Raw genomic sequence first — 55,793 nt, 5'->3', positions numbered from 1 at the left:
TGGTCGAGATCTTTCAGCGGATGGCGGATATCCATCAGTACCACCAGCCCTTTCAGGCTGTTGCGCATCTGCAGGTATTCGCCCAGCGCGCGTTGCCATTTGCGTTTCATTTCTTCCGGCACTTCGGCGTAGCCATAACCCGGCAGGTCGACCAGACGAATGCCGTCTTCCACTTCGAACAGGTTGATCAGCTGGGTGCGCCCCGGCGTTTTACTGGTGCGCGCCAGGCTTTTTTGGTTGGTCAGCGTATTCAGCGCGCTGGATTTACCGGCGTTGGAACGGCCGGCAAAGGCGACTTCAATTCCTGCATCCCCCGGCAGATGGCGAATATCGGGTGCGCTGGTGACGAAATGGGTCACATGATAGTTGTAGTTCTTGCTGGTCAAAATTTTTCGTCTCCGTGAGGATGGCTAACTGGTTGGCGATTATAACTGCATCAGCGGTAAAAATGGCGTGTTTCTCCGTTTTTAAGCGGCGGGGCGCGATAAAACGACAGTTAAGCCGACCATACGTTGTGAGACATTTGCCATTCGAATCGCGGGTAATGTCGCTTTATTCGAAAGTGATATTTCTGTTTTTATTTTAAAAACAACATGTTGTTTTTTCGTTGTGTGGAAATGTCAGTCAAATCGGCGTCAGGTGCCTTGAGCCTTCGCAACAATAACGTAAAGTACTCGTTAACGCAGGGTTGCGCAGGAGTAGGGAACATCCGGGAAGGATGACAAATCTCAGGGAATGCACAGGGCGTGCAATGAGTGCCAGGATGAACGCAAAAGGAAGTGACCCTTTCGCACCGGAATAGGCGGCAGGCACATCGGATGGTGAAGTATCGGCAGTTTGGATGCCCGCAGGAAGCGCGCTCGGGAAGAGCGGATGCGAATGGATTGCGCCATGGACGATTTTCCTTTCAGGATGAAGGACGTAGTGGCAGGGAATGCGGTTATAGCAGAAGGAAAAACCGGGATGTTGCATGTACGCAAGGAGCGCGTAACAGGAATACCCTTCGCAAGAAGGTGCGAAATAGGCGGCAGGTTTAACCTGCCGCCTTTTTTCTTTGTCCGCTTTCTGCTAGATTCCGCCGCAATTCTATACTGAATCTACATACCTAAGAGCACACGCTATGAACCAGCCATCAAAAGCACCTCGCGGCAGCGCGGCGAAGTCAAAAACGAAAAAGAAAAGCCGTATGGAGCTCGATCAGGAAGCGCGCGAGCGCAAACGCCTGAAAAAGCGCCGCGGCCACGCTTCCGGTTCACGCACCCAGGTTGAGTCCGGCAGCCAAAAAAACAAATCGGCGGCGGAAGCCAAAGATCCGCGTATCGGCAGTAAAGTGCCGGTTGCGCTGGTGGTCGACGAAACCAAAGTGAAGGCCAAACCGCAGCCGAAGCCAAAGGCCGAAGCGAAACCGCGCCTGTCGCCGGAAGAAGAGCTGGCGAAGCTGGAAAATGACGAACGCCTGAACGCGCTGCTGGATCGCATCGACGATGGCGAAACGCTGAACGCGCAAGAGCAGGCGTATGTCGACAAGACGTTGGATCGCATCGATGTGCTGATGGACGTGCTGGGCATCGAGCTGGGCGATGAAGACGATGAGGAAGAAGAAGAGAAGCAGGAAGATATTCTGAAGCTGCTGAAAGGCGGCAACCCGAAGGACGCTTTTTAACGCGCCATGTGGCTGATCCCGACAATAGCCCTACTCTTGATGTGTTATCTGCTGTGGTTATTCGGTAAACTATGGCGGCTGTCTAAGCGCAAAGCGCGTTTTCGCAGCGCTTCCGTGGCCAGACAGCGCAGACAACCGCCCCTCTCCCGGCCCGGTAGAAAAAGATATCGGAAGGAGTGAGCATGTCAGAGCAGACGATTGTCTGGGATTTGGCCCTGATCCAAAAATATAACTACTCAGGGCCGCGTTATACCTCATACCCCACGGCGCTGGAATTTAACCAGCGCTATGACGAAGCGGCGTTTCAACGCGCCGCGGCGCGCTACCCTGAGCGGCCGCTGTCGCTGTACGTGCATATCCCTTTCTGCCATAAGCTGTGCTATTTCTGCGGCTGCAACAAACTGGTGACGCGTCAGACGCACAAGGCCGACGAATACCTGAATGTCTTGGCGCAAGAGATCGCCAGCCGTGCGCCGCTGTTCGCCGGCCGCAAGGTCGGTCAGATGCACTGGGGCGGCGGTACGCCAACCTACCTGGACAAAGCGCAAATCAGCCGGCTGGTGGCGCTGCTGCGCGAACATTTTGATTTTCTGCCCGATGCGGAGATGTCGATCGAGGTCGATCCGCGCGAGATAGCGCTGGATGTGCTCGATCATTTACGCGCCGAAGGCTTTAACCGCCTGAGCATGGGGGTGCAGGATTTCAACAAGCAGGTGCAGCAGTTGGTCAACCGCGAGCAGGACGAAGCCTTTATCTTCGCCCTGATCGAGCGGGCCAAAGCGCTGGGCTTCCGCTCGACCAATATCGATCTGATCTACGGCCTGCCGAAACAGACGCCGGAAAGCTTCGCCTTCACCCTGCAGCGGGTGGCTGAACTGAATCCCGATCGCCTCAGCGTGTTCAACTACGCGCATATGCCGAATTTATTCGCCGCTCAGCGCAAAATCAAAGACGCCGATCTGCCCAGCGCGCAGCAGAAGCTGGATATCCTGCAGCAGAGCATCGCGTTCCTGACTGACGCCGGCTATCAGTTCATCGGTATGGATCACTTTGCACGCCCGGACGATGAGCTGGCGATTGCGCAACGCGAAGGCAAGCTGCACCGCAATTTCCAGGGCTACACCACCCAGGGCGACAGCGATCTGCTGGGGTTGGGCGTGTCGGCCATCAGCATGCTCGGCGACAGCTATGCGCAGAACCAGAAAGAGCTGAAGCATTACTATGAGAGCGTACCGGCGCAGGGCAACGCCCTGTGGCGCGGGCTGGCGCTGACGGACGACGATTGTCTGCGGCGCGATCTGATCAAAACCCTGATCTGCAACTTCCGGTTGGCGTATCAGCCGCTCGAACGGCAATACGGCATCGATTTCACCGCTTACTTCGCCGAAGACCTGCAGCTGCTGGCGCCGTTTGAACGCGATGGGCTGGTGGAGCGCGACGAGCAGGGCATTCGCGTCACGCCGCGCGGGCGCTTGCTGATCCGCAATATTTGCATGTGCTTCGACCGCTATCTGCGGCAACAGGCGCGCAGCCAGCAGTTCTCACGGGTGATCTGAGGATGAAAAAACAGCCGCCGATGCGGCTGTTTTTTTAACTGAAGAAGTTAATCAGCGCGGCGCACAACACCGCGGCAACCGCCGCCTGCGGGGTGTGGCTGGCGGCGGAGCCCAGCTCCGCGCCCTGAGAAATGAATGCGATGAATGAGTCCAGCATCGTCAACCTCCAGAGTGTGCGACACGATCATACTGCGCCCGCACCGGCTGTAAAGCCTGAGGTTGGCGTTTTTTTGTGCGCCGGATTGCGTTTTTCATCATCCACCCCGTTCCTATTCCATGCCCAGCTCTTTAAGCTTGCGGGTGAGGGTATTGCGCCCCCAGCCCAGCAGGCGCGCGGCTTCCTGTTTGTGCCCTTGGGTGTGGCGCAGGGCGGTGGTGAGCAGCGTGCGCTCCATTTCCGGCTGTGCTTCCGACAGCAGATTTTGATGACCGGAACGCAGCGCGCGATCGGCCCACTGCGCCAGCAGTGTGGCCCAGCTGTCCGGCAGACTGTGGCTGGGGCTTTCCGGCGCAGCGGTTTCGAACAGTTCACCCGGCAGATCCTGAATCAGCACTTCCTGCCCGGCGGCCATCACCGTCAGCCAGCGGCAGGTGTTCTCCAACTGGCGCACGTTGCCCGGCCAGGGCAGGCGGGTCAGCGCGGTTTCGGTTTCCGGATGCAGGTTCTTGGCCTCGACGCCCAGCTCCTTGGCGGCGATCTGCAGGAAGTGGCGCGCCAGCCGCGGGATGTCTTCACGGCGTTCGCGCAGCGGCGGCAGGTGTACACGGATCACGTTCAGGCGGTGGAACAGATCCTCGCGGAACTTGCCTTCCTGTACCCGCAGCTCCAGGTTCTGGTGCGTGGCGGCGATGATGCGCACGTCGACCTTCACCGGCGCATAGCCGCCGACCCGGTAGAACTGGCCGTCCGCCAGCACCCGCAGCAGGCGCGTTTGCACGTCGAGCGGCATATCGCCGATCTCGTCGAGGAACAGCGTGCCGCCGTCGGCCTGTTCAAAGCGCCCCTGACGGATTTGGTTCGCGCCGGTGAAGGCGCCTTTCTCGTGGCCGAACAGCTCGGACTCGATCAGATCCTTGGGAATAGCGGCCATGTTCAGGGCGATGAACGGTGATTTGGCGCGCGGGCTGTGGCGGTGCAGCGCATGTGCCACCAGCTCTTTACCGGTGCCGGATTCGCCGTTGATCAGCACGCTGATCGACGAACGCGAGAGCCGGCCGATGATGCGAAACACGTCCTGCATCGCCGGCGCTTCGCCGATGATGTCCGCCGCCGGATCGCTGGCCGGCTGGCTGCGCACCGGCTGCTGCTGCTCCTGATAATGGCTGATGGCGCGCTCGACCAGCGCCACCGCTTCGTCGATGTCGAACGGCTTCGGCAGGTAGTCGAAGGCCCCTTGCTGATAGGCGCTGACGGCGGCGTCCAAATCCGAATGCGCGGTCATGATGATCACCGGCAGCATCGGATGGCGCTGTTTGATCTGCTTGAGCAGCGCCAGACCATCGATGCCCGGCATGCGGATATCGGACAGCAACACGTCGGGAGTTTGCGTGGCCAAGGCTTCCAGCACGTCATTGCCGCCTTCGAAGGTGGCGCAGCTCATGCCCGCGCCGGTGAGCGCGCGCTCAAGCACCCAGCGGATGGAGCTATCGTCATCGACGATCCAGACTATCCCTCGTTGCATTGCAAACCTCACTGACGAATGGGCAGGTAGACCGAGAATTCGGTATGACCTGGCCAACTGTTGAACTCAATTTTTCCGCAATGCTGATCGATCAGATTGCGGGCGATGGATAATCCCAGGCCGGTACCGCCTTCACGGCCGCTGACCATCGGGTAGAACAGCGTGTCCTGCAGCTGCGCCGGCACGCCGGGGCCGTCGTCTTCGACATCGATACGCGCCGCCAGGCGATAGCGGGTGCCGTGCAACGTTATCTGAAACGCGGTGCGGGTGCGTAGCGTAATGGTGCCGCCCGCCTCGCCCAAGGCCTGCAGCGCATTGCGGGTGATGTTCAGCAGCACCTGCTCTATCTGATCCGGGTCGTGGGCCATTTCCGGCAGGCTGGGATCGTAGTCGCGCACCAGCGTGACGTTATCCGGCATTTCCAGCGACACCAGCTGGCAGACGCGCTCTGCGACCTGATGAATGCTCTGGGTAATATGCTGGCCGGGCCGCTGCGGCCCGAGCAGACGATCCACCAGATTACGCAGCCGATCGGCCTGCTCAATGATCACCTTGGTGTATTCGGTCAGCGCCGGATCGGGCAGCGCCTTGGCCAGCAGCTGCGCTGCGCCGCGCAGGCCGCCCAGCGGGTTTTTAATTTCGTGCGCCAAACCGCGCACCAGATCGCGGGCCGCCACCTGTTGGGCATGCTGCAGCTGTTCCTGGCTCAGGCGGCGCTGATTGTCCATCGGCGCCAGTTCGACCAGGATATAGCCTTCCGGCAGCGCCTGAGCGGTCAGGGAAAGGATATGCGCGCGGCCGTCGACCACCAGAGTCACTTCGTTGTCGGTGAAGCCCTGCCCGGCGCGCAGGCTTTCGCGCATCAAAGAGACGTTCAGCGAAAAATAACCGAGCAAATCGGGCAGCGGTGTGCCGAACAGCTTGCGGGAGCTTTGCGCCAGCAGCTGCTGTGCCGCCGGGTTGGCGTAGTGAACCGCCAGTGAGTCATCCAACAGCAGGATGCTGTTGATGAGTGAATTGAGGATCTGCCCAGCATCGGGCAGCTTGCCAGTTGCCATACAGCAGACTCCTGCACCTTTTTAGTGCATCTATCCTACTCCATCCGGGATCGGCGCGGTATGGAATAGTTTTGCAGAAAATACGGTGGAGAAAAAAACCCATCCGAAGATGGGCTGAAAGTTTCCACGGCAACAAAAAAGCGATAACAAAAATTGTGGGCGCCGTCCGCCTTTGCAGACGGCGCGGGTAGGGCTTAGACGCTGTAGTACAGTTCGAACTCAACCGGGTGTGGCGTCATGCGAACGCGGTCCATCTCTTCTTTGCGCAATTCGATGTAGGCATCGATCGCATCGTCGGTGAACACGCCGCCGCGGGTCAGGAACTCGCGGTCTTCGTTCAGTGCGGCCATCGCTTCGTCCAGCGAGCCGGCCACTTTTGGGATCTCGGCTTCTTCTTCCGGCGGCAGGTCGTACAGGTTTTTGTCCATGGCGTCGCCAGGGTGGATCTTGTTGATGATGCCGTCCAGGCCGGCCATCAGCAGTGCGGCGAAGCACAGGTATGGGTTAGCCGCCGGATCCGGGAAGCGGGCTTCGATGCGGCGCGCTTTCGGGCTGGCGACCACCGGGATGCGGATGGACGCGGAGCGGTTACGGGCGGAGTAGGCCAGCATCACAGGCGCTTCGTAGCCCGGCACCAGACGTTTGTACGAGTTGGTGGTCGGGTTGGCCAACGCGTTGATCGCCTTGGCGTGCTTGATGATGCCGCCGATGTAGAACAGCGCGGTTTCAGACAGGCCGCCGTATTTGTCGCCGGCGAACAGGTTGGTGCCGTTCTTGGACAGCGACATGTGGCAGTGCATGCCGGAACCGTTGTCGCCGAACATGGGCTTCGGCATGAAGGTCGCGGTTTTACCGAAGGCGTGCGCCACGTTGTGCACCACGTACTTGTAGATCTGAATTTCGTCGGCTTTCTTGGTCATGGTGTTGAAGCGGGTTGCCACTTCGTTCTGACCGGCGGTTGCCACTTCGTGGTGGTGCGCTTCAACCACCAGGCCCATCTCTTCCATGGTCAGACACATGGTGGAACGCAGATCCTGCGAAGAGTCGACCGGTGGAACCGGGAAGTAACCGCCTTTCACCGCCGGACGGTGGCCTTTGTTGCCGCCGTCGTATTTTGTGCCGGAGTTCCAGGCGCCTTCGATATCGTCGATCGCCACGTGGGAACCGCGGATGCTGCTGCCGAAGCGGATGTCGTCGAACAGGAAGAACTCAGGCTCTGGCCCGAACAGCACGGTGTCCGCGATGCCGGAGGAGCGCAGGAAGTCTTCGGCGCGTTTGGAGATGGAACGCGGGTCGCGATCGTAGCCTTGCATGGTGCCCGGCTCGAGAATGTCACAGCGAATGATCAGCGTAGGTTCTTCGAAGAACGGATCCAGAACCGCCGTGCTGGCGTCCGGCATCAGCACCATGTCAGATTCGTTGATGCCCTTCCAACCACCGATAGAGGAGCCGTCAAACATTTTACCTTCTTCGAAGAAGTCGGCGTTTACCTGGTGAGCCGGGATAGTCACGTGCTGTTCCTTACCCTTGGTGTCAGTGAAACGCAGGTCTACGAATTTCACTTCATGCTCATTCAGCATCGTCAAAACGTGTTCAGCGGACATACTTAACTCTCCCGGTTTATCATTGTCGTCGTCGTGGAACGAATCTGTGGAACTGGCTTTTTTTCGCCTTGAAAAGACTAAAGCGAAAAGCATGCCAACTTTTAAAAAAGGCTTTCATCGCCTTTCTGCGCGGGTTTTACCCAACCACAGTATGCACCATCAGTGATAAATTGCACCGAAATGGTGCAATTGGGGTGGGTGTGGGCACTGAAATGGTGCAAAAGTGCAACGATTGCGGCTTTTTGCACCGTGAAAGGGATCACAAACTGACCGGTACGCGGTTGTTTATAAGAGATGGTTGTGATCTTGTTTAGTCCCTCGCTTAATACGTGTACAATAGCGCGCTATTTCTAATGCCCGAGGCAAAGCTGTGATCGAAAATTTGCGTAACATCGCCATTATTGCCCACGTTGACCATGGTAAAACCACCCTGGTTGACAAGCTGCTGCAACAATCCGGTACTTTCGGAGAGCGTGCGGAAGCCACCGAACGCGTAATGGACTCCAACGATTTGGAGAAAGAGCGTGGGATTACCATCCTCGCAAAAAACACCGCCATTAATTGGAACGGTTACCGTATCAACATCGTGGATACCCCGGGACACGCCGACTTCGGCGGCGAGGTAGAGCGCGTGATGTCGATGGTTGACTCGGTGCTGCTGGTTGTGGATGCAATGGATGGCCCTATGCCGCAAACCCGCTTCGTGACCAAGAAGGCCTTCGCCAACGGTCTGAAGCCGATCGTGGTCATCAACAAGGTTGACCGTCCTGGCGCGCGCCCTGACTGGGTTGTGGATCAGGTGTTCGACCTGTTCGTGAACCTCGACGCGACCGACGAGCAGCTCGACTTCCCGATCATCTACGCTTCTGCGCTGAACGGCATCGCCGGCGTCGATCACACCGACATGGCGGAAGACATGACCCCGCTGTATCAGGCGATCGTCGACCACGTGTCTGCGCCGCAGGTTGAGCTGGAAGCGCCATTCCAGATGCAGATCTCCCAGTTGGACTACAACAACTACCTGGGCGTTATCGGCATCGGCCGCATCAAGCGCGGTAAAGTGAAGCCGAACCAGCAGGTCACCATCATCGACAGCGAAGGCAAAACTCGCAACGGTAAAGTGGGTAAAGTGTTGGGTCACCTGGGTCTGGAGCGTATCGACAGCACCCTGGCGGAAGCGGGCGACATCATCGCCATCACCGGCCTGGGCGAGCTGAACATCTCCGACACCATCTGCGACACCAACGCCGTAGAAGCGCTGCCGGCGCTGTCCGTCGACGAACCGACCGTCACCATGTTCTTCAACGTCAACACCTCGCCGTTCTGCGGTAAAGAAGGTAAGTACGTGACGTCGCGTCAGATCCTTGACCGTCTGAACAAAGAGCTGGTGCACAACGTGGCGCTGCGCGTCGAAGAAACCGACGATGCGGACGCCTTCCGCGTCTCCGGTCGTGGCGAGCTGCACCTGTCGGTGCTGATCGAAAACATGCGCCGTGAAGGTTTCGAGCTGGCGGTTTCCCGTCCGAAAGTTATCTTCCGCGAAATCGATGGCCGTAAGCAGGAGCCATTCGAGAACGTAACGCTGGATATCGAAGAGCAGCATCAGGGTTCCGTGATGCAGGCGATGGGTGAGCGTAAAGCCGACCTGAAAAACATGGATCCGGACGGTAAGGGCCGCGTGCGTCTCGACTACGTGATCCCAAGCCGCGGTCTGATCGGCTTCCGTAACGAATTCATGACCATGACTTCGGGTACCGGCCTGCTGTACTCCACCTTCAGCCACTACGACGACGTGCGTCCGGGCGAAGTGGGCCAGCGTCAGAACGGCGTGCTGATCTCCAACGGCCAGGGCAAAGCGGTCGCGTTCGCGCTGTTCGGCCTGCAGGATCGCGGCAAGCTGTTCCTGGGCCACGGTGCGGAAGTGTATGAAGGCCAGATCATCGGTATTCACTCACGTTCCAACGACCTGACCGTAAACTGCCTGACCGGTAAGAAGCTGACCAACATGCGTGCTTCCGGTACTGACGAAGCGACTACCCTGGTTCCGGCCATCAAAATGACCCTGGAGCAAGCTCTGGAGTTCATCGATGACGACGAACTGGTAGAAGTAACGCCAACCTCGATCCGTATCCGTAAGCGTCACCTGACGGAAAACGATCGTAAGCGTGCCAGCCGCGGTCCAAAAGACGCTTAATCGCTGATTGAGTGTCTCATGCTTAGGGCGCGGCTCTCGCGCCCTGAGTTTTTTCCTCTGTTGTTCCCCGTTTGTGCGGCGCGCTATGCGCTTTTCCGTTCGCTCCCTGTTCAGCTGTTCCTTTTCCCGCTACAGTGAAATCTCACCGGCCCATCAGGAGAGGACTATGCTGTATATCTTTGATTTAGGTAATGTGATCGTCGATATCGATTTCAAGCGTGTGCTGGGCGTGTGGAGCAATTTGAGCGGCACGCCGTTGGCGGTGCTGTCCGATCGTTTCACCATGGGTGAGGTGTTCCAGCAGCATGAGCGCGGTGAAATCAGCGATGAAGACTTCGCCGGCAAGCTGTGCGATGAAATGGGCATCGCGCTCAGCTTCGAACAATTTGCCACCGGCTGGCAGGCGGTATTTGTCGCGCTGCGCCCGGAAGTGATCGACATCATGCAGCGCCTGCGCAACGAAGGCCACCGGGTGGTGGTGCTGTCGAACACCAACCGTCTGCACTGCAACTACTGGCCGCAGCACTATCCTGAAGTGGCCGCCGCTGCCGATCATCTCTATTTGTCGCAAGATCTCGGCATGCGCAAGCCGGAGGCCGATATCTATCAACATGTGCTGGCCGCGGAAAACACCGCCGCCGCCGACGCGGTGTTCTTCGACGATCACCCGGCGAACGTCCTCGCCGCGCAGGCGCTGGGGATCAAGACGGTGCACGTCACCGATCGCGACGTGGTGCCGGCCTATTTTGCTCAATGAGCGCAGGGCGCGTTAAGCTTAAGGCGTATCAACGAACATCAAGGAGTGACCATGTCGTTTTTCCGCCGCAAGAAGCTGCCCTCTGCGATTAAGCCCGGCGTCACCTTCGGACGGCTGCTGTACCAGCGTATCGATCATGATGGCCTGACGATGTTGGCGGGCCATCTCGCCTATGTTTCCCTGCTGTCGCTGGTGCCGCTGGTCACCGTGGTGTTCGCGCTGTTCGCGGCTTTCCCGATGTTTTCCGACATCAGCGAGCAGCTGAAGAGCTTTATCTTTTCCAATTTCGTGCCGGCCGCCGGCAACGTGATCCAGAACTACCTGGAACAGTTCGTCGCCAATTCCAACAAGATGACCGCCGTCGGCACCTGCGGGCTGATCGTCACAGCGCTGTTGCTGATTTCCTCGGTGGACAGCGTGCTGAACACCATCTGGCGCAGCAAGAACAAACGGCCGATCGTCTTCTCCTTCGCCGTGTACTGGATGGTGCTGACGCTGGGGCCGCTGCTGGTGGGCGCCAGCATGGCCATCAGTTCTTACCTGCTGTCGCTCAACTGGCTGGCGCAGACCGGCGTCAATGGCCTGGTGGATCAGGTGCTGCGCATCTTCCCGTTGATTTTGTCGTGCATCTCCTTCTGGCTGCTGTATTGCATCGTGCCGACGGTGCGCGTGCCGCCCAAAGACGCGCTGATTGGCGCGGTGGTGGCCGGATTGCTGTTCGAGCTGGGCAAGAAGGGATTCGCGCTGTACGTCACCATGTTCCCTTCCTATCAGTTGATTTACGGCGTGCTGGCGGTGATCCCGATTTTATTCCTGTGGGTCTACTGGAGCTGGTGTATCGTGTTACTCGGCGCGGAAATCACCGTGACCATCGGCGAATACCGCGACTACCGCCGGCAGAAGGCGGGGCAACAGGAACCTAAACCAGAAGGGCAGCAGGAATGATTGCGTTGATTCAACGGGTGTTAAACGCCAGCGTCACGGTGGGTGGCGAGACGGTAGGCAAAATTGGCCCCGGTTTGTTAGTGTTATTGGGCGTGGAGCAGGGCGATAACGAGCAAAAAGCGCAGCGCCTGTGCGAACGCGTGTTGGGATACCGCATTTTCGGCGACGAGAACGACAAGATGAACCTCAACGTCCAGCAGGCCGGGGGCAGCGTGCTGGTCGTTTCGCAATTCACCCTGGCGGCGGACACCCAGAAGGGCATGCGGCCCAGCTTCTCGCGCGGCGCGGCGCCGCAAGAAGCCGATCGGTTGTATCAATATTTTGTTGGCCAGTGCCGCGAACGCGGCGTAGAGACCCAGACCGGCGAGTTCGCCGCCGACATGCAGGTGGCGCTGGTCAACGATGGTCCGGTGACATTCTGGCTACAGGTCTAAGCATTCGGAGAACAGGCGTCTATGTATCACCTACGAGTACCCGTAACAGAGCAAGAACTGAAAGAGTATTACCAGTTTCGCTGGGAAATGCTGCGCAAGCCGCTGCACCAGCCGGTGGGTTCGGAAAAGGATGCCTATGACGCCATGGCCCATCACCAAATGGTGGTGGACGAGGCCGGTAAAATCGTCGCCATCGGGCGGCTGTACATCAATGCCGACAACGAGGCGGCGATCCGTTTTCTGGCGGTAGACCCGACGCTGCAGGATAAAGGGCTGGGGACGCTGGTGGCGATGACGTTGGAGTCCGTCGCGCGGCAGGAAGGCGTGAAGCGGGTGGTGTGCAGCGCCCGTGAAGATGCGGTGGATTTCTTTGCCAAGCTGGGGTTCGTCAATCAGGGCGAGATCACTGCGCCGCAGACCACCCCGATCCGCCACTTTTTGATGATCAAACCGGTAGCGACGCTGGACGATATCCTGCATCGCCCCGATTGGTGCGGCCAATTGCAGCAGGCCTGGTATGAACATATCCCGCTGAGCGAAAAGATGGGCGTGCGTATCAGCCAGTACACCGGCCAGCGCTTCGTCACCACCATGCCGGAGATCGGCAACCAGAACCCGCACCATACGCTGTTTGCCGGCAGCCTGTTCTCGCTGGCGACGCTGACCGCCTGGGGGCTGATTTGGCTGCTGCTGCGCGAGCGCCATCTCGGTGGCACTATCATTCTGGCGGACGCGCACATTCGCTACAGCAAACCGATCACCGGCAGGCCGCGGGCGGTGGCGGATCTCGGTTCGCTAAGCGGTGATTTGGCGCGTCTGGCGCGGGGCCGCCGCGCGCGCGTGCACGCCGAAGTGCATCTGTTCGGCGATGAGGATAAGGGCGCGGTGTTCGAAGGCACTTATATGGTGTTGCCGGCCGAGCCGGATGTGCCGCTGGATCAGGGCGGTTCCGAAGCGCTGGAAGAGTAAAACGGCGGCCCTGCCTGGCGGCGGGCCGCGCGATAGATTACGGCAGCTGTTGGTTCACCGTCTGGCCGTCGCCGGCGGTGGCTTGCAGAGTCCCCTTCAATGAAGCTTTGAACGGCCCGTCGCTGTTCAGCAGCCCTTTCAACTGCAGCTCAAGGTTGCCGTCGCCCGTCAGCGGCACCGGCTGCCATCCCCATTGCTGTAAGGTATTGAGCGGTACCGAGCGGCCGTGCAGCGTCAGCAGGAATGGTTTGCCCGGCAACTGATCGACGGTCGCGTTGGCCTCAAGCAGCCCATTGGGCATAAAGGCGCTGAGTTCGGTGACGGCGATCTGGCTGGCATCGGCGTTCAGCGCCAGCGAAGGGCGCCGCACGTCGATCTTGTTGAAGGTCGCTTCGCTGCCGTTCAGGTTCAGCGAACCGGACCAGATGCCCCACTGGCGATCGCGTGCCAGCAGTAGATTGCTGCCGTAGCCGTCCAGCGCGGTGATCTGGAACGGAAACGCCGGGTTGATGTCGATGATCAGATTGCGGTTGGTGGTCAGCTTGGTGACGTACACCTCCGCCAGCCATTCCGGCAGCGGTTTCAGCCACAGCTCGCGCCAGTCGATAGGCAGGGTGTACTCCAGCGCCGCCATGGCCACTTCATCCAGCTGCAGGCGTTTGCCGGCGCGCAGCCAATTGCCGGAGGTACGCAGCAGCCCGCCTTCCCAGCGGGTGGTGAACTGCTGAATGGCGATGCCGGCGGAGGAGAGGCGCAGGGTGGCGATCGGGTCGATCAGGTGGAAACCGCCGTTGATCACATCGCTGGCATTGACGTTGAGTGAGCCGTCTTCGCTGCGCCAGTCGCCTTTTTCGATGCTGACGTTTTGCAGCGACAGATCGAGATCGTTAAACGCCCACGCCTTGCCTTCCAGGCGCGCGTCGATCAGATCGAAACGCTTGAGGGTGACCGGCGGCAGGGTGGTAAAGCGCTGCATGAATTCCGCCAGCGTCAACGGGGTCTGCATGCGCACGCCGCTCAGCCGCAGGCGATCCACCTGCCAACTGCCGTCGGCGGCGCGGCTGGCCACGCCGGTCAGGTCGCCCTGCGCCAGATCGGCGCCGAAATTGTTCAACAGCAGCTGGCCCTGTTTTTGCTCCCCCTGCACCAACACCTTCGAAGCGGGAATGCCGTTCAGCGTCATCGAACCGGCGCTGAACTGGAACTGATTGTTGTCCCCCAGCAGATGGCCGGCCAGCGGGCGCCACGGCGTGATGCCGGCATTGACCCGCTGCGCGTTGAGCTGCCACTCGTTATCGTTGGATTGCAGCGCCATGTTGCTCAGCTGCAGCACGTCGGCCTGTACAGGCAGCGCAGCAGTCTGCGGCTGCACGTTCAGCGTGCCGTCACGCAGCGTGACGCTGTGGAAATAACGCGGTTCGGTGATTTGGCGCAGGCTGAGGCCGAGATCGACGCGTTTGGCGGCCAGCGCCTGCGGCTGGCCATTGCGCGCCAGCTGCACCTCTTCCAGACCGATCTGGTCCGGCTGGCGCCACGAATGGGTGATTTTTCCTATCGACAGGCGGTATTCGCTGTTGTCGCTGATCCAGGCGCTCAGGCGGCCTGCCGCCCAGCGGGTTTGCCCCACCAGATACAGCACCACCGCCGCCAGCACGGTCAGCAGCAGCAACGTCAGCAACAGCTTTCCGATAAATTTCATCGTCTACATCCGCATCGGTCAAAAAAGATACCCTGTTTATGCCGCAATTGGCCGGGCATCTCAAGGGCAATGGTCTGATAGACAATAAAAAACGGCCGCAAGCGGCCGTTTGAACGTCAATGGACGGGTTACTTTTTCTCGTGTTCCTGCGGGAAGACCAGGTTCAGCACGATGGCGGTAATGCCGCCGGCGGCGATGCCGGAAGAGAGCAGGGTTTTCAGCCAGTCCGGCGCGAACTGGAGGATCAGCGGCTGCTGGGAGACGCCCATGCCGACGGCCAGCGACAGCGCCATGATCATGATGGCGCGGCGGTTCAGGCGCTCGCGCGACACGATGCGCACGCCGGAGGCGGCGATGGTGCCGAACATCACGATGGTCGCGCCGCCCAGCACTGGCTCAGGGATATGCTGCACGAAGCCGGCCACCGCCGGGAACAGCCCCAGCGCGATCAGCATCAGCGCCACCACGAAGCCGACGTAGCGGCTGGCGACGCCGGTCAGCTGGATCACGCCGTTGTTCTGGCCGAAGCAGGAGTTGGGGAAGGTGTTGAACACTGCCGACAGCATCGAGTTCAGGCCGTTGGCCAGCACGCCGCCCTTCAGGCGCTTCATATACAGCGGCCCGCTGACCGGCTGTTCGGAGACGTCGGAGGTGGCGGTGATGTCACCGATGGTTTCCAGCGAGGTGACCATAAAGATCAGCATCAGCGGCAGCAGCAGGTTCCAGTCGAAGCCCAGGCCGTAATAGAGCGGCGTGGGGATGGTGATCGCTGCCGTGGGCGCCGCCGGCGCGTCGGCGGGCAGCATGTCCATCGCCCAGGCCAATACATAGCCGACCGCCATGGCGATCACCAGCGAAGCGACGCGCAGGTAAGGGTTGCGCTGGCGGTTCAGCAGGATGATGACCGCCAGCACCGCGCCGGCCAGCAGCAGGTTTTTCGGTGAGCCGAAGCTGTGGTCGTTCATCGCGGCATAGCCGCCGCCGATCGAGGTCAGGCCGACCTGAATCAGCGACAGGCCGATGATCATCACCACGATGCCGGAAACCAGCGGGGTGATGATGCGGCGCGCCAGATGCAGCACGCGCGACAGCAAAATTTCGGTGCAGGAGGCGACCATCAGGGTGCCGAACAGCGCGGCCATCATGGTCGGCACGTCGGCGCCGCCGTTTTTCAGCGCCAGACCGCCCATGATCAGCGGCGAAACGAAATTGAAGCTGGTGCCCTGAATCGACAACAGCCCGGAACCCACCGGTCCCCAGGTTTTGATTTGCAGAATGGAAGCCAGACCGGAGGCGAACAGCGACATGCTGATGATGTGCTGGGTATCCTGTGCCGGCAGGCCCAGCGCCTGGCAGATCAGCAGAGCCGGTGTGATCACCGCGACGAACATCGCCAGCAGATGCTGGCCGGCGGCAAACAGCGTTTGCGGCAGCGGCGGGCGATCTTCCAGGCGATAAATCAGTTCACTGGCGCGGGGTTCTGAGGCGGCTTGGCGCGCGGCATCAAGCTCGGAGGATGACATGCTCATGGTGTGGCGTTTCCAGATACGGCAAAGCAGGCATTTTAATGCCCCGCCCCGCAAAAGCAAACGGTTGCGCGTAAATATTATGTTGCCGACTTTCCCGTTTATGTCGCATTTTCATTCATTTTTTCTTGTCATCTCAGCGTTTTTTACTTCTAATCCTGCACTCATCAAGTTTAAAAACTAAGTGGTTTTCTATAACTTATTATTTTTATTTGGATCTTTTCCCTTACATGGAGTACCTGGATGTTTCATCTTGATACTTATGGCACGTTAGTCGCGGCGACGCTGGTTTTGCTCCTCGGGGGCAAGTGCGTCAGAACCATTCCCCTGCTGCGAAAATATACCATTCCTGCTCCCGTCGCCGGCGGTTTGCTGGTGGCCCTCCTGCTGTTAGCCCTGAAAAAGCTCGTCAACTGGGAAGTCAGTTTTGACATGTCGCTGAAGGATCCGCTGATGCTGGCCTTCTTCGCCACCATCGGCCTGAACGCCAACCTGGCGCGTTTGCGCGCCGGCGGCAAGGTGCTGGTAGTGTTCCTGTTCGTGGTGCTGGGGCTGCTTATCGTGCAGAACGCCATCGGCATCGGCATGGCGAAAATGCTGGGGCTGGATCCGCTGATGGGCCTGATTGCCGGATCAATCACCCTGTCGGGTGGCCACGGCACCGGGGCGGCCTGGAGCAAGCTGTTCATCGAGCGCTACGGTTTTGAAAACGCGACGGAAGTCGCCATGGCCTGCGCCACCTTCGGCCTGGTGCTGGGCGGTCTGATCGGCGGCCCGGTGGCGCGCTATCTGGTCAAGCACTCCTCCACGCCGGAAGGCACCCCGGAAGACAGCGTGCAGCCGAGCGGTTTTGAGAAGCCGGAAAGCGGCCGCCTGATCACCTCGCTGGTGATGATCGAAACCATCGCCATGATCGCCATCTGTCTGAGCCTGGGGCAGTTGATTGCCGGCCTGCTGGGCGGCACGGTGTTTGAACTGCCAAACTTCGTTTGCGTGCTGTTCGTCGGGGTGATCCTCAGCAACACGCTGGCCTTCACCGGCTTCTATACCGTGTTCGAGCGGGCGGTGTCGGTGTTGGGCAACGTCAGCCTGTCGCTATTCCTGGCGATGGCGTTGATGAGCCTGCGCCTGTGGGAACTGGCCTCGCTGGCGCTGCCGATGCTGGCGATCCTGGCGGTGCAGACGCTGGTGATGGCGCTCTACGCAATATTCGTCACCTACCGGGTGATGGGCAAGAACTACGACGCGGCGGTGCTGGCCGCCGGCCACTGCGGCTTCGGCATGGGTGCCACGCCGACGGCGATCGCCAACATGCAGGCGATCACCGATCGTTTCGGCCCGTCGCACGTGGCGTTTTTGGTGGTGCCGATGGTGGGGGCGTTCTTTATCGATATCGCCAATGCCATCGTCATCAAGCTGTATCTGCTGCTGCCGGTGTTCCCGGCGGTGGGGTGATATCGCGAGCCAGAAAAAAAGAAGAGGGCGCCGTCGGCGCCCTTTTTTACGCGTTGGAGTAGCGCGCCTTCTCCGGCAGCCAGCGCTCGATCAGTGCCTGGGCGTGCTCCGGATAGTGCTGGTGGAGGTGGCGAGCGACGCGTTGCACTTCGGGGATCATCGCCTGGTCGCGCAGCAGGTCCGCCACTTTGAATTCGGCGCTGCCGGTCTGGCGGGTGCCGAGCAGCTCGCCCGGGCCGCGGATCTCCAGATCGCGCTGCGCGATGACGAAGCCGTCATTGCTGTCGCGCAGCACCTGCAGGCGCGTTTGCGCGGTTTTGCTCAGCGGCGTTTTGTACAGCAGCACACAGTGTGAGGCCACCGCGCCGCGCCCTACGCGGCCACGCAGCTGGTGCAGCTGCGCCAGGCCCAGCCGTTCCGGATTTTCGATGATCATCAGGCTGGCGTTCGGCACGTCGACGCCGACTTCGATCACCGTGGTGGCGACCAACAGCTGCAGCTCGCCCTGTTTAAACGCCTGCATCACCGCCTGCTTCTCCTGCGCTTTCATGCGGCCGTGCACCAGCGCCACCTTCAGCTCCGGCAATGCGGCTTTCAATTCCTCCCAGGTGGCTTCCGCCGCCTGCGCTTCCAGCAGCTCAGATTCCTCGATCAGCGTACACACCCAGTAAGCCTGCCGCCCCTCTTCCAGGCAGGCGCTCTTCACCCGTTGAATGATGTCGGCGCGGCGGGTATCGGGAATGGCGACGGTGGTCACCGGCGTGCGGCCCGGCGGCAGTTCGTCGATGACCGAGGTATCGAGGTCGGCATAGGCGGTCATCGCCAGCGTGCGCGGGATCGGCGTGGCGGTCATGATCAGCTGATGGGCGTGGAAGCCTTGCTCTTCGCCTTTCTCCCACAGCGCCAGCCGCTGATGCACCCCGAAGCGGTGCTGCTCATCGATGATCACCAGCGCCAGGCCATTGAACTGCACCTGCTCCTGGAAGATGGCGTGGGTGCCGACCACCATCGACACTTGGCCGCTGGCGATGGCTTCCTGCTGCGCGATGCGCGCCTTGCCTTTCTGCTTGCCGGCCAGCCAGCCGACCTCCAGCCCCAGCGGTTCAAACCACTGGCGGAAATTGTTGGCGTGCTGCTCGGCCAGCAGCTCGGTCGGCGCCATCAGCGCCACCTGTTTGCCGTGCGCGATAGCGCGCAGCGCCGCCAGCGCCGCCACCAGCGTTTTGCCGGAGCCGACGTCGCCTTGCACCAGCCGCATCATCGGGAAGTCTTTTTGCATGTCGGCTTCGATGTCGGCCACCACGCGCGTTTGCGCGCCGGTCGGCGAGAACGGCAGCTGGGCGAGAAAACGTTTTTTCAGCCGATCGTCCGGCAGCAGCGGCTGCGCCTGATAACTCTGGGCGCCGGCGCGTACCGCCAGCATGCTGAGGTTATGCGCCAACAGCTCTTCGAGGATCAGGCGTTTTTGCGCCGGGTGTTTGCCCAGCTCCAGATCCGCCAGCTGGATGTCCGGCGGCGGGCGGTGCAGGGTGTGCAGCGCCTGCGGCAGGCTCATCAGGCCGCCGCTCAGCTCCGGCGGCAGCAGCTCGGCGATGGCGCAGGTATCCAGCAGCGCCAGCGCCTGGTCGGTCAGCTTGCGCAGCGTGGCCTGCCGCACCCCTTCGGTGGTGGGGTAAACCGGCGTCAGCGACTCCTGCAGCTCGACTTCGCTGGCTTCGCCCTGAATGCGGTATTCCGGATGGATGATCTCCGCGCCGTGGTTGCCGCGTTTGATCTCGCCGTAGGCGGTCACGCGGCGGCCGGTGGCCAGGCTGTTTTTCATCGCGGCGTTGAAGTTGAAGAACCGCATGGTGAGGATGCCGGTGCCGTCGCTGATCTGGCAGGTCAGCATGCGGCGGCGGCCGAAGCTGATGTCGCTGCGCAGCACTTCCCCCTCTACCGTGGCGTAGATGCCCGGCAGCAGATCGTTGATCGGGTAGAGGCGGGTGCGGTCTTCGTAGCGCAGCGGCAGGTGCAGCAGCAGATCCTGAATGGTGTCGAGGCCGAGTTTGGCCAATTTGCCCGCCTGGCTGGCGCCAACCCCGGAAAGCGTGGTGAGTGGGACAGCATCCAGCAGGCGGCCTTTCATTTGCGCACCGTCGCCTGCATGGCCGCCCACCATTCGGCGCTGGCGACCACCTGGCCCTGTTCATCGATCTGCGGGCGCGGCAGCCCTTTGCGCTTGGCCACGTTGGCCAGCACCGGGTAACCGCCTTCGAACAGCAGACGCTGCTGCTCTTCTTCATCCAGCATGCTGTTGTCGCGACGGTACAGGCCGGCATTTTGCCGCTGGCGCTGCGCTTCATACAGGATCAACGCCGAAGCCACGGAGACGTTGAGCGATTGCACCATGCCGATCATCGGAATGACGATGTCCTGATCGGCCAGCGCCAGCGCTTCTTCGGTGATGCCGGTTTTTTCCTGGCCGAGCAGCACGCAGGTTGGCCGGGTGTAGTCCACCTCGCGGAAATCGACCGCGCGCGCAGACAGGTTGGTAGCCAGAATTTGCATGCCCTGCGCTTTCAGGTGACCGACCGCGTCGCCGATGGTGCGGTGGGTTTTAACGCTGACCCAGCTGTTGCTGCCGGCGGCGGAGGAGACCAGGGTGCGCATGCGGGTGGTGGGCCACACGGCGTGGACCTGATGCACGCCGACGGCGTCGGCGGTACGGATAATGGCGGAGACGTTATGCGGCTTGTGCACCTGCTCCAGGCAGACCGTCAGATCCGGCTGCCGGGTCGCGAGCATTTCACAAATCCGCGCATAGCGTTCAGGACTCATAAGCGCTAGTTTCGGTTGCGGTTAACTTTGATCACATCCGGCATGATACGGATTTTACGCATAATGTTTGCCAAATGGATGCGATCGCGGGTGGTCAAGCGGATAAAGGCGCTATAAACCCGACCGTCTTTCTCTTCGGTGTTCAGGCTCTGAATATTGGACTCGGCCGCGTTGATCGCCGCCGTCAGGTTGGCCAGTGCGCCCTGGTGGTTAAACATATCCACCTTGATTTCGGCGATGAACTCCTGCTCGGTCTCTTTATCCCACTCGACCGCCATGAACTTCTCAGGCTCTTTCTGATAGCCGCGAATATTGCGGCAGGATTCATGGTGGATCACCAGCCCTTTGCCCGGGCTGACGTGAGCGATAATCGGGTCGCCCGGAATCGGACGGCAGCACTTGGCGAAGGTGATCAATACGCCGTCGGCGCCCTTGATGGCCAGGTTGCGCACGCCGGAGGTGGTGCCCAGGCTGGACTGATCGCCCTGCAGGTTCTTCGCCACCACTACGCTCATGGCGTTGCCGAGGCCGATTTCCGCCAGCAGATCGTCCAGCGTCGCCAGCTTCATGCGGTCCAGCTCGTGCTGAATGTTTTCCTGCGGGATTTCGGCCAGTTTGCGGCTGCCGCCCAGCGCATGGTTGAGCAGACGGCGGCCGAGGCCGACGGAGTCGTCGCGCTTGAGGTTCTTCAGCATCTGGCGAATTTTGGCGCGCGCTTTCGAACTGACCACAAAGTTCAGCCAGGCGGCGTTGGGCCGTGCGCCCGGCGCGGTGATGATCTCGACGGTCTGGCCGCTGGTCAGCGACTGCGACAGCGGGTACGGCTGACGATCGACGCGCGCGCCGACGCAGGCATGGCCGATATCGGTATGCACCGCATAGGCGAAGTCGACCGGCGTGGCGCCGGCGGGCAGCTCGACGATGCGGCCTTCCGGGGTGAAAACGTAAATCTCATCCGGGAACAGATCGGATTTGACGCTCTCGATAAATTCAAACGAACTGCCGGCGCTTTGCTGTAGCTCCAGCAGGCTTTGCATCCAGCGCTGGGCGCGGATCTGCGCCGTGGTGCCGGTTTCGCCCTGTTCTCTTTCCTTGTAAGCCCAGTGCGCGGCCACCCCCATCTCAGCCATCTGATCCATGTCTTCGGTGCGGATCTGCACTTCGACCGGCACGCCGTGCGGGCCGATCAGCGAGGTATGCAGCGATTGATAGCCGTTGGCCTTGGGAATGGCGATGTAATCTTTCACCCGCCCCGGACGCGGTTTATACAGGCTGTGCACCTGGCCGAGTACGCGGTAGCAGGTATCGACCTCTTTTACGATCACCCGGAACGCGTAGATATCCATGATGGAATGGAAACGCTGTTCTTTCAGGTGCATCTTGAGGTAGATGGAGTAGAGGTGTTTTTCCCTTCCGCTGACGCGGCAGGCGATGCCGGCCTCGGTCAGCCGCCCTTCGATCTCGGAGAGGATTTTTTGAATCATCTCTTTGCGGTTGCCGCGCGCGGCTTTCACCACTTCCTTGATCACGCGATAACGGTTTGGGTACAGCGCCTCGAAGCCCAGCTCTTCCAGCTCGGTTTTCAGGTGATGAATACCCAGGCGGTGGGCGAGGGGGCTGTAGATTTCCAGTGTTTCACGCGCGATGCGCCGGCGTTTGTCGGGGCGCAGCGAACCGAGGGTGCGCATGTTGTGCGTACGGTCGGCCAGCTTGATCAGCACGACGCGGATATCCTGCACCATCGCCATGATCATCTTGCGGAAGTTTTCCGCCTGCGCTTCTTTCTTGTCCTGGAACTTCAGCTTGTCGAGCTTGGAGACGCCCTCGACCAGTTCGGCGACGCTCTTGCCGAACAGCTGTTCCATATCTTGATAGGTGGCCGGGGTGTCTTCGATGACGTCGTGCAGCAACGCCGCCATCAGCGTCTCGTGGTCGAGACGCATTTCCGCCAGGATGCAGGCCACGGCGACCGGGTGAGTAATGTAGGGCTCACCGCTGGAGCGTGTCTGGCCCTCGTGCGCGTCGCGCGCGACGAGGTATGCCTGTTTGAGGCGCTTAATCTGCTCCTCGGGCAGGTAACGTTGAATCAGCAGATTCAGGCTTTCAAACAGGTACAAGGCGGACTCGCTGTCTAATTAACGACGACCTTCAGCAATCGCGGTAACCGCTTGAATCTCTGCGGCTTCCTGCTCTTGCTGTTCCTGGCGCTCACGCACGTCGAGGATCTGGCTGGTGATCAGGCCTTCTTCGATTTCGCGCAGGGCGATAACGGTGTACTTGTCGTTCTCTTCCGGAACCAGTGCATCTTTGCCGCCGGTCTGGATCTGACGCGCCCGACGAGCAGCGACCAACACCAGGTCAAAACGGTTACCAATTTTCTCTACAGCGTCTTGAACAGTTACGCGTGCCATATTTGTGCTACTCCACAGGTGACGAAAAGACTGGGCATGATACTGAAACTGCCTTCAGTCTGCCAATAGTTTGCTGATTAAAGCGTCATGCCGCAGCAACTGGCGGCCCAAACGCAGGCGTTCGGCGCGAATGATGGTCTTCAGATCGGACAGCGCCAGATCGAAATCATCGTTCACGATCAGGTAATCGTACTCCGCGTAATGCGTCATTTCCGCCACGGCCTGAGCCATGCGTTTGGCGATCACCTCTTCGGAATCCTGCCCGCGCCCGCGCAGGCGGCGGCCCAGTTCTTCCTTCGACGGCGGCAGAATGAAGATGCTGCGCGCCTGCGGCATTTTGGCGCGGATTTGCTGCGCGCCCTGCCAGTCGATATCCAGAAACACGTCTACGCCGGTCGCCAACACTTGTTCGATGGCGGCGCGTGAGGTGCCGTAATAGTTGCCGAACACTTCGGCGTGCTCAAGAAACGCATCCTGCTCGATCATCCGGCGGAATTCGTCTTTCGATACGAAGAAATAGTGCTCGCCGTGATTTTCACCCGGGCGGCTGTCGCGCGTGGTGTGCGAAACCGAAACCTGCGTGTCGTACAGCGGTTGCGTCTTTAACAAAGCCTGAATCAGACTTGATTTACCTGCGCCACTGGGAGCAGAGACAATATAAAGCGTGCCTTGAGCCATGATGATGTTCGTTGATAACGGTTGATATGCCAAAAACAGCGGATGTGTATTTTCTCCGCACAGTATACACGGCTAACGCGCCGGGTGCAGCGTTAGCTCGCATTTTGCCCGTGGCTTTGCGCGGAAAAAGCGGTGAATGCGCGAATATGCGCGCTGAAGAGCGATATTTTGGCAATTTTGGCCCAGCGGCGGCGCGCTGCCGCCCCGGGATCAGTGATCCGGATGTTGGTAGTTGAACACCGGCAGACCGAGGCGGAAGCGCAGGGCGATCAGACGCGCGCTCAGGCCGGCGACCAGCGTGAGGATCACCACCAGATTGTGCGGCAGGCTGAGGTGCTGCAGGCCGATATACAGCCAGGCGGCGCTGAAGGAGATGCCGGCGTAGATCTCTTTCTGGAAAACCAGCGGGATACGGTTGCAGAACATATCGCGCAGCACCCCGCCGAAGACGCCGGTGATCACCGCGGCGATGGCGGCGATAATCGCGCTGTGCCCCATATCCAGCGCCACCTGCGCGCCGATGATCGAGAAGACGATCAGGCCGACGGCGTCGAGCACCAGGAACAGGCGGCGCAGATGGCGCATCAGGGGAGCCACCCAGGTGGTGACGATCGCCGCTATTGCGACGATGACGATGTATTCCGGGTGTTTGACCCAGCCCAACGGAAAATGCCCGAGCAACATATCGCGCACCGACCCGCCGCCGATCGCGGTGACCGAGGCGATGATGATCACGCCGAACATGTCCATTTGGCGGCGGCCGGCCGCCAGCGCGCCGGTCATGGCTTCGGCGGTGATGCCGATGATATAAAGGATGCTCAGTAACATAAGGGATTCACAGCGTACTTGCGTCAGAATGATGGCCGGCAGGGTAATCGCCGCCGAGGACGCGCGCCACTGAGTTTTTTTCACCGATGGCATTTCGGATTAATATAGCTAATCCAAACACTATTTTTATTGCCGATAACCAGCCTTTTTTAACATCTTGTTGTTAATGAATGCATTAGAAATTTCGCGCTAATTTCCATCGCTGACTATGATTTTTGCAGCGAATCCTTCAACCGAAAAATCGAGACTGCAGATGAAAAACTCCCCGAAACTGGCCGCCGGCGCCGTGATGGCTGCCGCCCTGCTGCTGAGCGGCTGCGTGGCGCCAGGCCACCAGACAACGTCACCCGCCCCGGCTTGCCGCACCGGCGATCCGCTGGTGCAGACAACGCTCTACTTCGGCCTGAACCGGCCGGCGGGGCCGGCGATCACCGCCGCCGAGTGGCAAACCTTCGTCGACAGCCAGGTGACACCACGTTTTAAAGACGGGCTGACGGTGTTTGATGCCAAAGGGCAGTGGCTGGGCCACGACGGCAAACTGGCGCGCGAGAACAGCAAGGCGCTGCTGCTGATCCATGCGCCGGGCAAAGAGAGCGAGGCGAATATCGAGGCGCTGCGCAGCGGCTATAAGCAGCAGTTTGCGCAGGATTCGGTGATGCGAGTGGATGCGCCGGTGTGCGTGGCGTTTTAAAACGCACTCCCGGCCGCCTGGCCGGGAGTGGAGATTACAGCACCAGGCCGGCGATGGCCGCCGACAGCAGGCTCACCAGCGTCGAACCGTAAACCAGCTTCAGGCCAAAGCGGGAAACTACGTTGCCTTGCTGCTCGTTCAGTCCTTTGATGGCGCCGGCGACGATGCCGATGGAGGCGAAGTTGGCGAACGACACCAGGAACACCGACAGAATGCCCAGCCCGCGCGGCGACAGCTCCGCCGCGATCTTCTTCAGTTCAATCATCGCCACGAATTCGTTGGCCACCAGTTTGGTCGCCATGATGCTGCCCGCCTTCAGGGCCTCTTCCGCCGGGATGCCGATCAGCCAGGCCAGCGGATAGAACACGTAGCCGAGGATCTGCTGGAAGCTGATGCCGAGCACCGCCGAGAACAGCGCGTTGACGGCGGAGATCAGCGCGATAAAGCCGATCAGCATCGCCGCGATGATCATCGCAATCTTGAAGCCGGCCAGAATGTACTCGCCCAACATTTCGAAGAAGCTCTGATCTTCGTGCAGCTTGTTCAGCTTCAGCTCCGGCTCGTCTTCGACCTGATACGGGTTGATGATCGACAGGATGATGAAGGTGCTGAACATATTAAGGATCAACGCCGCCACCACGTACTGCGCGTCGATCATCGACATGTAGGCGCCGACGATGGAGAGGGATACCGTCGACATGGCGGTCGCGGCCATGGTGTACATGCGGCGCGGCGAGATGTCGCCGATGATGCCCTTGTAGGCGATGAAGTTCTCCGACTGCCCCAGCACCAGCGTGCTGACGGCGTTGAACGATTCCAGCTTGCCCATGCCGTTGACCTTGGACAGCAGGGTGCCCACCAGGCGGATGATCAGCGGCAGGATGCGGAAATGCTGCAAAATGCCGATCAGGGCGGAAATAAAGATGATAGGGCACAAAACGCCGAGGAAGATAAACGCCAGGCCATCCTTGCTCATGCCGCCGAATACGAACTCCGATCCTTGGGCGGCGTAGGCGAGCAGGGTGTCAAAGAAGCCGGCGACGTGTTTGATCACGCTGAGCCCGCTGGCGGAGTGCAGGAAGAAGTAGGCCAGCGCGCCTTCGATCACCAACAGCTGGATGATATAGCGCAGGCGGATTTTCTTGCGATTATTGCTGACCAGCAGCGCCAGGGCGATGATCACCACCAGGGCCATAATAAATTGCAGAATTTGTGGCATAAACGGTCCGTACGGTTCACGGGCAGGAAAAAAACACATTTAGCCACAGCATCGCCGTCCTTTCATTACCTTGCGTGATAATTAGAACAAAATACTTATGGCGTGCGGGATATCTTGCCGAATGTCATCCGCACGCGCTGCTCGGCAGTTTTTCATAAGCCCCCGAAGTGCCTTGGTGAGCCGTCTTCCATGATGCCTGCCGGCTCGCAGCCTGATGTAATCACTGTCACTCGCGTGCAAACGCCTGGAATCTGGCTCGCAACTGGCACTTTTTCATGGCGTAAAGCGTGGTTTTCTCGAGGGAAGCGGAGAAAAATGCCTGAACAAGGCGCTACGACCGGCGCATTTTCTCGGACAAGGAGACGAACAATGAATACCGGCACGTTGCTCAGGGCGCTGGCCAACGGCGTTAATCCCGACACCGGCGAGCTGTTGAGACCGGCTTCGGCGGCCTGCGCGCCGGAGGCTATCCGCCTGCTGTTCGCGTTGGCCAACGAGTTCGACGGTGAAGCCGAACCGCAGAAAAAAACGAGGCTGACGCCGGAAGAAAAGCGGCAGAAGAATCTGGCCGAGGGACGGCCGGCCAATGCCTACTTCCCCTGGCCGGAAGAGGAAAAGCTGCGGCTGCGCGAGAGCCATGCGGCCGGGGCGACGCTGGAAGCGCTGAGCGATGAGTTCGAACGCTCAACCTGGAGCATTGCGGTGCAGCTGCAGAAAATGGGGTTGATCGGTGAGGAGCAGGCGGCCGCCTATCGCTGATCTGCAGCCATAAAAAAGCCCGCGTGGCGCGGGCTTGATGGCGTGCGGAGCGGGATCACTCGATGTTCTGGATTTGCTCGCGCATCTGCTCGATCAGCACCTTCAGCTCGATGGCGGAGGCGGTGACGTCGGCATTGATCGACTTGGAGGCCAGGGTGTTCGATTCGCGGTTGAACTCCTGCATCATAAAGTCGAGGCGGCGGCCGACGGCTTCTTTCTTCTTCAGGATGTTGTGCGTTTCTTTCACGTGCGCTTCCAGGCGGTCCAGCTCTTCGGCGACGTCGATGCGCTGCGCCATCAGTACCAGCTCCTGCTCCAGGCGGGTGTTTTCCAGCTGCACCTGCGCCTCTTCCAGCTTGCTGACCAGGCGCTCGCGCTGCCATTGCAGGATGTTCGGCATCTGGGCGCGCACTTTGACCACTTCGGCGCTGACGCCGTCGAGGCGCTGTTCGATCAGCGTTTTCAGCGCGGCGCCTTCGCTTTCGCGTGCGACGATAAAGTCATCCAGCGCGCCGTCCAGCGCCTGCATCAGCTCGGCGCTGATGGCGTCCAGATCCTGCTCCTGCGCGGACATCACGCCCGGCCAGCGCAGCACGTCGATCGGGTTGATTTCCCCTTCGTCGCTCTGCATTTTCACCCAGTTGGCGGCTTCGACCAGCTGTTTGGCCAGCTTTTCGTTCAGGATCAGCGAGCTTTGCGCGCTTGGATCCAGTTCGAAACGCAGGTTGCATTCGACTTTGCCGCGGGTCAGGCGGCCACGGATACGTTCACGGATCACCGGCTCCAGGCTGCGGAATTGTTCCGGCAGGCGGATGTAGGTTTCTAAGTAGCGCTGGTTAACGGAACGCAGCTCCCAGGCTGCGCTGCCCCATTCACCCTTGATTTCACGCCGGGCGTAGGCGGTCATGCTGCGGATCATTGATGCGTACCCGTAATAGGAAAAGATGGGGCGATTATAGCGTCGCGGCTGCGGGCAGGATAGGCATTACGTCACGAAGCCCGTATAATGCGCAGCCAATAGTTGATTTGAAGCCGGAGAGAGCCCATGCGTCCTGCAGGCAGAGCACCACAGCAAGTTCGCCCCCTGACACTGACCCGTCACTATACCAAACACGCTGAAGGTTCAGTGCTGGTTGAGTTTGGCGATACCAAAGTCTTGTGCACCGCCACGGTAGAAGAGGGCGTTCCGCGCTTCCTGAAAGGCCAGGGGCAAGGTTGGATCACCGCCGAGTACGGTATGCTGCCGCGCTCCACCCACAGCCGCAACGCCCGTGAAGCCGCCAAAGGCAAGCAGGGCGGCCGCACGCTGGAGATCCAGCGTCTGATCGCCCGCTCGCTGCGCGCCGCGGTGGATCTGAAAAAGCTCGGTGAATTCACCATCACCCTCGACTGCGACGTGCTGCAGGCCGACGGCGGTACCCGCACCGCCTCCATCTCCGGCGCCTGCGTGGCGCTGGCCGACGCGCTGAACACGCTGGTGGCCAACGGCAAGCTGAAAGCCAACCCGATGAAGGGCATGGTGGCGGCGGTTTCCGTCGGCATCGTCAATGGCGAAGCGCTGTGCGATCTGGAGTATGTGGAAGATTCCGCCGCGGAAACCGACATGAACGTGGTGATGATGGAAGACGGCCGCATGATTGAAGTGCAGGGCACCGCCGAAGGCGAGCCGTTCAGCCACGATGAGCTGTTGGCGCTGTTGGCGCTGGCCCGAGGGGGCATCGAAACCATCTTCCAGGCGCAGAAAGCGGCGCTGGCGGACTGATTTTTCAAGGCGACTGAGAAGTCGCCTTTTTTATGCCCGGCGATCGGGCGGCAGTAATGACAAGACCCAAGCAGATTCAGACGAGGAGAAGCAGTAATGAAAGCCTATCAGCGCCAGTTTATCGAGTTCGCGCTTAACAAGCAGGTATTGAAGTTCGGCGAGTTCACCCTGAAGTCCGGCCGCACCAGCCCGTATTTCTTCAACGCCGGCCTGTTTAATACCGGGCGCGATCTTGCGCTGTTGGGGCGCTTCTACGCCGAAGCCCTGATGGATTCCGGCATCGATTTTGATCTGCTGTTTGGCCCGGCCTATAAAGGCATTCCTATCGCCACCACCACGGCGGTGGCGCTGGCTGAACACCATGAGCGCGACGTGCCTTACTGCTTTAACCGCAAGGAAGCCAAGACCCATGGCGAAGGCGGTTCGCTGGTGGGCAGCCCGCTGCAGGGGCGCGTGATGCTGGTGGACGATGTGATCACCGCCGGCACCGCGATCCGCGAGTCGATGGAAATCATCGGCGCCAGCGGCGCTTCGCTGGCGGGCGTGCTGATCTCCCTCGACCGTCAGGAACGCGGCCGCGCGGATATCTCTGCCATCCAGGAAGTGGAACGCGACTATCACTGCAAGGTGATTTCGATCGTGACGCTGAAAGACCTGATTGCCTACCTGGAAGAGAAACCGGAGATGGCGGACCACCTGGCGGCGGTGCGCGCTTACCGCGAGCAGTACGGCGTGTAAATAACAACGCCGGGCATGCCCGGCGTTTTCGTTATTGCAGCTGTGCCGCTAATAGCGGCCAGCGGGCGTCGAATTCCTGCGTGGGGCGATAGCGGAATTCCGAACGCACATAGCGCGACAACATGCCTTCGCAGAAGGCCAGCAGTTGGCTGGCCAGCAGCGTTTCATCGACGATAAAGCCTTTGCCTTCGCGCAATTTGCGCTCTTTCAGCACCTGACGCAGCTGCGCCTCGATGCGCTCGAACAGCTGGTTGATGCGGCCCTGCAGGCGATCCTGTTCAAACATCAGCGCGTGGCCGGTCATGATGCGCGTCAGCCCTGGGTTGCGCTCCGCAAAGCCCAGAATCAGCAGCAAAATCAGGCGCAGACGATTAAACGTCTCTTTCTCGTCCTGCAAGATCAGGTTGATGCGGGTGATCAGGCTGTCTTCGATAAACTCGATCAGACTGTCGAACATCCGTGTCTTGCTGGGGAAATGCCGGTACAGCGCAGCTTCAGAAACACCCACGTTCGCGGCGAGCTTGGCGGTGGTGATGCGTTGGCTGCCGTCGCTGGATTCCAGCATCTGGGCTAACGCCTGCAATATTTCCTCGCGCCGATTCCTTTTCGTCTTTTCTTTTTCTGCCATGTCTGATTAGACCCTTGCTAAAACTTAACTGACGGAAACCCGCGCACCGGCCGCTGCAGAGCAGGCTCTGTGCGGCTTATGTGATAGCTTTTTTACGATGCTGGGGTCAGCGGCCTTAACGGCCTTTTTCCGCGCTGCCTGGTGTGCGCTGCAATTGTCGCGGTAAAACCTTGCCGCAGAGACATCCTTCTCCCCGAAAAGGCAAGGTTCAGGCGACGTTTCCCTGCCGGCCATCGTGCATTGGGTGGCGCTTAGTGGCGCCCCGAGTGGCCGAAGCCGCCTTCGCCGCGTTCGCTGCTGTCGAACTCTTCCACCAGGTTGAATTCGGCCTGCACCACTGGCACGAAGACCATCTGCGCGATACGTTCGCCCGGCTCGATGGTGAAGTGCTTCTGGCCGCGGTTCCACACGGACACCATCAGCTGGCCCTGGTAATCGGAGTCTATCAGGCCGACCAGGTTGCCCAGCACGACGCCGTGTTTATGGCCCAGGCCCGAGCGCGGCAGGATCACCGCCGCCAGGCTGGCGTCGGCGATGTGGATCGCGAGGCCGGTAGGCAGCAGCGTGGTTTCACCCGGCGCCAGCTCCACCGCGCTGTCCAGGCAGGCGCGCAGGTCGAGACCGGCGGAGCCCGGCGTAGCGTAGGTCGGTAGCGGGAAATCCTGACCGATGCGCGGGTCGAGGATCTTAACGTCGATTTTTTTCATCATAACGGCTGACTATCTCGTCTATTAAACGTTGGCCAAGGAGTGCCTTGTCGCTCAGCGCCAGGCGCTTTTCTCCATCCTGCCAAAAAAGGTGCAGGGCATTGGTGTCGCTGTTGAACCCGTGCTCTGCAAGCGAAACATCGTTAGCGCAAATCAAATCCAGCTTCTTACGCGCCAGTTTTTGCCGCGCGTATTCTTCCACATTCTGGGTTTCGGCGGCAAACCCCACGACAAACGGTCGATTTTTGGTCATCGCCGCCACGCCGGCGACGATATCGGGGTTTTTTACCATCTTGAGGACGATTTCATCACCCTGTTTTTTTATTTTTTCATCGGCGATCCGCTCGGGGCGGTAGTCGGCCACGGCGGCGCAGGAGATGAAAATCTGCTGCTGAGCGGCGCGCTGTTGCACCGCCTGTTCCATCTCCAGCGCGCTGGTGACGTCGACTCGGGTGACTGATGGCGGCGTCGGCAAATTGACCGGCCCGGCGATCAGCGTCACCTGCGCGCCGCGAACGGCGGCGGCGCGGGCAATGGCGAAGCCCATTTTGCCGGAGCTGTGATTGCTGATGAAACGCACCGGATCCAGCGCTTCACGCGTCGGGCCGGCGGTGATCATAACCTGCAAATGTTGCAGATCCTGCGTGACAGAGAAATGGCCGTTCGCCAGCTCGACGATGTCCAGCGGATCCAGCATGCGGCCCGGGCCGACGTCGCCGCAGGCCTGGCTGCCGCTGTCCGGCCCCCAGAGCAGCATGCCGCGCGCCTGAAGCGTTTGCAGGTTGGCCTGCGTGGCGGCGGCGCGATACATCTGCTGGTTCATGGCGGGGGCGGCGGCGATAGGTGCGTCGGTCGCCAGGCAGACGGTGGTCAGCAGATCGTTGGCCATGCCGGCGGCGACGCGCGCCAGCAGATCGGCGGTCGCCGGCGCCAGAATCACCAGATCCGCCCATTTGCCGAGCTCGATGTGACCCATGGCGGCTTCGGCGGCGGGATCCAACAGATCGTCGGATACCGGATGGCCGGAAACGGCCTGCAGCGTCAGCGGCGTAATGAACGCCTTGGCGGCGTGGGTCATCACCACGCGCACTTCCGCGCCCCTGTCGCGCAGGCGGCGCACCAGCTCTGGGCATTTGTAGGCGGCGATGCCGCCGCTGATGCCAAGCACAATATGTTTGCCGGAAAGTCCCGTCATCATCATTGTCCGATTGAAAGCCGAAAGATGCGCCATTTTAGCATATCCGCCGTTCAGGTGAGCGATTCCGCAATGGCTGCAGGGCGTTACATTGTGCTTTGCGAAACACTTCGCAATGTTATCAAACACCTGTCGAACGCGTCGGGTGGCGCATGGCATGCTGTAGCCCTTTCAGGGAGGAACACGATGAGCAACCCGATTGTGGCGTGCTGGCCGGGCGCGTTGGCGCCGCGTGAAAAGCTGTTGATGCAGGGGGCGGCGTCGCTGTCTGACGTAGAGCTGTTGGCCATTTTCTTGCGCACCGGGTTGCCCGGCGTGCATGTGATGCAGCTGGCGGAGCAACTGCTGCGCCGATTCGGCTCGCTTTATCACCTGATGTCGGCCGACCATCAGGCTTTTTGCAGCCACAAAGGCCTGGGCGACGCCAGCTATACCCAACTGCAGGCGATTGCCGAGCTGGCGCTGCGCTTCTTTTCCAGCCACCTGTCGCAGGAAAACGCCATGCTCAACCCGCGCGTCACCCAGCATTATCTGCAAAGCCTGCTGGCGCATCGCGAGCGAGAGGTCTTTTTGGTATTGTTTTTAGACAATCAGCATCGGGTTATTCGCCATCAGGAGATGTTTGCTGGTACCATCAGCAGCGTCGTCGTCTATCCGAGAGAAATTGTGCGTGAAGCGTTGAAGGCTAATGCCGCCGCGCTGATTCTCGCGCATAATCACCCTTCGGGTAAGGCTGAACCCAGTCATGCCGACCGTTTGATAACGGAACAGGTGGTGAAAGCCTGTCAGTTATTGGAGATCCGAGTGCTTGATCATTTGGTGATCGGTCGGGGTGAGTGCGTCTCTTTTGCCGAGCGCGGATGGCTTTAAGCGATTTTTTCGCGATCCTTGTGGGATCTTTAGCTGTTCGGGACTTGAGCACTTACGCTTCAGAGCGTATACTACGCCACCTTTGAGAATCTTGGGTTTGGCGCAAGAGCCTATCTCAGCAGGTTTCTGACCTGATGTGTGGTTTCTACCTGATGACGAGAGTCTCCTCAGTATGAAGTTTGCTGAGATGGGCTCTAAAAGCCTGACGAGGCGGCCATACCCTATACGAAGCTCGAGCTGATTTGATTTTTGGAGAATAGACATGTCCCGAGTCTGCCAAGTTACTGGCAAGCGCCCGGTGAGCGGTAACAACCGTTCCCACGCAATGAACGCGACCAAACGCCGTTTTCTGCCTAACCTGCACTCACACCGTTTTTGGGTTGAGGCTGAGAAGCGCTTTGTAACTCTGCGTGTATCTGCTAAAGGTATGCGTGTTATCGATAAAAAGGGTATTGAGACGGTTCTGGCCGATCTGCGTGCCCGTGGTGAGAAGTATTAAGGAACTGAATCATGGCTAAAGGTGTTCGCGAGAAGATCAAGCTGGTTTCTTCTGCTGGTACTGGTCACTTCTATACCACCACGAAGAACAAGCGTACTAAGCCGGAAAAATTGGAACTGAAGAAATTCGATCCAGTTGTCCGTCAGCACGTAGTATACAAAGAAGCTAAAATTAAATAATTTTAGTGGATTAATGAAAAACCCGGCCTTGGCCGGGTTTTTTGTTTTACAAAGGGTAGAAAACGTCGGAGGGGAAGCCAGATGCCTGAATTACCGGAAGTTGAGACGAGCAGACGCGGTATAGAGCCTTATCTTGTCGGCCACAGCATTCAGTATGCGGTGGTGCGCAACGCGCGCCTGCGCTGGCCGGTTTCCGAGCAGATCCTGACGCTGAGCGATCGGCCGGTGCTCAGCGTGCAGCGCCGGGCCAAATACCTGCTGATCGAGCTGGAGAACGGTTGGATTATCGTGCACCTGGGCATGTCGGGCAGCCTGCGCATGCTGCGCGAGGAAAACGAAGACGAAGCCGGCAAACACGACCACGTCGATCTGGTGATCAGCAACGGCATGATCCTGCGCTATACCGATCCGCGCCGTTTCGGCGCCTGGCTGTGGTGCGAAGACCTGGCGACCAGCAGCGTGTTGGCGCATCTGGGGCCGGAACCGCTGAGCGAAGCGTTCAACGGCGACTACCTGTATGAAAAATCACGCAATAAGCGCACGCTGATCAAACCGTGGCTGATGGATAACAAGTTGGTGGTCGGCGTTGGTAACATTTACGCCAGCGAATCGCTGTTCAGCGCCGGGATCCTGCCCGATCGTCCGGCGGGATCGTTGAGCAAAGCCGAAGCGGAACTGCTGGCGAAGACCATCAAGGCGGTGTTGCAGCGCTCTATCGAGCAGGGCGGCACGACATTGCGCGACTTTTTGCAGTCGGATGGCAAACCGGGGTATTTCGCGCAGGAGCTGCAGGTTTACGGGCGGGCGGGAGAACCGTGCCGCGCATGCGGCACGCCGATTCAATCCGCCAAGCACGGGCAGCGCAGCACCTTCTTTTGCCGCCGCTGCCAGCGCTGAGCATCACTCGGCGGCGAGTTTCGCCATCAGCGCCTGGGTGACCACATCGGGCAGGAAAGGCGCGATATCGCCGCCGTGGCGGGCGACCTCCTTCACCAGTGAGGAGGAGATGAACGACCACTCTTCGGAAGGCATCAGAAATACGCTTTCCAGCGTTGGCATCAAATGGCGGTTCATGTTCGCCAGCTGCAATTCATATTCAAAGTCAGACACCGCACGCAGGCCGCGCACCAGGATATTGGCATTCTGGTGCGCGGCGAAGTGCGCCATCAGTTCGCTGAAGCCCAGTACCTCAACATTGCCCAGATGTGAGGTGACCTGCGTCGCCAACGCCACGCGCTCATCCAGGCTGAACAGCGGTTTTTTGCTCGGGCTGGCGGCGATGGCCAGAATCACGTGATCGAACATCAGTGATGCGCGCGTCACTAAATCCAGGTGGCCGTTGGTCATGGGATCGAAGGTCCCGGGATAGATGGCTTTGCTGGTCATGATTCACTTCTCTGAGTAGTTGCGGCCCAATGCCCATAATGCGGCATATTTATTGAAGGTATATTGCGCGTTGACCACCGCTAACAGCAACCCCTGTTTGCCATCCAGGAAGCCGGCGCGCAGCAGCCAGGTTTTGACGAAGGCACCGAGCGTGTGGGTCAGGATAGACAAATAGCCGCAGCGCTTGCCGGCCCGGTGGCGCTGCACGGCCCACTCTTCGGCGTAGCGCAGCTGTTTACGCTGGAAGGCGAAGAAATCGCGGCAGGTCAGGTGCAGCATATCGCCGCTGAGGGGGATGACTTTGGCGCCGCCGATGTTCAGCGACTCGTGCACCAGATCGTCGTTATAGCGATAGCGTTGGTTGGCGTACAGGCGGTTGACGCGGTCGGGATACCAGCCGCTGTGGCGCATGAAGCGGCCGAGGAACAGGTTGCGCCGCGCGCAGCTGTAGACGGCGCCGTCCTCCGGCGCGTTCAACACCTGTTCGATAGATTGCCGCAGCTCGGGCGTGACGCGTTCGTCGGCGTCGATCATCAAAACGTAGTCATGGCTGGCGTAGCTTTGCGCCAGCTGACGCTGCTTGCCGAACCCTTGCCAGTCGGTGTGGGTGAAGACTTTGGCGCCCAGGCTTTCGGCGACGGCGACGCTGTCGTCTTCGCTGCCGGAGTCCAGCACGATGATCTCATCGGCCCATTCGACCGATCGCAGGCAGTCCGGCAACAGCCCGGCTTCGTTTTTGGCGATCATCACCACCGACAGGCTTTTGCGGCTGCTCATTCAGTGACTCCGGGGCGGCAGGTGCGGTTCCAGCAGCTGCAGCAGGCGCTGCAACGCTCCCTGATTCTGATACAACACTTCCACCGCATGACGGCCGTAGTAACGACGGTAGTCTTCGTCGGTCAGCAGGGTTGCCACTTCCTTCACCAGCGAATCGACATCGGTCACGGTGATCAGGCCTTCGGCCTGCGAAAGCTTGGCGCAGATGTCTTTAAAGTTGAAAGTATGCGGGCCCATCAACACCGGGATGGCGTGCGCGGCGGCTTCCAGCGGGTTGTGCCCGCCGCGTTCCACCAGGCTGCCGCCGACAAAGGCCAGATCGGCGATGCCGTACAGCAGCATCAGTTCGCCCATGGTATCGCCGATCACCACCTGGGTGCTGCCGGACGGGATTTCGCCGCTGCTGCGCAGGGTGTAACTGAAGCCGGCCTTCTGCACCAGCTCTTTGGCGGTCGGGAAGCGTTCCGGGTGACGCGGCACCAGGATCAGCAGCAGGTCAGGGTGTTTTTCCAGCAGTTTGCGGTGCGCTTCCAGCAGGATGGTCTCTTCACCGTCATGGGTGCTGGTGGCGATCCACACCGGGCGGCGCGGCGCCCATTGGCGGCGCAATGTAACGGCGCGGGCGGCCAGCTCCGGGGTGACGGAGATATCGAATTTCAGGCTGCCGGTGACGGCCAGCTGCGAGCGTTTCAGGCCCAGTTCGATAAATCGATCGCCATCTTCCTGGTTCTGTGCGGCGATCAGCGTGATGCGGCGCAGCATATCGCGCATGAATCCGCCAATTTTCTTATAGCCGGCGGCGGAGCGGGCCGACAGACGCGCATTGGCGATCACCAGAGGGATTTGCCGCTGATGCAGCGCGTTGATCAGGTTAGGCCATAGCTCGGTTTCCATGATGATCACCAGCTTGGGATTCACCTGGTCGAGGAAGCGGTTCATGGCGCCGGGCAGATCGTAGGGCAGATAGACATGATGCACGTCTTTGCCGAAAGCGGACTGGACGCGTTCTGAACCTGTCGGGGTCATTGTGGTCACAGTTATCGGCAAAGCGGGGTAACGATGGCGCAGCGCTCGCACCAGCGGGATGGCCGCCAGCGTTTCGCCGACGGAGACGGAATGCAGCATGATGCCGCCTGGCACGACTTTCCCGGCGCAGAAGCCATAGCGTTCCGCCCAGCGTTTACGGTAGGCTGGAGCTTTGCGGCTGCGCAGCAGTAAGCGGAGCCAGATCAGGGGTTGGATGAGGTAGAGTAGTACCTGATATAAACGCAGCAACATTCTATCAATTTCATTTATATGGGTTATTCGGAATAGTACCATAACTGGAAGGGAAAGGCGCTAATTTGGTAACCTTGGGTGTCAGTTTCAGACAACCGGCGAGCGATTTCGCCGACAGGCTCGGAATGAAGAATATTTTAATTATTCGCCGTGACAACATCGGCGATCTTGTTTGCACCACGCCCTTGATTGAGGGGGTGAAAATTGCCTATCCGGACGCAAAAGTTTATCTGCTGATCAATAAAGTCAGCCAGGATGTTGTTAAAAACAATCCTCATCTCGAGAAAGTCTTTGTCTATAAAAAGGCCAAGCACAAGGCGAAAAATGAGACCACGTTGGGCGTTTATTTCGAACGCATGATGATCTTCCTGAAGCTGCGCAAAATAAAGTTCGATGCGGTCATTCTGGCCAACCCGGTGCCTTGCAAATACAGCCTGCGTTTAGCGAAAATGGCCGGTGCCACCCATATCATCGGTGCCGATTTGGGCACGAAAGATATTCATCGCCCGTTCCGCAAGGACGATTTCCGCGGCCTCCATCAGGTCGAACACACCTACAGCTATTTATCGGCGATAACCGATCAATCCATTCCGATCCCGCCGGTGCGGGTGTTTCTGGCGCCTGAAGAGCGGCAATTGGCGGCGCAGCGGCTGCAGGGACGTCTGCCGCCGGTCGAGCGAGTCTGCGCCGTGCACATCAGCAGCCGCAGCCCGAAACGGCGTTGGCCGGTTGAGCGCTATGCCGAAATCATCAACCGTCTGGTTGCCGATCCCCGCACCGGCGTGCTGATCTTTTGGTCGCCGCAGGGCACGTTGGCACCGGACGACATCGGCGATCAGCAGCGCGCCGAACAGCTGCTGGCGCTGTGTCAAAACGAACGCGTCGCGCTTTATCCGACGGCGTCGGTGCGTGAGCTGTTGGGCGGGTTTGATTTATGCGACCGGGTGCTGTGCAGCGACGGTGGGCAGATGCATCTTGCTGCTGCGTTGAATAAGGACATGGTGGTGTTCTTTGGCGATACCGATAAAGTGTCCTGGCATCCATGGACTGGCCGCCATCATATTTTGCAAAGTGAATCGGGGCACTGTGAAGATGTTTCTGTCGATGAGGTTTGGCAGAAAATGCAGGCGCTCAACTAACGAAGAAAATAAGGCAGGCATCCCCTGCCTTATTTATTTTTTTATTGTTCTTCTTTCAGCTCAATATATTGATGGCAAATAGGCTCAAGCCCATAGCTCAGCAATTGCTGTTGATTTATCTGCGGCGGGTTGGCGTAAACCTCCGCCATTTTTTCTGCCAGCGACGCTTCGTTTAATTCCGCCAGCGCGTCAGCCATGCCGGCTTTTTCCAGAATTTCCGCAGGGCCGCCCGGGCAGCGAGTGCTGACCACCGGTGTGCCGCACAGCAGCGATTCTACCAGTACGTTGCCAAACCCTTCGCTGTCGGAGCTGAGCACCAGCAGCGAGGCATGACGAATAAACGGATAGGGATTGCTCTGGAAACCGAGGAACAACACGCGCTCTGCGATGCCCAAGTCTGTCGCCAGACGTTTGACCTCGGCGACTTTGGCGTCGTCACCGGACCCGATCAAGGCCAGCGGTGCCTGAATGCCGGAGAGCGCATAGGCTTTCAACAGGCGGTCATGCCGCTTGGTGGTGTGAAAGCGGCCGACGTGCACCAGATAGTCCTGGCCGGCCAGTTCGCAAGGCGCCGCCGCCTGTTGCTGAATGGCGTCGATGTCGAACGGGTTGTTGATGACCGCCAACCGGCGCGGGCGGATCGGCAAGTTCCGCTGCAGATCGTCGCCGACCGCCTGTGAAACGGCGACGATATTTCTTCCCTCGTAAACGTTGGCGATTTTGCGTTGCTTCAGCCAGCGGTCCAGACCCTTGCGGTGGCCGAGGTAGGAGGTGGAGAGAATGCCGTGAATGCAGAACCACAGGCGATCCGCGGCCAACCGCTTGCTGCGGCTGACGATGCGATCGGTTTTATGCAGGTTGGAGAACACCAGATCGAACGCGCCGTGTTGGCGCTCGTGTTCGGCTATCGCGCGATCCAGCGCGGCGGCACGGCGCGGCAGCTCGGTCAGCTTGCGCCAGGGGGCACGGCTGCGATCGGCCAGCACCTGATAATCAATGCCCGGTGGAATAGGGTAATTGCAGACGTCGCGCAGCGAGATCAGACTGACGTCATGCCCCTGTTGCTGTATGCCCTGACACAGGGTCAGCACCACTTTTTCCGCGCCGCCTCCCGGCAGGCCGTCGATGATCATCAGAATACGCATAGCTAATCCAGTAACCGGTTATAGAGGGAAATCAGCTGTTCGGACAGATGCGCCGGCGTAGCCGTCATAATGCGCAATCTCGCCGCTTCGCCCATGGATGATCCCAGCGCCTGGCGCGGCAGTGCCCGAATAGCCTCCGTGATGGCTGGCACATCGAGCGCGTCGGTCACGAAGCCGTTCTGGCCTGGGGTGATAAACTCGGCGCCGCCGCAGGTGGTGCTGGTGATAACCGGCAGGCCGCACGACATCGCTTCCAGAATCACATTCGGGAACGGATCGTACAGCGTCGGCAGCAGCAGCGCGTCCGCGGCCTGATAGAACGGCAGGGTCTGCTTCTGCACGCCCATAAAGTGAATGCGATCGCCGCAGCCCAGCGACTGCGCCAGCGCCCGGTAGCGTTTTTCGGCTTTGTCTTTACCGATCACCAGGAGGTGGCTGTCGGTCGCCGCCACGGCGCGGATGGCGGCGGCCAGCCCTTTGCGCTCGAAACCGGAGCCGACGAAGATCAGGCAGTGCGCCTGTTGCGGGATCTGATATTGTTCGCGCAGACGTTGACGCAGGGCCTCGTCGGCGGGCGGGAACTTTTGATTGTCGATGGCGTTATAGATCACCGTGATCTTGTCGGCGGGCACGCCAAAGTCGGCGATGATTTCCTGCTTGATCATCTCGGCGTTGCAGATGACGGCTTTCAGCTCGGGCGCGGCGTACATGGCGCGTTCGGCGCACATCACATAGCGGTGATAGCGATTGGAGAACAGCCACTTGCGGCGCCATTCCGGCAGCAGACGCGCGCGTTGCAGCAGCCAGCGGCGGTGTACGCCGTCGCCGGCGCGATAGATGTCGCAGCCGGGAATGCGCTCGTGGCTTTGCACCAGATCGAAGCGCTCTTTCTGCCACAGCGCCCTGGCTGCCACGGCGAAGCCTCGCTCGCGGCTGATGCGGCCGAGCTTTAACGGATTGCACAAGTGGATATGCCAGTTGGGATTAGCGTCGCCCTGCCATTCGCGAGTGATGACGTTCAGATCGAGATCCTGTTGCTCCAGCGCTTCCAGGGCGCGGGAAACGAAACGTTCGGCTCCGCCGTCCGGGCGGTATTTTTGGCGAACGATCGCCAAACGAAATGCTTTCATGCCAGCGTGCTCCGCGCGGCTGCAATCACCGCGTCTGTAGGAATAAGGTCGAGATACCGTTCGTCGGTGCCGGTATCGATGGCGTCCGGATCGGGCAGTTCGCCGAAGTCGCCGGCCCAGATCACGGCGCCGGTAGCTTGCCACGGCCGCCAGAAAGTCAGCTTGGAAGGGCCGAACAGCGCCACGCACGGCGTTTGCAGCGCGGCGGCCATGTGCATCGGCACCGAATCCACGCCGATAAACAGCTTGGCGTGGTCGATCAGGGCGGCCAGTTGGCGCAGCGTCAGCTGGCCGGCCAACGAGATCACGCCCTGTGGCGGGCAGAGCGCCAAAATGCGCTCGACCATGGCTTGTTCTCTGGCGTCAGGACCAGAGGTGATCACCAGCTGGTGGCCGTCGGCCTGCAAGGCGGTGAGGGTGGCGGCCATTTTCTCTTCGCTCCAGCATTTGAAGAACCAGCGCGAGGTGGGTTGCACCACAATATAACTGCCGAAGACGCCCTGTTTCTGCAACCGTTGCTCACAAGCCTGCCAATCCTGCGGATCGTAACTCATGGTCACATGTTCATTGAGCGCGGGCAGGTTCAACGGCGCCAGCAGCGAAAGATTCTGTTCGACGGTATGCAGGTGGGCGTGATTGTCGACCGGCACCAGCTGCGTGTGGCAGTGGCGCCACAGGAAGCCGCGGCGTTTGGGGAAATCGAAGCCCAGACGGATACGCGCACCGGTCAGGCGCGTGAGGATGGCGCTACGCCACTGATCGGCCAGGTTGACCACCAGATCGTAGCGCTGCGCCTTCAGGCGGCGCAGCAGCGCCAGCTCGTGCCCCAGATGCGCGCGGGTGCCCTGTTTTTTCCATTGGCGGTCGATGGCGAACAGCGTCGACAGTTCCGGATTGCTGGCCAGCATCTCCTGCGTTTCCTGATACAGCAGCACATCGATCTGCGCCTGCGGGTAGTTTTGCCGCAGGCTGCTGATGACTGGCGTGACCAGCAGCATATCGCCGTGATGGCGCAGTTTTATGATCAAAATACGCTGTACGGATGGGGCGGAAGTTGGGGCTGGCGCGTCGTTCATCATGAGTCGCTTTCTGGGAAACCAATCTTTGATTCTAAATGACCCGATCGCATGTGGCTACTGTTGCAAGGTTTTCTTGCCGGGCCGCAAAAAAATCGCCGGGCCGGGGACGAATGCGCTTCAACGTTGTCCAAACCAGGCAGCAAAGTCGTTTGCCCTGGCGAAACGGCCTGCGTAACATAGTGCATTCTGTTGATATCAGGCTCGATATTCATGACTAAACCGGCGTTTCTCATCACCATTGATACCGAGGGCGATAATCTGTGGCAAAACCACGATCGCATCGCGACCGAAAACACGCGTTTCTTGCCGCGCTTTCAGGCATTGTGCGAAAAATACGCCTTCAAACCGGTTTATCTCACCAACTATGAAATGGCGATGGATCCGGCTTACGTCGAGTTTGCGCGCGACGTGATCGCTCGCGGCACGGGTGAAGTGGGCATGCACCTGCACGCCTGGAACAGCCCGCCGCTGACGCCGCTCACCGACGACGACTGGCGCCACAAGCCTTATTTGATCGAGTATCCCGCCGATCAGATCCGCGCCAAGGTCGATCACATGACCAAGCTGCTGGAAGACGCCTTCCAGACCAAAATGCTCAGCCATCGCGCCGGCCGTTGGGCGTTCAACGAATATTATGCCTCACTGCTGCTGGAATACGGCTATCAGGTGGACTGTTCGGTGACGCCGCGGGTCAACTGGCAGTTTTCGCCGGGCAATCCACAGGGCAACGGCGGCACAGATTACAGCAGGTTCCCGTCGCAGGCCTATTTCATCGATCCGCAGAACATCGCCAAACCGGGCGCTTCGTCGTTGCTGGAAGTGCCGATGAGTATCCAGTACAAGCACTCGGCGCTGATGAATGCCTTCAAGCAGGGCTATGACCGGCTGCGCGGCAAGCGGCGTTCGCCGTCCGTCAACTGGCTGCGGCCGAGTGGCGGCAACGTGGCCAAGATGATAAGCGTGGCCGAGACGTCGTTGGCGCAGGGGCATGACTACGTCGAGTTTATGCTGCACTCCTCGGAGTTTATGCCGGGCGGCAGCCCGACGTTCAAAACCGAGCAGGATATCGAAGGGCTGTACCGCGATCTGGAGCAGCTGTTTGACTGGCTGCAGCAGCGCACGGTGGGCATGACGCTGGCCGAGTATTATCAACTTAAAGCGAATTAAGCACGCACATGTCGAAGAAATGGAAAATCAAGGTTGCCGACTGGTTCTTGCGGCGCTATACGGCGAAGTACGGCCGTTTTCAGGACAAGGCGACGTTCGACGGCGCCCAGCAGTTTGACAATATCGTCATCTATTCCACCACGGCGTTGGGCGACTTCATGTTCAACACGCCGGCACTGCGGGCAATGCGGGAACGCTACCCCAACGCGCACATCACGCTGGTGGTGCACAAGAAAAACCGCGAGCTGGTGGAAAATGGCCGCTATTACGATCGCGTGGTGTATTGGGACAGCAAGATCAAGACGATGCGCCCGTTGCTGAAATCGCTGCGCGAACATCAGCCGGATTTGGCGCTGATCCTGCATTCCCATCTGCCTTATGACATCATCAGCGCCGTACTGGCCGGGGCGAAGTACATTATCAGAGATAACTACAGTTCAGGCATTTGCGGGCTGGAGCCTTGGCTAACCAACTACGTCTTCCATTATTACGGCCACTTCGTGCGCCGCAAGCTGGAGCTGATTTCCATTTTGGGCTGCCGCAGCGACGATCCGACGATGGAAATTCCCGTGGATTATCAGCGCGGCGTCAAAAGCAGCGAGCATCCCACCATCGGTTTTCAGCTGGGGGCGTCAACGGAGTCGCGTTGCTGGCCGGTTGCGCACTATGCGCGGCTGGCCGATGAGCTGGTGGCGAAGCACCCAAATGTACGCATCGTGCTGATTGGCGCACCGTTTGACGACGGCAAGGCCAAACAGTTTTTGAGTCTGATCGGCCCGCAAACGCAGGCCTGCGTGGATAACCAGATCGGTAAAACGGGGCTGCAAGGTTTGCTGACGTTGCTCGACAGTTTCCATGTTCTGGTTACCGGCGATACCGGGCCGTTGCATCTGGCGGTGGCGTTGAAGGTGAAAACCATCAGCCTGTTCGTGACCGCCGACTCACGCTCCACCGGGCCGATTCAGGATCCTGAACTGCATCGCATCATTCAGGTGTCTCGTACCGGCTATACGATGCCGCTGGAGGCGGAAAGCCCGATGGGGGTTATCCAGCCGCAGCGGATTTATGACGAGCTGGTCGCGCACGTGCCTTTAGCGCGCTAAAGGCACGACGACGCATCGGCCGATGCGATTAGTGCGGCCTGCGCCCGCGCAGCTTCGAAAGAAAGGTATCCACTCGCGCATAGCGCATCTGGCGGACTTTTTTGCCCGGCACGTCGCTGTTGCGGCAGACAGCGGCGGCGCGGCGCAGGATATGCAGCGTTGCCGGCGCGTAATGGTAATAGCCGTATACCGCCTTCGACATGCTTTTCACCTCGGAAAAGCAGTTGGCCAGCATCAGGGCGGCTAACCGGCGCAGCGGCTCATCCCCGGGATGCTGCGCCACAAAACGCAGCATCTTCTCCATGGCGAACAGCAGATCTTCAATATCTTTGGGTTTGATATTGCGGGTGATGCCCTGGCTGTTGTCCCGATAGAAGTAGAGTTCGCAGTCAAGATGGGCGATGCGGCGAGTTTTGAAATACTGAAAAGGCGTGAAAATCACGTCTTCGTAGCGCCTGCCGTCTTCGAACGCCTCCCCTTCCAGCAGCGTGCGTTTATATACCCGGCTCCAGAGATGCCACATCGAGCGTGCAAACAGCGGTTGCAGGCAGCCGAGCCCCAACTGTGAAAAGTCGTAGGCTACGGGCTGCGCCGCGCGGTTATCCGCTGTCGGCGGATGCCCGGTGAACTTCTGATAATTAAAATCGATCAGGTCATATTCACCGGCGATCAGGAGGGGGCGCAGGAGCGCCAGATAGTCGTCGCTCAGCAGATCGTCGCCGTCGAGAAAGGTGATATAGCGCCCGGTGGCCCGCTGTAGCCCGACGTTGCGGGCGTGCGCAATGCCGCCGTTGGCCTGCGAAGTAAGGACCGCGCGCGGGTGCTGCCGCTGCGCCAGATAGTGGCTGACCAGCGCCCCTGACGTATCGGTAGAGCCATCGTCGATGATCACCACTTCGATATCGTCGCTAATCTGTACAAATAACGAATCCAGCGCAGCGATGACGAACGCTTCGTTATTGTAAAACGGCATGATAACGCTGAGCAGCGGTGGCTGTGTCTTCACGCGGTTTGCTCCTGAGCGGAAGGCTGTTTCGCCACGGAGAGCACGGCGGCGATCAGCGCCAGGCAGAACATGACGGTGCCTTCCGTGCTGAAGAAGATGACGTCGCTAAGACCGTAAACGAACAGGCTGGCGCTGACGCTCAGTAACAGCGCGTTGCGCTGCGGCCGGAATGAAGAGAAGAACAGGCCGATATACAGCGCCAGCAACAGCAACGTCCCCCAGACCCCCTTGAGCGAGTAGGTTTCCAGCAGCTCGTTGTGCAGGTGGACGTTGATGTAGGGCATGACGCCAGACAGGCGAGGTTGCTGCGCGACCATCGCACGGATCTCCTCGCCGCGCTGTTCGGCGGATTGGCCCCAAGGGGCTTGTGAACCGGTACGCCATGCCAGCGTTTGCATCGACAGCCGGGAAATGATCGAGTTTTCAGTCTGCGGCTGGTCCATCAGGCGCATGTCGGTCTCAAAAGCCTGAATGCGCTCTTCTATCTGCGGTTTAAATACCAGGCCGCAGGCGACGAGCAGCAGCGGTACCGAGGCCACCAATGCGAGCTTGTGTTTCCTGGAAACCAACTGCTTGGTCGCCAGCAGCGACAGGCAGACCGCTACCGGGTAGACCAACATGGCCGCGCGCGTGCCGGTGAGCACCAGCGCAGAAAAGGACAGCAGGAACGCCGCGATGTACAACACCAGGCGGTAGCGGGTGCGCAGCATCAGGATGGCTTGCATCATCACCAGATCGATGGCGGTCATCAGGTAGGCGGCGACCGTAGCGCGATCGAAGTTGAGCTCCACGCGCGGAATATCCAGGCGCAGCCCCTGATAGAGAGAATAACCGTTGATCGCCAGACCGGTGACGAGAGCCACAACGATCAGCAGGCGCTGTACGCACAACCGCTCATTGAGCGCAATCAGTAAGATGAAAGCGGTTGCGAGCTGCAGTTTGCCGGTCGACATATAAGAGCGATAAATATTGATGTAGTCACCCGGCTGTTTGAAGTGATGCATCCAGAGGATGGTTCCCATGCCTACGCTGAACATCAGCGCGGGCAGCAGCAGATTTCTAACGTTGCTGAAGTAGTAGCGCGGGTACAGGCAAACGGCGATAAAGGCGATGTAGCTGGAAACGTAAAACAGATTGCGTCCGGTCGCGGAACCGAAAGGAATGGTGCAAAAAGCGATGGCGCACCCCAGATAGATTAAATAGCTGAAGGCAGGGTGTGGCGTTCTGAGTTTTAGCATCGGGCGTGTTTTCCGGCTCACGTTTTAATTAAGCGATAAAGGATCGCAGCGTGTCGTCGAATTCAACTTTGAACTGAGCATAGTTGAAATGTTCCGCAGGATAGCGCTGCGCATTTCGGCTCAAAGCCTGGTAGGTTTCTCGCTCCAGCAATTTCTCAACGGCATCCGCACAGTCGATATGCGACAGCAGCTTGGGCGCTACCAGGCTGTCGGTCTGCGGATCGTAGACCTCATGCGGGAAGTCGACCTCGATATCGGTGAGCTGCCGGTGTTGTTCGATGGTGACCGACGGCGTCAGGCCAAGGCCGCAGACGCCGTCCCTGACCGCTTCCGGCTGGCCGTCGACCTGCGGGAAGATGACCGGCACGCCGAAATAGAGCGATTCCATGCAGGACAAGCCGAACGGCTCGGTGATCGGCGTGCTCATGTAGATGTGCGTGCGATTGAAGAAACCGGCGACGTCATCCTGATAACCGCTGAAGGTGACGCGATCGCCGAGCTGCAGCCGTGCCGCCAGCGCTTCGAACGCCGCGCGATCCGGCCCTTTGCCGGCCACTTCCAGCGTGACGTCATGCCCGCGCCGCAGCAGTTCCTGCATCATCAATAATGAAACGCTGATGCCTTTCAGGCTGACCAGGCGTGAGGCAGTGCCGATCCTGACAGGCTGCGACAGCGTTTTCGGCGCAGCGTCGATCCCCGCCGGCGTCTTGATGCGGTTGATCACCACGTGATTTGGGCAAGGCAGATTAAAGCGCAGCTCCATCACCCGCTTCGACGCGTGTGAGGCGGAAATGACGCCGTCCAGCATGGCGAAGAAACGCAGCGTCTTTTTATTCTTGGGGTAACGCCAGGAGCAGCCGTGATCGTAGTAAACCAGCTTGCCGCGCTTGGGTTTGGCCGCCAGCCCCGGCACCAGGTCCCAGACGATCACCACGTCGGCGTCCGCCCGTTCAATTTTCCATTTCAGCAAAAATTTGCGCAGGAACTGCGGGCAACGCAACGGCAGCGCATTGATAAGGCGGTTGGCGAAGGTGACGGGCTGATGCGCAGGCAACTGGCGGCGGATCTCTTCGCCAATGTCGCCGCTGATGCACAGGACCTGGTTGCTGCCGTCGGTGGTATCGTTGATGTACTGCAGGAACAGGCGCTCGACGCCGCCCATTTTACCCAGGTTGATAATGTGCAGTTTTTTCATGCTATAACCTTTTGCAACGCCTGCCATGCCGTATCGGCGTCGATTGTCGCCATGCTTTTTTCCGGCGAAATCAGCGAGTGCTGATTTTGCCCGTAACCGCCGATCAGGCCGGGATCGGTCGGCCCGAACAGCGTGATGTTCGGTTTGTCGAGCGCGGCGGTCAAATGGCTGAGCCCGGTGTCGACCGAGACCACCCCCCTGGCGCCGGCCAGCACCTCGGCCACCTGCTGCAGGCTGAGTTTCGGCAGCACCTCGACATGTGGAAAACCTTCCGCCAAGCGCAGCGCGCGCTGATGTTCATGCTCTGCGCCCCACGGCAGTTTTATTTTCAGCCCGCTGTCCGCCGCCAGCGCGATCAGCTCACGCCAGTTTTGCTCCGGCCAATGCTTATCGTCACGGGTCGTCGCGTGCAGAAACACCAAATACTGCCCGGCATCGGCCGGCGGGCGGCTGAGAAAGCGTGCGGCGATGGCGTAATCGCCGTAGCTGCCCGGTTTATCGTAGCCGAGGCTTTTGGCGAACAGTTCGCGCGTGCGTTCCACCGCGTGCTGCTGTTTGTCTACCTCATGGCGCACGTTGTAGAACCAGCTGGCGAACGGCTCGCGCGCGCTCTTGCAGTCCGGGCCATGTTTGTTGCCTTTGGCGATGCGCGTGATCAGCGCGGCGCTTTTGATCAGGCCCTGCGCGTCGATCACCACGTCGTAACGGCGTTCTTGCAGCGCGCGCTTGAAGTCGCAGCGCTGTTGCCGAGTATCGTTGCCGAACCAGTTTTTTCGCCAGCGGCGAATGGCTACCGGGATCACGCGATCTACCGCCGGGTGCCAGGTGGGGATTTGGCTGAAGCCTTCTTCCACCACCCAGTCGAAGCGGATATCGGGAATGGCCTGCAGCGCGTCGGTCAGGGCGGGCAGCGTATGCAGCACGTCCCCCATCGAGGAGGTTTTTACAATTAACACCTGCATGACTATTCCTCGCTGGCGACAAGTAACGGCGTCAGCGCATCCAACACTTGCTGCGGCTGAATATCGATCAAACTTTGGTGGTATCCCTGCTCGGCATCGCCCTTACGCACCTTGTGGTAGCCGCTGATCAGGCGAATGACCCGCGCCTTGTCGGAAAGCGGCGGCGTGAAGTCGGGGCTGCTTGGGCCGTACAAGGCTATCAGCGGTTTGTTCAACGCTGCGGCAACGTGCATTAAACCGGAGTCGTTGCTGACCACCGCCCGGCAGGCTGCGATCAGGATAACTGCTTGCTCCAGCTGGGTTTTCCCGGCCAGATTAAGGCAGAAATCGCGCGCGTCTTCCTGCAATGCGGCGCGGATCTGTTCGCCGGCCTCATGGTCTTTTGCCGAACCGAACAGCGCGATTTGATAGCCGCTCTCGATCAGCCGCTGAGCCAGAGCTGCGTAGTGATAGTGCGGCCAGCGCTTGGCGGGGCCGAACTCCGCGCCTGGACAGAAGCCGACGATCGGGCGGCTGTCGGTCAGGTTAAAGGCCGCGGTGGTGTCGGCGATCTCTTCGTCGCTCACCTGCAGCCGCGGCCACAGCAGCGGCTGCGGCAGATCGTCGGCGCGCTGAACGCGGCCTTTGTCATAGGCCAGCGCCACATAGCGCTGTACCATCAGCGGGAAGGCGGTCTTGTCGAGCACGCGGACGTCGTTCAGCAGGCCGTAGCGCATTTCGCCCCGCCAGCCGGTGCGCTGCGGGATATCGGCGAAGAAGGGCACCAGCGCGGATTTGAACGAGTTGGGCAGAACGTAAGCGCGATCGTAACGGTTGGCGCGCAGAGCGTGCCCCAGGCGGCGGCGCTCGCCGAGCCCCAGCGCGCCGTGGCCCAGCGGCATCGCCAGCGCCTGATTGACTTCCGGCATGCGCGCCAGCAACGGGCGGCACCAGGCCGGCGCCATCACATCGATCTCCGCCGACGGGTATTCGGCCTTCAGGGTGCGATAGAGACTTTGCGACATCATCATGTCGCCAACCCAAGAAGGGCCGATAACCAGTATTTTCATACCCAGCGTTAATTCCTTCAGCTTATGCGGTGCGGTTCAACCAGGCCATGTACTCTTTCACGCCTTCGGCGACCGTTTTGAACGGTGCGTCGTAGCCGGCGGCGCGCAGCTTGGTCAGATCGGCCTGGGTGTACGCCTGATAGCGGCCTTTCAGCTTCTCCGGGAACTCGATGTATTCCACAGCGCCTTGCTGATGGAAGTCCACCACCGCGTCGGCTACCGCCTGGAAGGTTTCCGCTCGGCCGGTGCCGCAGTTGAAGATGCCGGATTTGCCGGTTTCCCAGAACCACAGGTTAACCGCCGCCACGTCGCCGACGTAGATGAAGTCACGCTTGAAGTTTTCGCTGCCGGCGAACAGTTTCGGGTTTTCGCCGCGGTTGATCTGGGTATTCAGGTGGAAGGCGACGCTGGCCATGCTGCCTTTGTGGCCTTCGCGCGGGCCATAAACGTTGAAGTAGCGGAAGCCGCAGATCTGCGAGTCCGCTTCCGGCAGGATCTCGCGCACGTACTGATCGAACAGGAATTTGGAGTAGCCGTACACGTTGAGCGGCGCTTCATACTGACGCTCTTCGATAAACTCTTCGCGGCCGCCGTAAGTGGCGGCGGAGGAGGCATACAAGAACGGGATTTCGCGATCCAGGCAGTAGTGCAGCAGGTCTTTGGAGTACTGATAGTTATTGTCCATCATGTACTTGCCGTCCCACTCGGTGGTCGCGGAGCAGGCGCCTTCGTGGAACACCGCTTCGATATCGCCCAGATCGTCGCCGGCCACGATGCTGGCGATAAAGTCTTCTTTATCGATATAGTCGGCGATATCCAGATCGACCAGGTTGACGAACTTGGTGCCGTCTTTCAGGTTATCCACCACCAGGATATCGCGATATCCCTTGTCGTTCAGTGCCTTAATGATGTTGCTGCCGATCATGCCGGCGCCGCCTGTGACGATAATCATTGGGTTACCCCTGCTAAGCTGCCTGGCGGGGCACAATGCCCCACGCTCAATGGCGGTTATAATAGCATTTCATGCCGCGGCAAACAGCGGAAGGGCTCCGAATATCCCGCATTGCCATTGAAGTCCGCCGTTTGCCGTGATATCTGCTGCAATTTTAATATTCTCTCCCGCGCATTCTCGTCAGTTTGGTTACAAATCAGTAAAATATGCCGCAAATAGCCCAATCCTGGAGATAACCGAATGTCAGCGTCTTTTTATCAGCAGTTGGAACAACAGCTTGCCGCCACGCGCAGTGAAGGGCTGTTCAAGGAAGAACGCATCATCACCTCCGCGCAACAGGCGGATATCGCCGTCGCCGACGGCAGCCATGTGATCAACTTCTGCGCCAATAACTACCTGGGCCTGGCCAACCACCCGGCGCTGATCGCCGCCGCCAAGTCGGGCATGGACAGCCACGGTTTCGGCATGGCGTCGGTGCGCTTCATCTGCGGCACCCAGGACAGCCACAAGCAGCTGGAACAGAAACTGGCGGCCTTTTTAGGCATGGAAGACGCGATCCTGTACTCCTCTTGCTTCGATGCCAACGGCGGGCTGTTCGAAACCCTGCTCGGCCCGGAAGACGCCATTATCTCCGATGCGCTGAACCACGCGTCGATCATCGACGGCGTGCGCCTGTGCAAGGCCAAGCGCTATCGCTATGCCAATAACGACATGACCGAGCTGGCCGCGCAGCTGAAGCAGGCCAAAGCCGACGGCGCGCGTCACATCCTGATCGCCACCGACGGCGTATTCTCTATGGACGGCGTGATCGCCAACCTGAAAGGGGTTTGCGATCTGGCGGACGAATACCAGGCGCTGGTGATGGTGGATGACTCTCACGCGGTGGGCTTTGTCGGCGCCAACGGGCGCGGCACCCATGAATACTGCGAAGTGATGGGCCGCGTCGATATCATCACCGGTACGTTAGGCAAAGCGCTGGGCGGCGCGTCCGGCGGCTACACCGCCGCCAAGAAAGAAGTGGTGGAGTGGCTGCGCCAGCGTTCGCGCCCGTACCTGTTCTCCAACTCGCTGGCGCCGGCGATCGTCGCCGCGTCGATCAAAGTGCTGGAACTGCTGGAAGAGGGCGATGCCCTGCGCGATCGCCTGTGGGCCAATGCGCGTCTGTTCCGCGAAAAAATGACCGCCGCCGGCTTTACGTTGGCCGGCGCCGATCACGCCATCATCCCGGTGATGCTGGGTGAGGCGAAGTTGGCGCAGGAATTCGCCAATGCGTTGCTCAAGGAAGGCATCTATGTGACCGGTTTCTTCTATCCGGTGGTGCCGAAAGGCCAGGCGCGCATCCGTACCCAGATGTCCGCCGACCACACTCCGGAGCAAATCGAACGCGCAGTGGCGGCGTTTACACGTATCGGTAAGGATCTTGGCGTTATTGCATAAGGTAAAACCATGAAAGCACTGTCAAAACTGAAAGCGGAAGAAGGGATTTGGATGACCGACGTGCCTCAGCCGGAGCTGGGCCACAACGACATCATGATCAAAATCCGCAAAACCGCGATCTGCGGCACCGATGTGCATATCTACAACTGGGACGAGTGGTCGCAAAAAACCATTCCGGTTCCGATGGTGGTCGGCCATGAATACGTGGGCGAAGTGGTGGCGATCGGTCAGGAAGTCAAAGGCTTCAACATCGGCGATCGCGTGTCCGGCGAAGGCCACATCACCTGCGGCCACTGCCGCAACTGCCGCGGCGGCCGCACGCACCTGTGCCGCAACACCGTCGGCGTGGGCGTGAACCGCCCGGGCAGCTTCGCGGAATACCTGGTGATCCCGGCGTTCAACGCCTTCAAGATCCCGGATAACATCTCCGATGAACTGGCTTCGATCTTTGATCCGTTCGGTAACGCGGTGCATACCGCGCTGTCATTCGATCTGGTTGGGGAAGACGTGCTGGTGTCCGGCGCCGGCCCGATCGGCATTATGGCGGCGGCGGTGTGCAAACACGTCGGCGCCCGCCATGTGGTGATCACCGACGTTAACGAATACCGCCTGGAACTGGCGCGCAAGATGGGTGTGACCCGTGCGGTGAACGTCAGCAAGGAAAACCTCAGCGACGTGATGGCCGAGCTGGGCATGACCGAAGGGTTCGACGTCGGTTTGGAAATGTCCGGCGCGCCGCCGGCGTTCCGCACGCTGCTTAATGCGATGAATCACGGCGGGCGTATCGCCATGCTGGGCATTCCGCCTTCGGATATGTCGATCGACTGGAATCAGGTCATCTTCAAGGGGCTGTTTATCAAAGGGATTTACGGCCGTGAAATGTTCGAAACCTGGTACAAGATGGCGGCGCTGATCCAGTCCGGTTTGGATTTGACCCCGATCATCACCCACCGTTTCTCGATCGACGAGTTCCAGCAGGGCTTTGACGCCATGCGCTCCGGCAAATCGGGCAAAGTGGTGCTGAGCTGGGATTGATCTCGGCAGGCGTGAAAAGGGCCGGAATTCCGGCCCTTTTTTATGCTTGCGGTTTGGTTTGCGTCCAGTGCTGCCAATGACGCTTGATGAAGGTCACCGGCGGCGAGGTGGCAATGCTGTCGGCGATAACGCCCAGCGCGGTGCCGGCGTTGGCTTTTTCCTTCGGCGGTTTGACCTTGCACTGCTTGATGCCGCCGCTGAACGGGTTCTTCGGCTGCGGTTTTTGCGGTTTGACCGGCGGCGGGACGTAGCTGCCACCGCCGTTGCCCTGCGGTTCGTTCAGCAGCGCGCTCGGTTTGACCAGCACGATATCGGCGGGCAGCGACGGCAGCATCTGCTGCAGCACTTTCACCGTCGCCGGGCGCGGGTGGCCGATGGCGATGGCGGAACCGTTGCGCCGCGCCAATTCAACCGCGCGGTTGAACTGGCGGCGGATGTCGGCTTCGTTCGCGGTATCGTCGAGGAACACCCTGCGTTTGATCACTTTCACGCCGGTGCCGGCCGCGGCGCGGGTCGCCTGGCTGCTGCCGATGGTCATGCTGTCGAGGAAGTACAGGCGGTAGCTTTCGAGCGCCTGCATCACTTTCTGCATGCCCGGCAGGCTGGAGGTCATGGCGCTGCCCATGTGGTTGTTCATGCCGACCGCGTAGGGCACGTTGTTCACCGCGTTGCGGATGATGCGCTGGATCTCGTCGCTGCTCATGGAAGGCTGCAGGGTATCGCGTTCCAGCGGCTGCTTGCTGAGCGGCGCCATCGGCATGTGGATCAAGACTTCGCGGCCCTGGCTGTGGGCGCGGGTGGCCATCAGGCGGGCATGCGGCGCGTTGGGCAAGACTGCGACCGAGATCGCCGTGGGCATTTGCAGCACCGCGTTTTCTTCGTGAGGGCGGTAGCCCACGTCATCGATGACGATGGAGAGTTTTCCTGCCTGCGCAGCGTAAACCTGCAGCAGACAGCCGATTAACAAAGCTGTACGGGTTTTGACATAACGCAAATCTATCTTCCCAACCACGGCAGTGGGTTAACCGCCTGTCCCTGACGACGGATTTCGAAATAGAGCGACGGCGTTCCCTGGCCGCCGCTGGTGCCGACCAGAGCGATCGGCTGGCCGGCGCGCACCTGCGCCCCGACGTTGACCAACGCGCTTTGGTTGTAGCCGTACACGCTCATGTCGCCTTTACCGTGTTCGACCACCACCATCAGGCCATAGCCTTGCAGCCAGTCGGCCAGCAGCACGCGGCCATCGGCGACGGCTTTCACTTCGCTGCCTTCGCGGGCTTCGATCACCATGCCTTTCCAGCGTAGCTCGCCCTGCTGCTGTTCGCCAAAGCCGTGCAGCGTGCGGCCGCGCACCGGCCACATCAGCTGGCCGGCCGGACGACCGAGGCCGCCGGTTCGCGCCATCAGCGAGCGATCGGCTTCGCTAGGTTTGTAGGTGGTGCCGGTTTTCTTCGCCTGCTGTTCCTTGATGCGCACCTGTTCGCGCACTTTGGCCGCTTCACGCGCTTCGCGTTCGGCGCGCGCACGGGCTTCGCGCTCCGCCCGAGCGATCTTGTCGCGCATGCGGGCTTCGTTCTGGCGCAGTTCCACCAGGCGTTGTTGGTCTTTTTCCAGCGAGGCTTCCAGCGCGGTCAGCGTTTTCTTGCGGGCGCCGCGCGCCTGCTCCAGCTTCTGCTGCTGCGTCTGTTGCTCGCTCAGTAAGGATTTTTGCTGGCCTTGTTTGGCCACCAGCGTGGTTTTTTGCTTCGCCAGCTCGGCGCGGGTCTGTTTCAGCTCTTCGATGGTTTTCTGGCGCGCGTCGTTCAGATAACCGAAATAGGCCAGAATACGTTCGCTGCGTTGGCTTTCTTCACCGCTGAGGATCAGCTGCACGGCGCTGTGCTGCCCTTGCCGGAAGGCGGCGTCGAGCTGTTTGGCGAGGAGATTTTGCTGGGTCGATTGCTGCTTTTGCAGTTTGGCGATCGAGGCGTTCAGGCCGGAAATGTCCTTGCCCAACTGGGTGAGCGTGCCCTGGGTGTCGCGCAACTGGCGGCTGGCCTGGGCGATGGTTTTTTCCTGCTGCCGCAGCTGATCCTGCAGCGAGCTGCGCTGCTGTTGCTGCTGCTTCACCGCTTTTTCTTTCTCGGCGATGCTCTGCTGGATGTCTTTCAGCTGGGATTTATTGTCTTCCGCCGCCTGGCCGGCGAGCGGCAACAGCAAGACGCCAGCGCAAAATACGCTGGCGCACATGGCGGTGAACGTCCTTGGCGCGGTGCGTTCAGGCAGCGGCCGGCTGCCTGCGTTTGCGCTTCGGGTTACCCTTGATAGTGCAAAAAACGCCTTCTCCCTCATGGAGAAGGATTATTCCACGATGAACAGCGGCTTACCAGTCATCTCTTGCGGGATTTCCATTCCCATCAGCGTTAACAGGGTTGGCGCGATGTCCGAAAGCTTGCCGCCTTCGACCGCGCGCGCCGGTTTGCCGACGTAAATCAGCGGCACCGGCAGGCTGGTGTGGGCGGTGTGCGCCTGGCCGGTGGCCGGATCGCGCATCTGCTCGGCGTTGCCGTGATCGGCGGTGATCAGCAGTTGGCCGTCGACGTCGCGCACCGCATCAACCACCTGGGCGATGCAGGCGTCCAGCGTTTCCACCGCTTTGACCGCCGCTTCATACACGCCAGTATGCCCCACCATGTCACCGTTCGGGTAGTTGCAGATGATGGCGTCGTATTTGCCGCTGCGGATGGCGCTCAGCAGCTTGTCGGTCAGTTCGGCGGCGCTCATCTCCGGCTGCAGATCATAGGTGGCGACCTGCGGCGAGTTGACCAGCACGCGGTCTTCGCCCTTGAACGGCGCTTCCACGCCGCCGTTATAGAAGAAGGTGACGTGGGCGTATTTTTCGGTTTCCGAGATGCGCAACTGGGTTTTGTCGTGCTTCATCAGCCATTCGCCGAAGGTGTTGGCCAGCGGCGCCGGCGGATAGGCGCAGGCGGTCGCGATGTCGGCGGCGTATTCGGTCAGCATCACGAAATCGCCGAACTGCACCTGCTTGGCGCGCGGGAAACCGTCGAAATCCGCGTTCACGAAAGCGCGGGTGATCTGGCGCGCGCGGTCGGCGCGGAAGTTCATGAAGATCAACGCGTCGCCGTCCTGCATTGCGGCATCGGCCTCACCGGCGGCGCGGATCACGGTCGGTCTGACGAACTCGTC

Annotated in this window: 54 protein-coding genes (2 of these 54 only partly in view); 21 read left to right on the top strand and 33 right to left on the bottom strand. The window is 59.9% G+C overall.

From position 1 onward, the window contains the following. Positions 1-386, bottom strand: partial view of a ribosome biogenesis GTP-binding protein YihA/YsxC gene (gene yihA, locus ACJ8PN_RS23425; protein ID WP_004931258.1) — the 5' portion only. It extends 259 nt beyond the left edge of the window; 386 of the gene's 645 nt are visible here — the first part of the coding sequence; the start codon lies at positions 384-386; the stop codon falls past the left edge of the window. A gap of 734 nt (positions 387-1,120) precedes the next feature. On the opposite strand from yihA, the gene yihI reads away from it, so the two are divergent. Continuing rightward, the gene (gene yihI / locus ACJ8PN_RS23420; RefSeq protein WP_015379455.1) at positions 1,121-1,663 is read left to right on the top strand and encodes a Der GTPase-activating protein YihI; all 543 of its coding nucleotides are present in this window, start codon (positions 1,121-1,123) and stop codon (positions 1,661-1,663) included. A 182-nt stretch (positions 1,664-1,845) separates the two neighbouring features. Then, a complete protein-coding gene (gene hemN, locus ACJ8PN_RS23415; RefSeq protein ID WP_280631092.1) occupies positions 1,846-3,219 on the top strand; it encodes an oxygen-independent coproporphyrinogen III oxidase in 1,374 nt (457 codons plus the stop codon). Between the two features lie 34 nt (positions 3,220-3,253). Here hemN and ACJ8PN_RS23410 read toward each other — a convergent pair whose 3' ends face one another. From ACJ8PN_RS23410 to glnA, 4 genes are all read right to left on the bottom strand, one after another. Then, complete coding sequence (locus ACJ8PN_RS23410; protein ID WP_004931250.1) at positions 3,254-3,376, bottom strand: YshB family small membrane protein; 123 nt, start codon at positions 3,374-3,376, stop codon at positions 3,254-3,256. A 112-nt stretch (positions 3,377-3,488) separates the two neighbouring features. Further along, positions 3,489-4,901 carry a nitrogen regulation protein NR(I) gene (glnG, locus tag ACJ8PN_RS23405; RefSeq protein WP_094142235.1) on the bottom strand — a complete coding sequence of 471 codons (1,413 nt, stop codon included), beginning with the start codon at positions 4,899-4,901 and terminating at the stop codon, positions 3,489-3,491. Between the two features lie 8 nt (positions 4,902-4,909). Beyond that, a complete protein-coding gene (gene glnL / locus ACJ8PN_RS23400) occupies positions 4,910-5,959 on the bottom strand; it encodes a nitrogen regulation protein NR(II) (RefSeq protein WP_004931246.1) in 1,050 nt (349 codons plus the stop codon). A gap of 194 nt (positions 5,960-6,153) precedes the next feature. Further along, a complete protein-coding gene (glnA, locus tag ACJ8PN_RS23395) occupies positions 6,154-7,563 on the bottom strand; it encodes a glutamate--ammonia ligase (protein WP_025304715.1) in 1,410 nt (469 codons plus the stop codon). Between the two features lie 370 nt (positions 7,564-7,933). Here glnA and typA point away from each other — a divergent pair, with 370 nt between their 5' ends. From typA to fabY, 5 genes are all read left to right on the top strand, one after another. Then, positions 7,934-9,757: a ribosome-dependent GTPase TypA gene (typA, locus tag ACJ8PN_RS23390; RefSeq protein ID WP_004931243.1), complete on the top strand. Its 1,824-nt coding sequence runs from the start codon at positions 7,934-7,936 to the stop codon at positions 9,755-9,757. A gap of 166 nt (positions 9,758-9,923) precedes the next feature. Further along, the gene (yihX, locus tag ACJ8PN_RS23385; RefSeq protein WP_060425015.1) at positions 9,924-10,514 is read left to right on the top strand and encodes a glucose-1-phosphatase; all 591 of its coding nucleotides are present in this window, start codon (positions 9,924-9,926) and stop codon (positions 10,512-10,514) included. Between the two features lie 51 nt (positions 10,515-10,565). Beyond that, entirely contained in the window at positions 10,566-11,459 is an 894-nt protein-coding gene (locus ACJ8PN_RS23380) for a virulence factor BrkB family protein (protein WP_351109639.1), read from the top strand. Beyond that, complete coding sequence (gene dtd / locus ACJ8PN_RS23375; protein ID WP_025304712.1) at positions 11,456-11,893, top strand: D-aminoacyl-tRNA deacylase; 438 nt, start codon at positions 11,456-11,458, stop codon at positions 11,891-11,893. Before ACJ8PN_RS23380 ends, dtd begins: the two co-directional genes overlap by 4 nt. A gap of 21 nt (positions 11,894-11,914) precedes the next feature. Beyond that, positions 11,915-12,862: a fatty acid biosynthesis protein FabY gene (gene fabY / locus ACJ8PN_RS23370; protein ID WP_004931235.1), complete on the top strand. Its 948-nt coding sequence runs from the start codon at positions 11,915-11,917 to the stop codon at positions 12,860-12,862. Between the two features lie 37 nt (positions 12,863-12,899). Here the strand turns inward: fabY and ACJ8PN_RS23365 are convergent, their stop codons facing one another. Further along, the gene (locus ACJ8PN_RS23365; RefSeq protein WP_171454993.1) at positions 12,900-14,561 is read right to left on the bottom strand and encodes an AsmA family protein; all 1,662 of its coding nucleotides are present in this window, start codon (positions 14,559-14,561) and stop codon (positions 12,900-12,902) included. Positions 14,562-14,689: 128 nt separating this feature from the next. Then, positions 14,690-16,090 carry a nucleobase:cation symporter-2 family protein gene (locus ACJ8PN_RS23360; protein WP_171454992.1) on the bottom strand — a complete coding sequence of 467 codons (1,401 nt, stop codon included), beginning with the start codon at positions 16,088-16,090 and terminating at the stop codon, positions 14,690-14,692. A gap of 240 nt (positions 16,091-16,330) precedes the next feature. On the opposite strand from ACJ8PN_RS23360, the gene gltS reads away from it, so the two are divergent. Then, positions 16,331-17,542, top strand: a complete 1,212-nt coding sequence (gene gltS, locus ACJ8PN_RS23355; protein WP_351109644.1) for a sodium/glutamate symporter — start codon at positions 16,331-16,333, stop codon at positions 17,540-17,542. A 46-nt stretch (positions 17,543-17,588) separates the two neighbouring features. Here gltS and recG read toward each other — a convergent pair whose 3' ends face one another. The 6 genes from recG to ACJ8PN_RS23325 all read right to left on the bottom strand — a co-directional run bounded on the left by recG (position 17,589) and on the right by ACJ8PN_RS23325 (position 24,279). Continuing rightward, a complete protein-coding gene (gene recG / locus ACJ8PN_RS23350) occupies positions 17,589-19,670 on the bottom strand; it encodes an ATP-dependent DNA helicase RecG (RefSeq protein ID WP_021504482.1) in 2,082 nt (693 codons plus the stop codon). After that, positions 19,667-20,362 (bottom strand): tRNA (guanosine(18)-2'-O)-methyltransferase TrmH, encoded by a 696-nt coding sequence (trmH, locus tag ACJ8PN_RS23345; RefSeq protein WP_004931227.1) that lies wholly within the window; start codon positions 20,360-20,362, stop codon positions 19,667-19,669. Before trmH ends, recG begins: the two co-directional genes overlap by 4 nt. A 5-nt stretch (positions 20,363-20,367) precedes the next feature. Continuing rightward, entirely contained in the window at positions 20,368-22,479 is a 2,112-nt protein-coding gene (gene spoT, locus ACJ8PN_RS23340; RefSeq protein ID WP_015379445.1) for a bifunctional GTP diphosphokinase/guanosine-3',5'-bis pyrophosphate 3'-pyrophosphohydrolase, read from the bottom strand. A gap of 18 nt (positions 22,480-22,497) precedes the next feature. Then, complete coding sequence (gene rpoZ, locus ACJ8PN_RS23335) at positions 22,498-22,773, bottom strand: DNA-directed RNA polymerase subunit omega (RefSeq protein WP_004931221.1); 276 nt, start codon at positions 22,771-22,773, stop codon at positions 22,498-22,500. Positions 22,774-22,827: 54 nt separating this feature from the next. Next, positions 22,828-23,451 (bottom strand): guanylate kinase, encoded by a 624-nt coding sequence (gene gmk / locus ACJ8PN_RS23330; protein ID WP_004931218.1) that lies wholly within the window; start codon positions 23,449-23,451, stop codon positions 22,828-22,830. A gap of 210 nt (positions 23,452-23,661) precedes the next feature. Then, positions 23,662-24,279: a trimeric intracellular cation channel family protein gene (locus tag ACJ8PN_RS23325; protein ID WP_025304704.1), complete on the bottom strand. Its 618-nt coding sequence runs from the start codon at positions 24,277-24,279 to the stop codon at positions 23,662-23,664. A gap of 253 nt (positions 24,280-24,532) precedes the next feature. Between ACJ8PN_RS23325 and ACJ8PN_RS23320 the strand changes: the two genes are divergently transcribed. Continuing rightward, positions 24,533-24,970, top strand: a complete 438-nt coding sequence (locus ACJ8PN_RS23320) for a DUF3574 domain-containing protein (RefSeq protein WP_351109646.1) — start codon at positions 24,533-24,535, stop codon at positions 24,968-24,970. A 34-nt stretch (positions 24,971-25,004) separates the two neighbouring features. On the opposite strand, the gene ACJ8PN_RS23315 is transcribed toward ACJ8PN_RS23320, so the two are convergent. Then, positions 25,005-26,189, bottom strand: coding sequence for a NupC/NupG family nucleoside CNT transporter (locus ACJ8PN_RS23315; RefSeq protein ID WP_004931212.1), 1,185 nt, complete (start codon positions 26,187-26,189; stop codon positions 25,005-25,007). Positions 26,190-26,558: 369 nt separating this feature from the next. On the opposite strand from ACJ8PN_RS23315, the gene ACJ8PN_RS23310 reads away from it, so the two are divergent. After that, a complete protein-coding gene (locus ACJ8PN_RS23310; RefSeq protein ID WP_351109648.1) occupies positions 26,559-26,948 on the top strand; it encodes a hypothetical protein in 390 nt (129 codons plus the stop codon). Between the two features lie 55 nt (positions 26,949-27,003). Here the strand turns inward: ACJ8PN_RS23310 and ACJ8PN_RS23305 are convergent, their stop codons facing one another. Then, positions 27,004-27,867, bottom strand: coding sequence for a YicC/YloC family endoribonuclease (locus ACJ8PN_RS23305; protein WP_015379441.1), 864 nt, complete (start codon positions 27,865-27,867; stop codon positions 27,004-27,006). Positions 27,868-27,993: 126 nt separating this feature from the next. On the opposite strand from ACJ8PN_RS23305, the gene rph reads away from it, so the two are divergent. Continuing rightward, positions 27,994-28,710, top strand: a complete 717-nt coding sequence (gene rph / locus ACJ8PN_RS23300; RefSeq protein WP_025160305.1) for a ribonuclease PH — start codon at positions 27,994-27,996, stop codon at positions 28,708-28,710. A gap of 96 nt (positions 28,711-28,806) precedes the next feature. Next, on the top strand, positions 28,807-29,448 hold the full coding sequence (gene pyrE, locus ACJ8PN_RS23295) for an orotate phosphoribosyltransferase (RefSeq protein WP_004931204.1): 642 nt from the start codon (positions 28,807-28,809) through the stop codon (positions 29,446-29,448). Positions 29,449-29,479: 31 nt separating this feature from the next. Here the strand turns inward: pyrE and slmA are convergent, their stop codons facing one another. From slmA to coaBC, 3 genes are all read right to left on the bottom strand, one after another. Continuing rightward, positions 29,480-30,076, bottom strand: a complete 597-nt coding sequence (gene slmA, locus ACJ8PN_RS23290; RefSeq protein ID WP_004931203.1) for a nucleoid occlusion factor SlmA — start codon at positions 30,074-30,076, stop codon at positions 29,480-29,482. A 251-nt stretch (positions 30,077-30,327) separates the two neighbouring features. Continuing rightward, positions 30,328-30,786 (bottom strand): dUTP diphosphatase, encoded by a 459-nt coding sequence (gene dut, locus ACJ8PN_RS23285; RefSeq protein ID WP_015379440.1) that lies wholly within the window; start codon positions 30,784-30,786, stop codon positions 30,328-30,330. After that, positions 30,764-31,981, bottom strand: coding sequence for a bifunctional phosphopantothenoylcysteine decarboxylase/phosphopantothenate--cysteine ligase CoaBC (gene coaBC / locus ACJ8PN_RS23280; RefSeq protein WP_171455122.1), 1,218 nt, complete (start codon positions 31,979-31,981; stop codon positions 30,764-30,766). Before coaBC ends, dut begins: the two co-directional genes overlap by 23 nt. A gap of 183 nt (positions 31,982-32,164) precedes the next feature. Here coaBC and radC point away from each other — a divergent pair, with 183 nt between their 5' ends. The 4 genes from radC to mutM all read left to right on the top strand — a co-directional run bounded on the left by radC (position 32,165) and on the right by mutM (position 34,423). Then, complete coding sequence (gene radC, locus ACJ8PN_RS23275; protein WP_351109651.1) at positions 32,165-32,848, top strand: RadC family protein; 684 nt, start codon at positions 32,165-32,167, stop codon at positions 32,846-32,848. Between the two features lie 262 nt (positions 32,849-33,110). After that, positions 33,111-33,347 (top strand): 50S ribosomal protein L28, encoded by a 237-nt coding sequence (rpmB, locus tag ACJ8PN_RS23270; RefSeq protein WP_004931195.1) that lies wholly within the window; start codon positions 33,111-33,113, stop codon positions 33,345-33,347. A gap of 11 nt (positions 33,348-33,358) precedes the next feature. Next, complete coding sequence (gene rpmG, locus ACJ8PN_RS23265) at positions 33,359-33,526, top strand: 50S ribosomal protein L33 (protein WP_002442576.1); 168 nt, start codon at positions 33,359-33,361, stop codon at positions 33,524-33,526. A gap of 81 nt (positions 33,527-33,607) precedes the next feature. Beyond that, positions 33,608-34,423: a bifunctional DNA-formamidopyrimidine glycosylase/DNA-(apurinic or apyrimidinic site) lyase gene (gene mutM / locus ACJ8PN_RS23260; protein ID WP_351109653.1), complete on the top strand. Its 816-nt coding sequence runs from the start codon at positions 33,608-33,610 to the stop codon at positions 34,421-34,423. A gap of 3 nt (positions 34,424-34,426) precedes the next feature. On the opposite strand, the gene coaD is transcribed toward mutM, so the two are convergent. From coaD to waaA, 3 genes are read right to left on the bottom strand one after another with little or no spacing between them, the layout of a single operon-like run. After that, complete coding sequence (gene coaD, locus ACJ8PN_RS23255; protein WP_033631353.1) at positions 34,427-34,912, bottom strand: pantetheine-phosphate adenylyltransferase; 486 nt, start codon at positions 34,910-34,912, stop codon at positions 34,427-34,429. Positions 34,913-34,915: 3 nt separating this feature from the next. After that, positions 34,916-35,689: a glycosyltransferase family 2 protein gene (locus ACJ8PN_RS23250; RefSeq protein ID WP_171454989.1), complete on the bottom strand. Its 774-nt coding sequence runs from the start codon at positions 35,687-35,689 to the stop codon at positions 34,916-34,918. Further along, positions 35,690-36,967: a lipid IV(A) 3-deoxy-D-manno-octulosonic acid transferase gene (waaA, locus tag ACJ8PN_RS23245; protein ID WP_015379436.1), complete on the bottom strand. Its 1,278-nt coding sequence runs from the start codon at positions 36,965-36,967 to the stop codon at positions 35,690-35,692. It abuts the gene before it with no gap. Positions 36,968-37,092: 125 nt separating this feature from the next. On the opposite strand from waaA, the gene ACJ8PN_RS23240 reads away from it, so the two are divergent. Beyond that, complete coding sequence (locus tag ACJ8PN_RS23240) at positions 37,093-38,106, top strand: glycosyltransferase family 9 protein (protein ID WP_171454988.1); 1,014 nt, start codon at positions 37,093-37,095, stop codon at positions 38,104-38,106. A 41-nt stretch (positions 38,107-38,147) separates the two neighbouring features. On the opposite strand, the gene ACJ8PN_RS23235 is transcribed toward ACJ8PN_RS23240, so the two are convergent. From ACJ8PN_RS23235 to rfaQ, 3 genes are read right to left on the bottom strand one after another with little or no spacing between them, the layout of a single operon-like run. Next, positions 38,148-39,251, bottom strand: coding sequence for a glycosyltransferase (locus ACJ8PN_RS23235; RefSeq protein WP_171454987.1), 1,104 nt, complete (start codon positions 39,249-39,251; stop codon positions 38,148-38,150). A 2-nt stretch (positions 39,252-39,253) separates the two neighbouring features. Next, entirely contained in the window at positions 39,254-40,381 is a 1,128-nt protein-coding gene (locus ACJ8PN_RS23230) for a glycosyltransferase family 4 protein (protein ID WP_004931172.1), read from the bottom strand. Further along, complete coding sequence (gene rfaQ, locus ACJ8PN_RS23225) at positions 40,378-41,460, bottom strand: putative lipopolysaccharide heptosyltransferase III (RefSeq protein WP_171454986.1); 1,083 nt, start codon at positions 41,458-41,460, stop codon at positions 40,378-40,380. Before rfaQ ends, ACJ8PN_RS23230 begins: the two co-directional genes overlap by 4 nt. Positions 41,461-41,670: 210 nt before the next feature. On the opposite strand from rfaQ, the gene ACJ8PN_RS23220 reads away from it, so the two are divergent. Both ACJ8PN_RS23220 and ACJ8PN_RS23215 read left to right on the top strand, forming a co-directional pair. Beyond that, on the top strand, positions 41,671-42,627 hold the full coding sequence (locus ACJ8PN_RS23220; protein ID WP_033631347.1) for a polysaccharide deacetylase family protein: 957 nt from the start codon (positions 41,671-41,673) through the stop codon (positions 42,625-42,627). A gap of 8 nt (positions 42,628-42,635) precedes the next feature. Further along, complete coding sequence (locus ACJ8PN_RS23215; RefSeq protein WP_004931167.1) at positions 42,636-43,730, top strand: glycosyltransferase family 9 protein; 1,095 nt, start codon at positions 42,636-42,638, stop codon at positions 43,728-43,730. A 28-nt stretch (positions 43,731-43,758) separates the two neighbouring features. Here ACJ8PN_RS23215 and ACJ8PN_RS23210 read toward each other — a convergent pair whose 3' ends face one another. Genes ACJ8PN_RS23210 through rfaD form a run of 6 tightly spaced genes read right to left on the bottom strand, consistent with a single transcriptional unit; the run spans position 43,759 to position 50,132 of the window. Next, positions 43,759-44,736, bottom strand: a complete 978-nt coding sequence (locus ACJ8PN_RS23210; RefSeq protein ID WP_437189525.1) for a glycosyltransferase — start codon at positions 44,734-44,736, stop codon at positions 43,759-43,761. Next, positions 44,733-45,974: an O-antigen ligase family protein gene (locus tag ACJ8PN_RS23205; protein WP_171454982.1), complete on the bottom strand. Its 1,242-nt coding sequence runs from the start codon at positions 45,972-45,974 to the stop codon at positions 44,733-44,735. Before ACJ8PN_RS23205 ends, ACJ8PN_RS23210 begins: the two co-directional genes overlap by 4 nt. A 28-nt stretch (positions 45,975-46,002) precedes the next feature. Further along, positions 46,003-47,169, bottom strand: a complete 1,167-nt coding sequence (locus ACJ8PN_RS23200) for a glycosyltransferase (protein ID WP_442535246.1) — start codon at positions 47,167-47,169, stop codon at positions 46,003-46,005. Next, on the bottom strand, positions 47,166-48,131 hold the full coding sequence (gene rfaC, locus ACJ8PN_RS23195; RefSeq protein WP_033631342.1) for a lipopolysaccharide heptosyltransferase RfaC: 966 nt from the start codon (positions 48,129-48,131) through the stop codon (positions 47,166-47,168). The genes ACJ8PN_RS23200 and rfaC overlap by 4 nt, the downstream gene beginning before the upstream one ends. A 2-nt stretch (positions 48,132-48,133) precedes the next feature. Beyond that, a complete protein-coding gene (rfaF, locus tag ACJ8PN_RS23190; protein WP_351109667.1) occupies positions 48,134-49,180 on the bottom strand; it encodes an ADP-heptose--LPS heptosyltransferase RfaF in 1,047 nt (348 codons plus the stop codon). Positions 49,181-49,202: 22 nt separating this feature from the next. Next, entirely contained in the window at positions 49,203-50,132 is a 930-nt protein-coding gene (gene rfaD / locus ACJ8PN_RS23185) for an ADP-glyceromanno-heptose 6-epimerase (protein ID WP_171454979.1), read from the bottom strand. 240 nt (positions 50,133-50,372) lie between these two features. Here rfaD and kbl point away from each other — a divergent pair, with 240 nt between their 5' ends. Continuing rightward, on the top strand, positions 50,373-51,569 hold the full coding sequence (gene kbl / locus ACJ8PN_RS23180; protein WP_004931154.1) for a glycine C-acetyltransferase: 1,197 nt from the start codon (positions 50,373-50,375) through the stop codon (positions 51,567-51,569). Positions 51,570-51,578: 9 nt separating this feature from the next. Next, complete coding sequence (tdh, locus tag ACJ8PN_RS23175) at positions 51,579-52,604, top strand: L-threonine 3-dehydrogenase (RefSeq protein WP_004931152.1); 1,026 nt, start codon at positions 51,579-51,581, stop codon at positions 52,602-52,604. Between the two features lie 40 nt (positions 52,605-52,644). Here tdh and ACJ8PN_RS23170 read toward each other — a convergent pair whose 3' ends face one another. The 3 genes in view from ACJ8PN_RS23170 to gpmM are tightly spaced (at most 9 nt apart) and all read right to left on the bottom strand, a layout consistent with a single transcriptional unit that may run on beyond the window. Then, positions 52,645-53,598: a divergent polysaccharide deacetylase family protein gene (locus ACJ8PN_RS23170; protein WP_015379426.1), complete on the bottom strand. Its 954-nt coding sequence runs from the start codon at positions 53,596-53,598 to the stop codon at positions 52,645-52,647. A 2-nt stretch (positions 53,599-53,600) separates the two neighbouring features. After that, positions 53,601-54,935: a murein hydrolase activator EnvC gene (gene envC, locus ACJ8PN_RS23165; protein ID WP_171454977.1), complete on the bottom strand. Its 1,335-nt coding sequence runs from the start codon at positions 54,933-54,935 to the stop codon at positions 53,601-53,603. Between the two features lie 9 nt (positions 54,936-54,944). Further along, on the bottom strand, positions 54,945-55,793 hold the 3' portion of the coding sequence (gpmM, locus tag ACJ8PN_RS23160) for a 2,3-bisphosphoglycerate-independent phosphoglycerate mutase (protein WP_171454976.1). It continues 696 nt past the right edge of the window; the window shows 849 of its 1,545 coding nt (coding positions 697-1,545); its start codon lies off the right edge, out of view; the stop codon is at positions 54,945-54,947.

This window comes from Serratia sp. CY76391, assembly GCF_052166695.1.
Lineage (GTDB): Bacteria > Pseudomonadota > Gammaproteobacteria > Enterobacterales > Enterobacteriaceae > Serratia > Serratia nematodiphila.
Note: the sequence above shows the minus strand (reverse complement) of the source record. Positions and strands in the feature narration are given on the sequence as shown.

Coding starts and splice junctions, on each gene's coding strand:
- yihI (WP_015379455.1), top strand. CDS start 1,121: ATGAACCAGCCATCAAAAGCACCTCGCGGCAGCGCGGCGAAGTCAAAA.
- hemN (WP_280631092.1), top strand. CDS start 1,846: ATGTCAGAGCAGACGATTGTCTGGGATTTGGCCCTGATCCAAAAATAT.
- ACJ8PN_RS23410 (WP_004931250.1), bottom strand. CDS start 3,376: ATGCTGGACTCATTCATCGCATTCATTTCTCAGGGCGCGGAGCTGGGC.
- glnG (WP_094142235.1), bottom strand. CDS start 4,901: ATGCAACGAGGGATAGTCTGGATCGTCGATGACGATAGCTCCATCCGC.
- glnL (WP_004931246.1), bottom strand. CDS start 5,959: ATGGCAACTGGCAAGCTGCCCGATGCTGGGCAGATCCTCAATTCACTC.
- glnA (WP_025304715.1), bottom strand. CDS start 7,563: ATGTCCGCTGAACACGTTTTGACGATGCTGAATGAGCATGAAGTGAAA.
- yihX (WP_060425015.1), top strand. CDS start 9,924: ATGCTGTATATCTTTGATTTAGGTAATGTGATCGTCGATATCGATTTC.
- ACJ8PN_RS23380 (WP_351109639.1), top strand. CDS start 10,566: ATGTCGTTTTTCCGCCGCAAGAAGCTGCCCTCTGCGATTAAGCCCGGC.
- dtd (WP_025304712.1), top strand. CDS start 11,456: ATGATTGCGTTGATTCAACGGGTGTTAAACGCCAGCGTCACGGTGGGT.
- fabY (WP_004931235.1), top strand. CDS start 11,915: ATGTATCACCTACGAGTACCCGTAACAGAGCAAGAACTGAAAGAGTAT.
- ACJ8PN_RS23365 (WP_171454993.1), bottom strand. CDS start 14,561: ATGAAATTTATCGGAAAGCTGTTGCTGACGTTGCTGCTGCTGACCGTG.
- ACJ8PN_RS23360 (WP_171454992.1), bottom strand. CDS start 16,090: ATGAGCATGTCATCCTCCGAGCTTGATGCCGCGCGCCAAGCCGCCTCA.
- gltS (WP_351109644.1), top strand. CDS start 16,331: ATGTTTCATCTTGATACTTATGGCACGTTAGTCGCGGCGACGCTGGTT.
- recG (WP_021504482.1), bottom strand. CDS start 19,670: ATGAAAGGCCGCCTGCTGGATGCTGTCCCACTCACCACGCTTTCCGGG.
- trmH (WP_004931227.1), bottom strand. CDS start 20,362: ATGAGTCCTGAACGCTATGCGCGGATTTGTGAAATGCTCGCGACCCGG.
- rpoZ (WP_004931221.1), bottom strand. CDS start 22,773: ATGGCACGCGTAACTGTTCAAGACGCTGTAGAGAAAATTGGTAACCGT.
- gmk (WP_004931218.1), bottom strand. CDS start 23,451: ATGGCTCAAGGCACGCTTTATATTGTCTCTGCTCCCAGTGGCGCAGGT.
- ACJ8PN_RS23325 (WP_025304704.1), bottom strand. CDS start 24,279: ATGTTACTGAGCATCCTTTATATCATCGGCATCACCGCCGAAGCCATG.
- ACJ8PN_RS23320 (WP_351109646.1), top strand. CDS start 24,533: ATGAAAAACTCCCCGAAACTGGCCGCCGGCGCCGTGATGGCTGCCGCC.
- ACJ8PN_RS23315 (WP_004931212.1), bottom strand. CDS start 26,189: ATGCCACAAATTCTGCAATTTATTATGGCCCTGGTGGTGATCATCGCC.
- ACJ8PN_RS23310 (WP_351109648.1), top strand. CDS start 26,559: ATGAATACCGGCACGTTGCTCAGGGCGCTGGCCAACGGCGTTAATCCC.
- ACJ8PN_RS23305 (WP_015379441.1), bottom strand. CDS start 27,867: ATGATCCGCAGCATGACCGCCTACGCCCGGCGTGAAATCAAGGGTGAA.
- rph (WP_025160305.1), top strand. CDS start 27,994: ATGCGTCCTGCAGGCAGAGCACCACAGCAAGTTCGCCCCCTGACACTG.
- pyrE (WP_004931204.1), top strand. CDS start 28,807: ATGAAAGCCTATCAGCGCCAGTTTATCGAGTTCGCGCTTAACAAGCAG.
- slmA (WP_004931203.1), bottom strand. CDS start 30,076: ATGGCAGAAAAAGAAAAGACGAAAAGGAATCGGCGCGAGGAAATATTG.
- dut (WP_015379440.1), bottom strand. CDS start 30,786: ATGATGAAAAAAATCGACGTTAAGATCCTCGACCCGCGCATCGGTCAG.
- coaBC (WP_171455122.1), bottom strand. CDS start 31,981: ATGATGACGGGACTTTCCGGCAAACATATTGTGCTTGGCATCAGCGGC.
- radC (WP_351109651.1), top strand. CDS start 32,165: ATGAGCAACCCGATTGTGGCGTGCTGGCCGGGCGCGTTGGCGCCGCGT.
- rpmB (WP_004931195.1), top strand. CDS start 33,111: ATGTCCCGAGTCTGCCAAGTTACTGGCAAGCGCCCGGTGAGCGGTAAC.
- rpmG (WP_002442576.1), top strand. CDS start 33,359: ATGGCTAAAGGTGTTCGCGAGAAGATCAAGCTGGTTTCTTCTGCTGGT.
- mutM (WP_351109653.1), top strand. CDS start 33,608: ATGCCTGAATTACCGGAAGTTGAGACGAGCAGACGCGGTATAGAGCCT.
- coaD (WP_033631353.1), bottom strand. CDS start 34,912: ATGACCAGCAAAGCCATCTATCCCGGGACCTTCGATCCCATGACCAAC.
- ACJ8PN_RS23250 (WP_171454989.1), bottom strand. CDS start 35,689: ATGAGCAGCCGCAAAAGCCTGTCGGTGGTGATGATCGCCAAAAACGAA.
- waaA (WP_015379436.1), bottom strand. CDS start 36,967: ATGTTGCTGCGTTTATATCAGGTACTACTCTACCTCATCCAACCCCTG.
- ACJ8PN_RS23240 (WP_171454988.1), top strand. CDS start 37,093: ATGAAGAATATTTTAATTATTCGCCGTGACAACATCGGCGATCTTGTT.
- ACJ8PN_RS23235 (WP_171454987.1), bottom strand. CDS start 39,251: ATGCGTATTCTGATGATCATCGACGGCCTGCCGGGAGGCGGCGCGGAA.
- ACJ8PN_RS23230 (WP_004931172.1), bottom strand. CDS start 40,381: ATGAAAGCATTTCGTTTGGCGATCGTTCGCCAAAAATACCGCCCGGAC.
- rfaQ (WP_171454986.1), bottom strand. CDS start 41,460: ATGATGAACGACGCGCCAGCCCCAACTTCCGCCCCATCCGTACAGCGT.
- ACJ8PN_RS23220 (WP_033631347.1), top strand. CDS start 41,671: ATGACTAAACCGGCGTTTCTCATCACCATTGATACCGAGGGCGATAAT.
- ACJ8PN_RS23215 (WP_004931167.1), top strand. CDS start 42,636: ATGTCGAAGAAATGGAAAATCAAGGTTGCCGACTGGTTCTTGCGGCGC.
- ACJ8PN_RS23205 (WP_171454982.1), bottom strand. CDS start 45,974: ATGCTAAAACTCAGAACGCCACACCCTGCCTTCAGCTATTTAATCTAT.
- ACJ8PN_RS23200 (WP_442535246.1), bottom strand. CDS start 47,169: ATGAAAAAACTGCACATTATCAACCTGGGTAAAATGGGCGGCGTCGAG.
- rfaC (WP_033631342.1), bottom strand. CDS start 48,131: ATGCAGGTGTTAATTGTAAAAACCTCCTCGATGGGGGACGTGCTGCAT.
- rfaF (WP_351109667.1), bottom strand. CDS start 49,180: ATGAAAATACTGGTTATCGGCCCTTCTTGGGTTGGCGACATGATGATG.
- rfaD (WP_171454979.1), bottom strand. CDS start 50,132: ATGATTATCGTCACAGGCGGCGCCGGCATGATCGGCAGCAACATCATT.
- kbl (WP_004931154.1), top strand. CDS start 50,373: ATGTCAGCGTCTTTTTATCAGCAGTTGGAACAACAGCTTGCCGCCACG.
- tdh (WP_004931152.1), top strand. CDS start 51,579: ATGAAAGCACTGTCAAAACTGAAAGCGGAAGAAGGGATTTGGATGACC.
- envC (WP_171454977.1), bottom strand. CDS start 54,935: ATGAGGGAGAAGGCGTTTTTTGCACTATCAAGGGTAACCCGAAGCGCA.